Source organism: Thiothrix sp., assembly GCF_028714775.1.
In the GTDB taxonomy this organism is placed as follows: Bacteria; Pseudomonadota; Gammaproteobacteria; order Thiotrichales; family Thiotrichaceae; genus Thiothrix.
The window spans coordinates 1-57,671 of the sequence record NZ_JAQTLS010000009.1; the positions used below are offsets into that span (position 1 = coordinate 1).

The 57,671-nt window shown below is 51.9% G+C and carries 55 protein-coding genes and 1 rRNA gene (1 of these 56 running past the window's edge); 29 read left to right on the top strand and 27 right to left on the bottom strand.

Features of this window, described 5'->3' with window-relative positions:
• Positions 1 to 113 (top strand): 5S ribosomal RNA (rrf, locus tag PHE17_RS09650); the annotation flags it as partial.
• Positions 114 to 224: 111 nt separating this feature from the next.
• Here the strand turns inward: rrf and argA are convergent.
• Genes argA through PHE17_RS09670 form a run of 4 tightly spaced genes read right to left on the bottom strand, consistent with a single transcriptional unit; the run spans position 225 to position 3,965 of the window.
• Positions 225 to 1,505, bottom strand: a complete 1,281-nt coding sequence (argA, locus tag PHE17_RS09655; protein WP_301015638.1) for an amino-acid N-acetyltransferase — start codon at positions 1,503 to 1,505, stop codon at positions 225 to 227.
• The gene (locus PHE17_RS09660) at positions 1,498 to 2,097 is read right to left on the bottom strand and encodes a phosphoheptose isomerase (RefSeq protein ID WP_301015639.1); all 600 of its coding nucleotides are present in this window, start codon (positions 2,095 to 2,097) and stop codon (positions 1,498 to 1,500) included. Before PHE17_RS09660 ends, argA begins: the two co-directional genes overlap by 8 nt.
• A gap of 4 nt (positions 2,098 to 2,101) precedes the next feature.
• A complete protein-coding gene (locus PHE17_RS09665; RefSeq protein WP_363320095.1) occupies positions 2,102 to 2,500 on the bottom strand; it encodes a YraN family protein in 399 nt (132 codons plus the stop codon).
• Positions 2,457 to 3,965 (bottom strand): penicillin-binding protein activator, encoded by a 1,509-nt coding sequence (locus PHE17_RS09670; RefSeq protein ID WP_301015640.1) that lies wholly within the window; start codon positions 3,963 to 3,965, stop codon positions 2,457 to 2,459. Before PHE17_RS09670 ends, PHE17_RS09665 begins: the two co-directional genes overlap by 44 nt.
• 140 nt (positions 3,966 to 4,105) lie before the next feature.
• Between PHE17_RS09670 and rsmI the strand changes: the two genes are divergently transcribed.
• Positions 4,106 to 4,960: a 16S rRNA (cytidine(1402)-2'-O)-methyltransferase gene (gene rsmI / locus PHE17_RS09675; RefSeq protein WP_301015641.1), complete on the top strand. Its 855-nt coding sequence runs from the start codon at positions 4,106 to 4,108 to the stop codon at positions 4,958 to 4,960.
• Here the strand turns inward: rsmI and PHE17_RS09680 are convergent.
• The gene (locus PHE17_RS09680) at positions 4,957 to 5,532 is read right to left on the bottom strand and encodes a DUF2058 family protein (protein WP_301015642.1); all 576 of its coding nucleotides are present in this window, start codon (positions 5,530 to 5,532) and stop codon (positions 4,957 to 4,959) included. The genes rsmI and PHE17_RS09680 overlap by 4 nt on opposite strands.
• Positions 5,533 to 5,634: 102 nt before the next feature.
• Between PHE17_RS09680 and ppa the strand changes: the two genes are divergently transcribed.
• From ppa to PHE17_RS09725, 9 genes are all read left to right on the top strand, one after another.
• Positions 5,635 to 6,192, top strand: a complete 558-nt coding sequence (gene ppa, locus PHE17_RS09685; protein WP_301015643.1) for an inorganic diphosphatase — start codon at positions 5,635 to 5,637, stop codon at positions 6,190 to 6,192.
• Positions 6,193 to 6,280: 88 nt separating this feature from the next.
• Positions 6,281 to 8,269 carry a penicillin-binding protein 2 gene (mrdA, locus tag PHE17_RS09690; protein ID WP_301015644.1) on the top strand — a complete coding sequence of 663 codons (1,989 nt, stop codon included), beginning with the start codon at positions 6,281 to 6,283 and terminating at the stop codon, positions 8,267 to 8,269.
• Positions 8,262 to 9,380 (top strand): rod shape-determining protein RodA, encoded by a 1,119-nt coding sequence (gene rodA, locus PHE17_RS09695; RefSeq protein ID WP_301015645.1) that lies wholly within the window; start codon positions 8,262 to 8,264, stop codon positions 9,378 to 9,380. The genes mrdA and rodA overlap by 8 nt, the downstream gene beginning before the upstream one ends.
• A 40-nt stretch (positions 9,381 to 9,420) precedes the next feature.
• Positions 9,421 to 10,596 (top strand): lytic murein transglycosylase B, encoded by a 1,176-nt coding sequence (gene mltB, locus PHE17_RS09700; protein ID WP_301015646.1) that lies wholly within the window; start codon positions 9,421 to 9,423, stop codon positions 10,594 to 10,596.
• A gap of 71 nt (positions 10,597 to 10,667) precedes the next feature.
• On the top strand, positions 10,668 to 11,561 hold the full coding sequence (locus PHE17_RS09705) for a septal ring lytic transglycosylase RlpA family protein (protein WP_301015647.1): 894 nt from the start codon (positions 10,668 to 10,670) through the stop codon (positions 11,559 to 11,561).
• 62 nt (positions 11,562 to 11,623) lie between these two features.
• Positions 11,624 to 12,964, top strand: coding sequence for a D-alanyl-D-alanine carboxypeptidase family protein (locus tag PHE17_RS09710; protein ID WP_301015648.1), 1,341 nt, complete (start codon positions 11,624 to 11,626; stop codon positions 12,962 to 12,964).
• A complete protein-coding gene (locus tag PHE17_RS09715) occupies positions 12,964 to 13,254 on the top strand; it encodes a DUF493 domain-containing protein (protein WP_301015649.1) in 291 nt (96 codons plus the stop codon). The genes PHE17_RS09710 and PHE17_RS09715 overlap by 1 nt, the downstream gene beginning before the upstream one ends.
• Complete coding sequence (gene lipB, locus PHE17_RS09720) at positions 13,242 to 13,895, top strand: lipoyl(octanoyl) transferase LipB (RefSeq protein ID WP_363320096.1); 654 nt, start codon at positions 13,242 to 13,244, stop codon at positions 13,893 to 13,895. The genes PHE17_RS09715 and lipB overlap by 13 nt, the downstream gene beginning before the upstream one ends.
• A gap of 337 nt (positions 13,896 to 14,232) precedes the next feature.
• The gene (locus PHE17_RS09725) at positions 14,233 to 14,376 is read left to right on the top strand and encodes a hypothetical protein (RefSeq protein ID WP_301015650.1); all 144 of its coding nucleotides are present in this window, start codon (positions 14,233 to 14,235) and stop codon (positions 14,374 to 14,376) included.
• Positions 14,377 to 14,521: 145 nt separating this feature from the next.
• Here PHE17_RS09725 and PHE17_RS09730 read toward each other — a convergent pair whose 3' ends face one another.
• From PHE17_RS09730 to PHE17_RS09790, 13 genes are all read right to left on the bottom strand, one after another.
• Entirely contained in the window at positions 14,522 to 15,799 is a 1,278-nt protein-coding gene (locus tag PHE17_RS09730) for an HlyD family type I secretion periplasmic adaptor subunit (RefSeq protein ID WP_301015651.1), read from the bottom strand.
• A gap of 60 nt (positions 15,800 to 15,859) precedes the next feature.
• Complete coding sequence (locus PHE17_RS09735; protein WP_301015652.1) at positions 15,860 to 17,998, bottom strand: peptidase domain-containing ABC transporter; 2,139 nt, start codon at positions 17,996 to 17,998, stop codon at positions 15,860 to 15,862.
• Positions 17,999 to 18,020: 22 nt separating this feature from the next.
• On the bottom strand, positions 18,021 to 18,956 hold the full coding sequence (locus PHE17_RS09740) for a hypothetical protein (RefSeq protein ID WP_301015653.1): 936 nt from the start codon (positions 18,954 to 18,956) through the stop codon (positions 18,021 to 18,023).
• 76 nt (positions 18,957 to 19,032) lie between these two features.
• The gene (locus PHE17_RS09745) at positions 19,033 to 19,983 is read right to left on the bottom strand and encodes a hypothetical protein (RefSeq protein WP_301015654.1); all 951 of its coding nucleotides are present in this window, start codon (positions 19,981 to 19,983) and stop codon (positions 19,033 to 19,035) included.
• A 76-nt stretch (positions 19,984 to 20,059) separates the two neighbouring features.
• Positions 20,060 to 20,746 (bottom strand): hypothetical protein, encoded by a 687-nt coding sequence (locus PHE17_RS09750; protein ID WP_301015655.1) that lies wholly within the window; start codon positions 20,744 to 20,746, stop codon positions 20,060 to 20,062.
• Between the two features lie 254 nt (positions 20,747 to 21,000).
• Positions 21,001 to 22,710 (bottom strand): hybrid sensor histidine kinase/response regulator, encoded by a 1,710-nt coding sequence (locus PHE17_RS09755; protein ID WP_301015656.1) that lies wholly within the window; start codon positions 22,708 to 22,710, stop codon positions 21,001 to 21,003.
• A gap of 56 nt (positions 22,711 to 22,766) precedes the next feature.
• A complete protein-coding gene (locus tag PHE17_RS09760; RefSeq protein ID WP_301015657.1) occupies positions 22,767 to 23,393 on the bottom strand; it encodes a response regulator transcription factor in 627 nt (208 codons plus the stop codon).
• Positions 23,393 to 24,430: a hypothetical protein gene (locus PHE17_RS09765; RefSeq protein ID WP_301015658.1), complete on the bottom strand. Its 1,038-nt coding sequence runs from the start codon at positions 24,428 to 24,430 to the stop codon at positions 23,393 to 23,395. The genes PHE17_RS09760 and PHE17_RS09765 overlap by 1 nt, the downstream gene beginning before the upstream one ends.
• Positions 24,431 to 24,600: 170 nt before the next feature.
• Positions 24,601 to 25,245, bottom strand: a complete 645-nt coding sequence (coq7, locus tag PHE17_RS09770; protein ID WP_301015659.1) for a 2-polyprenyl-3-methyl-6-methoxy-1,4-benzoquinone monooxygenase — start codon at positions 25,243 to 25,245, stop codon at positions 24,601 to 24,603.
• Between the two features lie 21 nt (positions 25,246 to 25,266).
• Positions 25,267 to 26,025 (bottom strand): thiol:disulfide interchange protein DsbA/DsbL, encoded by a 759-nt coding sequence (locus PHE17_RS09775; protein WP_301015660.1) that lies wholly within the window; start codon positions 26,023 to 26,025, stop codon positions 25,267 to 25,269.
• 83 nt (positions 26,026 to 26,108) lie between these two features.
• A complete protein-coding gene (ccsB, locus tag PHE17_RS09780; protein WP_301015661.1) occupies positions 26,109 to 27,287 on the bottom strand; it encodes a c-type cytochrome biogenesis protein CcsB in 1,179 nt (392 codons plus the stop codon).
• Positions 27,262 to 29,277, bottom strand: coding sequence for a cytochrome c biogenesis protein ResB (locus PHE17_RS09785; RefSeq protein WP_301015662.1), 2,016 nt, complete (start codon positions 29,275 to 29,277; stop codon positions 27,262 to 27,264). The genes ccsB and PHE17_RS09785 overlap by 26 nt, the downstream gene beginning before the upstream one ends.
• A 96-nt stretch (positions 29,278 to 29,373) precedes the next feature.
• Entirely contained in the window at positions 29,374 to 29,985 is a 612-nt protein-coding gene (locus PHE17_RS09790; RefSeq protein WP_301015663.1) for a c-type cytochrome, read from the bottom strand.
• A 309-nt stretch (positions 29,986 to 30,294) separates the two neighbouring features.
• Here PHE17_RS09790 and yihA point away from each other — a divergent pair, with 309 nt between their 5' ends.
• A complete protein-coding gene (gene yihA, locus PHE17_RS09795) occupies positions 30,295 to 30,888 on the top strand; it encodes a ribosome biogenesis GTP-binding protein YihA/YsxC (protein WP_301015664.1) in 594 nt (197 codons plus the stop codon).
• Positions 30,889 to 31,313: 425 nt separating this feature from the next.
• On the opposite strand, the gene PHE17_RS09800 is transcribed toward yihA, so the two are convergent.
• The 4 genes from PHE17_RS09800 to rrtA all read right to left on the bottom strand — a co-directional run bounded on the left by PHE17_RS09800 (position 31,314) and on the right by rrtA (position 34,842).
• Positions 31,314 to 32,474, bottom strand: a complete 1,161-nt coding sequence (locus tag PHE17_RS09800) for a trypsin-like peptidase domain-containing protein (protein ID WP_301015665.1) — start codon at positions 32,472 to 32,474, stop codon at positions 31,314 to 31,316.
• Positions 32,475 to 32,682: 208 nt separating this feature from the next.
• Complete coding sequence (locus PHE17_RS09805) at positions 32,683 to 33,612, bottom strand: YicC/YloC family endoribonuclease (RefSeq protein WP_363320097.1); 930 nt, start codon at positions 33,610 to 33,612, stop codon at positions 32,683 to 32,685.
• Positions 33,581 to 34,270, bottom strand: a complete 690-nt coding sequence (locus PHE17_RS09810) for a ComF family protein (RefSeq protein WP_301015666.1) — start codon at positions 34,268 to 34,270, stop codon at positions 33,581 to 33,583. Before PHE17_RS09810 ends, PHE17_RS09805 begins: the two co-directional genes overlap by 32 nt.
• Complete coding sequence (rrtA, locus tag PHE17_RS09815; RefSeq protein WP_301015667.1) at positions 34,270 to 34,842, bottom strand: rhombosortase; 573 nt, start codon at positions 34,840 to 34,842, stop codon at positions 34,270 to 34,272. Before rrtA ends, PHE17_RS09810 begins: the two co-directional genes overlap by 1 nt.
• A 90-nt stretch (positions 34,843 to 34,932) precedes the next feature.
• On the opposite strand from rrtA, the gene gspG reads away from it, so the two are divergent.
• From gspG to PHE17_RS09880, 13 genes are all read left to right on the top strand, one after another.
• Positions 34,933 to 35,361 (top strand): type II secretion system major pseudopilin GspG, encoded by a 429-nt coding sequence (gene gspG / locus PHE17_RS09820; RefSeq protein ID WP_301015668.1) that lies wholly within the window; start codon positions 34,933 to 34,935, stop codon positions 35,359 to 35,361.
• Positions 35,330 to 35,863, top strand: a complete 534-nt coding sequence (locus PHE17_RS09825; RefSeq protein WP_301015669.1) for a GspH/FimT family pseudopilin — start codon at positions 35,330 to 35,332, stop codon at positions 35,861 to 35,863. The genes gspG and PHE17_RS09825 overlap by 32 nt, the downstream gene beginning before the upstream one ends.
• Positions 35,850 to 36,263: a type II secretion system minor pseudopilin GspI gene (gene gspI, locus PHE17_RS09830; RefSeq protein WP_301015670.1), complete on the top strand. Its 414-nt coding sequence runs from the start codon at positions 35,850 to 35,852 to the stop codon at positions 36,261 to 36,263. Before PHE17_RS09825 ends, gspI begins: the two co-directional genes overlap by 14 nt.
• Positions 36,260 to 36,856: a type II secretion system minor pseudopilin GspJ gene (gene gspJ / locus PHE17_RS09835; protein ID WP_301015671.1), complete on the top strand. Its 597-nt coding sequence runs from the start codon at positions 36,260 to 36,262 to the stop codon at positions 36,854 to 36,856. Before gspI ends, gspJ begins: the two co-directional genes overlap by 4 nt.
• Before the next feature lie 164 nt (positions 36,857 to 37,020).
• Positions 37,021 to 38,163 (top strand): efflux RND transporter periplasmic adaptor subunit, encoded by a 1,143-nt coding sequence (locus PHE17_RS09840; protein WP_301015672.1) that lies wholly within the window; start codon positions 37,021 to 37,023, stop codon positions 38,161 to 38,163.
• Between the two features lie 30 nt (positions 38,164 to 38,193).
• Entirely contained in the window at positions 38,194 to 42,072 is a 3,879-nt protein-coding gene (locus PHE17_RS09845) for an efflux RND transporter permease subunit (RefSeq protein ID WP_301015673.1), read from the top strand.
• Positions 42,073 to 42,090: 18 nt separating this feature from the next.
• On the top strand, positions 42,091 to 43,011 hold the full coding sequence (locus tag PHE17_RS09850) for a hypothetical protein (protein ID WP_301015674.1): 921 nt from the start codon (positions 42,091 to 42,093) through the stop codon (positions 43,009 to 43,011).
• A gap of 19 nt (positions 43,012 to 43,030) precedes the next feature.
• Complete coding sequence (locus PHE17_RS09855; RefSeq protein WP_301015675.1) at positions 43,031 to 43,654, top strand: AAA family ATPase; 624 nt, start codon at positions 43,031 to 43,033, stop codon at positions 43,652 to 43,654.
• A gap of 19 nt (positions 43,655 to 43,673) precedes the next feature.
• Positions 43,674 to 44,318, top strand: coding sequence for a tetratricopeptide repeat protein (locus tag PHE17_RS09860; RefSeq protein WP_301015676.1), 645 nt, complete (start codon positions 43,674 to 43,676; stop codon positions 44,316 to 44,318).
• A gap of 221 nt (positions 44,319 to 44,539) precedes the next feature.
• Complete coding sequence (locus PHE17_RS09865) at positions 44,540 to 45,349, top strand: hypothetical protein (RefSeq protein WP_301015677.1); 810 nt, start codon at positions 44,540 to 44,542, stop codon at positions 45,347 to 45,349.
• Positions 45,350 to 45,351: 2 nt separating this feature from the next.
• Complete coding sequence (locus PHE17_RS09870) at positions 45,352 to 46,806, top strand: dynamin family protein (RefSeq protein ID WP_301015678.1); 1,455 nt, start codon at positions 45,352 to 45,354, stop codon at positions 46,804 to 46,806.
• Between the two features lie 39 nt (positions 46,807 to 46,845).
• Positions 46,846 to 47,862 carry an FAD:protein FMN transferase gene (locus PHE17_RS09875; RefSeq protein WP_301015679.1) on the top strand — a complete coding sequence of 339 codons (1,017 nt, stop codon included), beginning with the start codon at positions 46,846 to 46,848 and terminating at the stop codon, positions 47,860 to 47,862.
• Positions 47,863 to 47,933: 71 nt separating this feature from the next.
• Entirely contained in the window at positions 47,934 to 48,836 is a 903-nt protein-coding gene (locus tag PHE17_RS09880) for a DUF1566 domain-containing protein (protein ID WP_301015680.1), read from the top strand.
• Between the two features lie 78 nt (positions 48,837 to 48,914).
• On the opposite strand, the gene PHE17_RS09885 is transcribed toward PHE17_RS09880, so the two are convergent.
• The 4 genes from PHE17_RS09885 to PHE17_RS09900 are packed head-to-tail and all read right to left on the bottom strand — an operon-like array spanning position 48,915 to position 52,451.
• A complete protein-coding gene (locus tag PHE17_RS09885) occupies positions 48,915 to 49,970 on the bottom strand; it encodes an HD-GYP domain-containing protein (RefSeq protein ID WP_301015681.1) in 1,056 nt (351 codons plus the stop codon).
• Positions 49,963 to 50,466, bottom strand: coding sequence for a Rab family GTPase (locus PHE17_RS09890; protein ID WP_301015682.1), 504 nt, complete (start codon positions 50,464 to 50,466; stop codon positions 49,963 to 49,965). Before PHE17_RS09890 ends, PHE17_RS09885 begins: the two co-directional genes overlap by 8 nt.
• Positions 50,467 to 50,477: 11 nt before the next feature.
• Positions 50,478 to 51,956: an OmpA family protein gene (locus PHE17_RS09895; protein ID WP_301015683.1), complete on the bottom strand. Its 1,479-nt coding sequence runs from the start codon at positions 51,954 to 51,956 to the stop codon at positions 50,478 to 50,480.
• Between the two features lie 3 nt (positions 51,957 to 51,959).
• Entirely contained in the window at positions 51,960 to 52,451 is a 492-nt protein-coding gene (locus PHE17_RS09900; RefSeq protein WP_301015684.1) for a hypothetical protein, read from the bottom strand.
• A 156-nt stretch (positions 52,452 to 52,607) separates the two neighbouring features.
• Here PHE17_RS09900 and PHE17_RS09905 point away from each other — a divergent pair, with 156 nt between their 5' ends.
• From PHE17_RS09905 to PHE17_RS09915, 3 genes are all read left to right on the top strand, one after another.
• Positions 52,608 to 53,426 carry a CbbQ/NirQ/NorQ/GpvN family protein gene (locus PHE17_RS09905; protein ID WP_301015685.1) on the top strand — a complete coding sequence of 273 codons (819 nt, stop codon included), beginning with the start codon at positions 52,608 to 52,610 and terminating at the stop codon, positions 53,424 to 53,426.
• Positions 53,427 to 55,541, top strand: a complete 2,115-nt coding sequence (locus PHE17_RS09910; protein WP_301015686.1) for a nitric oxide reductase activation protein — start codon at positions 53,427 to 53,429, stop codon at positions 55,539 to 55,541. It abuts the gene before it with no gap.
• A 131-nt stretch (positions 55,542 to 55,672) separates the two neighbouring features.
• Positions 55,673 to 55,933 (top strand): hypothetical protein, encoded by a 261-nt coding sequence (locus tag PHE17_RS09915; RefSeq protein WP_301015687.1) that lies wholly within the window; start codon positions 55,673 to 55,675, stop codon positions 55,931 to 55,933.
• 24 nt (positions 55,934 to 55,957) lie between these two features.
• Here PHE17_RS09915 and PHE17_RS09920 read toward each other — a convergent pair whose 3' ends face one another.
• Complete coding sequence (locus PHE17_RS09920; protein WP_301015688.1) at positions 55,958 to 57,193, bottom strand: ATP-binding protein; 1,236 nt, start codon at positions 57,191 to 57,193, stop codon at positions 55,958 to 55,960.
• A gap of 173 nt (positions 57,194 to 57,366) precedes the next feature.
• On the opposite strand from PHE17_RS09920, the gene PHE17_RS09925 reads away from it, so the two are divergent.
• On the top strand, positions 57,367 to 57,671 hold the 5' portion of the coding sequence (locus tag PHE17_RS09925) for a hypothetical protein (RefSeq protein WP_301015689.1). 106 nt of this gene lie beyond the right edge of the window; only the first 305 of its 411 coding nucleotides appear in the window; it begins with the start codon at positions 57,367 to 57,369; the stop codon falls past the right edge of the window.

A 57,671-nucleotide genomic window follows, 5' to 3' on the forward strand; every position in this document is an offset into this window, starting at 1 on the left:
GGTGTCCATAGAGCTGTGGAACCACCTGATCCCATCCCGAACTCAGAAGTGAAACGCAGCATCGCCGATGGTAGTGTGGGGTCTCCCCATGTGAGAGTAGGTCAACGCCAGGCGCTAATCTGAAAGCCCCGCTTACGTGATCCGTAACGCGGGGCTTTTTTTTGCCTGCATTTTGATGCTCCTGCGGTGCTGGAAAGTCCGAATCAGTGGGCCAGAAATCTACTTCAAGCCAGTTTCTTGAATAGAACCTGTGAGTTGCGTTGGTAGTTGTACAGTGATTTCTTGTTAGTAGGTAGTTCATTAACGCTACCTTTCTCAAATCCCCGCTCCCGAAACCAATCTGTTGTCTGTGTGGTTAACACTAACAGGCGGGCTTTACCTTGCGTGTGTGCGAGCTGGGCAATGTGGCGGAATAGTTTATCGCCACGATTACCGCCGCGATACTCGGGGTTTACGGCAAGGCAAGCAAGCTCGGCAATATTCGGATTGTCGGTGTTGTAAAGTGCGACACAGGCAATGATTTTCTGGTCGCGCACGATCACGTGGAAGTTATTAATTTCCAGTTCCAGTTGCTCGCGGGAACGTTTGATAAGAGTGCCGATACTTTCGAGTGGATGGATCAGGTCAAGGATGCCGCTAATGTCTTCTACGGTTGCGGCGCGTAAGTGCTCGAATTGCTTGGCAGAAATGAGGCTACCTACACCGTCGCGGGTGTAGAGTTCCAGCAGAAGTGCCCCATCAGTGGCGGCATTCAGTAGGTGGACGCGCTCAATATCGCCATCCAGCAGAATTTTAGCGATTTTCTTCAGGAAGGTGGATGCAGTTGCATTGGCTTCAATTTGGGATGCGGTAATTTCGTGCGGTAGGTGCGCATCGTTGTCATTGATGAAAATGATTTTATCCGCATTGAGCGCTTTCGCCGTGCTGAGGGCAACGTGCTCGTAATCGAGGTTATAGACTTCCCCGCTCGGTGAATAGCCGATGGGCGACATCAGGACAATATTTTTGTTGTCCAGTTGTTGTGCAATGAACGGGTGGGCAATGCGGCGGATTTTGCCAGTGTAGCCATAGTCAACGCCGTCAATGATACCCAACGGTTGGGCTGTAATGTAGTTACCGGAACTGACGCCTATGCTGTTGTTAGGTAGGTTGGGTTGGTTTAAGGCGTGGCTGAGCAGGTTTTCGATGGTAATGCGTAAGTAGCCGATCGCTTCTTGGATGAGTGGAATATCGCCCGGTTCGGTGACGCGGATGTTGTGGTGGAAGCGGGACTTGCGTCCGACGATTTCCAAGCGCTTGTTAATTTGTGAGCGCGTACCGTGCACGATCACAATGCGGCTGCCGAGTGCCGAGATGGTGGCAATGTCTTGGATTAACTGGGGAAAAAGCGCTTGTTCCACCACTTCGCCGGGAAACGCGACGACAAAGGTTTTGCCGCGATGTTTGTGGATGTAAGGGCTGGCTTCGCGGAGTAGGTGGACACTATTGCATTTTTGGTCAGTCATGGCTTGTCGAGTTTAGCAGCATTTGGTCTACGAGGTCGCAGATGCAGTGGATCAGCAGCAGGTGGGTTTCCTGTATGCGTGCGGTGCTGTCAGCAGGTACACGCAATTCAATGTCGCCGACTTGCAGGCAGTCTTTCATGCTGCCACCCGCTTTGCCGCTGAGGGCGATGATATTCATACCGCATTGGTGGGCGGCTTCGATAGCGCGGTTGACGTTGGTTGAATTGCCGCTGGTGGAAATGGCAAGCAGCACGTCGCCCTTGCGCCCTAATGCTTCGACTTGGCGGGCGAAAATACGCTCGTAACTGTAGTCGTTGGCAATGGAGGTGAGGGTGGATGTGTCGGTGGTCAGGGCAATGGCGGGCAAACCTTTGCGTTCCATTTCGAAGCGGTTGAGCATTTCGGAGGAAAAATGTTGCGCATCGCCTGCGGAGCCACCATTGCCGCAACTGAGGACTTTATTGCCTTGTTGCATGGCGTTGAAAACCAATTGTGCGGCGGCGAAGATTGGCTCTTGCAGCAATGCCAGCGCTTTTTGTTTGGTTTCGATACTGGCAGCGAAGTGTTGCTGGATGCGTGTGCGTAAGTTCATGTGTTTAGCCCAAGTCGAAGGCGTTCTTGATCCACTGTATGCCATCGTCGCCTTCAACAGCAATGACATCGAAACGCGCCTGTGTGTCAGGGGCGCGGTATTGCAGGTAATGTTGTGCAGTGCGGATGATACGCGCTTGTTTGCGTGGGTCAATACTGAGCAAAGCACCACCGTAGCGTTGGGTTTTGCGGTAGCGGACTTCGATGAAAACGATAATTGCGCCGTCACGCATGATCAGGTCGATTTCACCCGTGCGCAGGCGGTAATTCTGGTGCAGCAGCTTTAAACCGTTGGCCTGCAAATGCTTGCAGGCCAGTTGTTCGGTATTTTCGCCGCGTTGTAGGTGGGCGGCTTTCGGCTTACTGTCCAAGTGGACGTGGGAGGCCGTTGGCAAAGGTGGCAAGCAGCAAGCTGCGTTGGATTTGGCGGTTGCCAGTCAGGCTGATGTTGCCGGTTTTGCCATTGACCCTTGCGCTGGGGTTACGGGCGATGCTCGGCAGGTTTTTGGCAATCAGGAAGGCGTCCATCCCCAGAGCGAACATGCGTGGGTAGGTGGAGTTGTTAAGGCTGCCTGCTTGCATACTTTCGATAACCCATGGGATTTCGGTATAGATGATGCCATCAAGGTCGGCGTCTTTGCCCGGATCAGTGCGTCCAGAGAAAACGTGTGAAGTGGCATAGACTGGCAGTGAGGCAGCTTGTGCGTTCAGCAATGGGCGCAATAAACGCGCTTGGCTAGGGGATGCTGCCAAGAATACCATGCTGGCGCGTCCCTGTGCGGCGTTTACCGCATTTTGCACATCTTGCACATAACTGCCTGACGGGGTGTCAGCGTATTGCTGGGTGGCAACAATTTGCCCGCCTTTGCTTTGGTAAGCGGCGCGGAATGCACCAGCGATCCGGTCGCCCCAACTGGAGGCGGGCGCTAAAATGATGGCGCTGCGTTGACCGCGTGCGGCAGTAAATTCAGCGACTTGGCGAGCTTCGTCTTCCGGCAGTAGGCCAAATTGATACAGTGCGCCCGGAATATTGCGGGTGCTGGTGAGGTAGTTAAGGCTCAGGATAGGCCGGGAAAGCATTTGCGGTTGCGCAAGCAATTGCGACAAGGAGTCTTTATCCAACGGGCCAACGATAATATCCGCACCTTCGGCAACGGCTTTTTGGTACTGCGCAACTGCGCCACCCGTACTGACATCGTACAGTTGTACGGTGGTATCGCCACCCAGACCGCTACGGGCTGATTGAATTCCTTGAATAATGTCTTGGCTGACGCCGCCTAGTGCCCCGGATTGCGGTAACAGCACGGCAACACGGTTAACAGACGTGGGAATCAGCGCGGCTTGTACATTCGTGCTGCTGCCTTTGCCACCTGCGGCTTGGGCGCGGGTACGCACGTGTTGTACTTTTTCCCGTAAAGCCGGGGAAAGCCCATTCAGGTCAGTTGGTAAGGAACGCAATGCCAGATCAGGATTTTGCTGTTGCAAGGCAAGTAGTGCTTTGACGTAAGCGTAACGTCCACGGTTTTCACCATCCAAAGCGCTATCCGGGATGCGGTCAAGGTAACTGTTGGTTAATCCGGGATCGCCAATGGATGCGGTAATTTCAGCGGCTTGCAGGATAACCCGTTCACGCTGCGGGGATGGGTAACTGGTCGCAGCGCGGTAGTAGCTTTCAGCAGCTTCGCGTTTCTTGCCCTGTTTGAGCAATTCGTTGGCTTGCTGGATGGTAACATCACCCGGTTGGGCAGTATTGACGGCGGCATCATCCATGAATGCCGGGGTAGAGCAACCCTGTAGCAGCAGGAGCGCTGCGGTGAGTAATGCACTGTAAATACACTTCATAGTTCCGTTATGAAATTTTTTTTGCATGGCTAAGCATCCCGATTCTGTATTGTCAGACTTGTTTGGCGGAAAAACTATAACATGCTTTTTTCACGTGCGCTGCTTGGGTTTGGTGCAAAACGTGGGATTTTGGAGTTAAATGTTGGTTTTTCGCGAGCGAAGGTCTAATGCCGGAAGGTATCTTATATTGTGTTGCCACGCCCATCGGGAATCTGGAAGACATTACGGCGCGGGCGTTGCGTATCCTATCGGAGGTCGATAAGGTTTACGCCGAAGATACGCGCGTAACCCGACGGCTTTTTGCGCATTTCGGCATACAAAACCAATTGGAAAGCCTGCACGACCACAATGAGGCCAGCCGGGTAGAAAATATCCGTCAGGAACTGGAACAGGGTATGCGTGTGGCGCTGGTGAGTGATGCCGGAACGCCATTGATCAGTGATCCGGGCTACAAACTGGTACATGCATTGGGTAATGCCGGTTGTAAAGTTGTGCCGATACCGGGGGCAAGTGCGTTGGTGGCGGCGCTGTCGGCGGCGGGTTTGCCAACTGACCGTTTTGCCTTTGAAGGGTTTTTGCCCGCCAAGCCTGCTTCCCGCCGAAAAGTGTTGGAAGGGCTGGAAAAGGAAGCACGTACCTTGGTGTTTTACGAATCTAGCCACCGGGTTGCTGATTTCCTGCTCGACCTGTCGGTAGTCTTTGGTAACAGCCGCCAAGTAGTGGTGTTGCGCGAGCTGACCAAGCTGTATGAAAGCATTTATCGCGGTACGGCGGACAGTATCTTGCAGTTTATGCAGGCAGACTCGGATCGCTCACGCGGAGAATTCGTGGTGGTGGTGGAAGGCAAGCCCGTGTCGTCGGATGCGAATGGACAAGAAGCGTTGGCGGCGGATAAGGTGCTGGATATTTTATTGGAAGACCTCCCGGTTAAACAGGCAGCAGCGATTGCCGCGCGTCTAACCGGCCTGCCGAAAAACCAGTTGTATCGGCAGGCGCTGGAAAGGCAAGAGGGCGATGTTTAGTTGGCGGAATTTTCTTCCGCGTGGTTAATAACCACAAGCTTAGTTGGGTCAAGCGCCAGTAATTGTTGCGCAATATCGCGCGAAATTAGGCAACGTTTGCCTTCCATGAAGGTGATCGCCAGTTCGCCGCTTGCCAGTTGTTCCTGTTGCTGTTCGGTGACGTACAGGTATTTGATGTTGTCGCCAACCACGAAGTTGTAGCGGATTTCAGCATCATCAATGTTCAGCAGGTTGGTGCTGAGCAAGGTGCGGACTTGCTCACGGGTTTGTTTCTTGAGGGCCGCGCGTTCACGGGCGATGCGTTCTGCTTCGGCACGCTCTGTGCGTTCCAGTTGCTCGCGTTCCTTGTAGAATTGCTCTAGGTCGGATGCCTGTTTGACAGGCTTGCTGACAGCCGGTTTTGCAGGGCGCGGTGCTGCTGCCTCGGGGGCTGGCGGCGGGCGTTTAGGGGCGGGTTTCCCCTTGGCCTGCGGTTTGCCAGTGTGTTTGGGCTTGGGTTGGTTAGCCTGCTCGACTTGTTCTTGTGTGACTAAGCCAGCTTTGAGTAATTGGTCGCGAAGTGATAGTGCCATGTTTTTTATGGGTGACTGTTAAATGTTGCAATGCAAGATGGTGTACCCGCTAGGGAGTGGCGTTATAATACTTCGATTTTTAGCCATCAAGTAGAGAAAATCATGAATATTGATAAAATCCCCGCTGGAAATGATGTTCCTGATAACGTAAATGTTATCATTGAAATCCCGGCGCTCTCCACGCCTGTCAAATATGAGTTGGACAAGTCGAGTGGCGCATTGTATGTAGACCGTTTCATGTCTACCCCGATGTTTTACCCTGCTAACTATGGGTTTATTCCGCATACGTTGGCACTGGATGGGGATCCGACTGACGTGTTGGTGGTGACTCCAACCCCATTGATGCACGGTTGCGTAATTCCTGTGCGTCCAGTCGGTATGTTGAAAATGTCGGATGAGTCCGGCGTTGATGCGAAAATTGTTGCGGTTCCTGCTTACCACTTGTCTGCGGGTTATCGTCACATTGAGTCTTACACACAGTTGCCTAGCCTGCTGATGCAGCAAATCCAGCACTTCTTTGAACGTTACAAAGAATTGGAACCGGGCAAGTGGGTGACTGTGGATGGTTGGGCAGATGTAGCCGAGGCGAAAGCCGAGATTCTTGCCAGTATCCAGCGTTATGACGAGAGTGAACATTCTTCAGAAGACTATTTAGTCTAATGCATTCCTGCGCTGTTGCGTCTGAGGGCGCAACAGTGTGGGTAGATAAATTTTATTAATTACAATTGGCACACAGTTATAACAATTCATGGGTGAACGTCTTTCCATAAAAACCGAACGCGATGAGCAGAATCTGTTCAATGTCCGCATCATCGTCGCTGCGGTGTTGATCCTGTTCGCCCTAGTGGGGATCACCGTGCGTGCCTACCACTTGCAGGTTATTGAGCACGACAAGTACGCAGAGTTGTCACGCGAACATTACCAGAAACGCATTCCCATCCCTCCGAACCGGGGTCAGATTTATGACCGCAATGGGACGTTGCTGGCGGGCAGCCATATCCAGTACGTGCTGGAAATTGTGCGTGACAGTATTGGCGATGAGAATAATGACGGCAAAACAAACATCAAGGATGTCGAGGGGGTTGTGGGGCGCTTAGGCAAACTCATTCCCCTGACTGAGAAAGATGTGCGTATATTCACACAGGATGTGAAAAAATTTAAATACCAGCCGATTCCCATCAGGGAAAACCTGACTGAGGAAGAGGTGGCGAAATTTTCTGTCAACCGCCCGCGTTTCCCCGGTGTCAATCTGGAAATGCGCATGGAGCGCTATTATCCGTTGCATGAAGTTGCTAGCCATGTGATTGGCTATGTGGGGCGTATTGATGAGGGTGATTTGGAACACCTGAACAAGGACGAATACTTAGGGACTAGCCATATCGGCAAAACGGGAGTCGAGGCTTCCCATGAAGGCCGTTTGCACGGGCAAGCTGGTTATCATTTGGTCGAAGTGGATGCCTATGGTAAGCAACAGTCGGTCATTGATGAAAAAGCCCCGGTGGGTGGTCAGGATTTGTTCCTTGGTTTGGACATCAAAACCCAAATTACTGCCGAAACGTTGTTGAAGGAGGAGGGCAAGGGAGCCATTGTGGCACTTGACCCGCGCACAGGTGAAGTTTTGGCACTGGCGAGTGTGCCGACCTTTGACCCTAACTTGTTCATTGATGGTATTTCGCGCAAGGATTATACCGATTTAAACACTGACCCAGACCGTCCCTTGTACAACCGTGCTTTGCAGGGGGTCTATCCGCCCGGTTCGACCATCAAGCCGATGGCGGGGATGTCAGGGTTGATTAGTGGGATTATGAGCCCCGGCTCGCGCGTCAACGACCCCGGCTTTTTCCGGTTGTCGGGGCAAAAGCATGTGTTCCGTTGCTGGAATAAGCGTGGTCATGGTTCGGTTGACCTGAAGTTGGCAATTACCCAATCTTGCGACACCTATTTTTACACCTTGGCTAACCGTATGGGCATCGACAAGTTTTCGGGCTATATGAAGAGTTTCGGTTTTGGTAAGCCAACGGGTGTGGATATGCCGTCGGAAGCTTCCGGTTTGATGCCTTCCCCTGAATGGAAAGAAAAGCGTTATAAGTCAGCTTGGTATCCGGGCGATACCGTCAGCGTGGGGATCGGGCAGGGTTATTGGCTGGCAACACCCATGCAGTTAGCCCACGCGGCAAGCATCATGGCAAACCGGGGGGTACGGGTGAAACCCCATATTCTGCGTAGTACCCGCATTGCCGCTAACCGCGAGCCTGAACTCATCAAGCCAGAGTATTTGGATGCCGTTAATGCCAATGACAAAGATTGGAGCGTGGTGTTGGCGGGGATGGAGGCAGTCATGATGCCGGGCGGTACGGCGCGGGGTGCGGGGGCTGGGGCAGCTTACCGGATCGCGGGTAAAACGGGGACGGCGCAAGTCTTTGGTTTGGCGGGTGGCTCTTATAACGCCGGGCGTATCGCCAAGCGCTTACGTGACCACGCTTTGTTTGTGGGCTTTGCACCAGCGGATGACCCTAAAATTGCCGTGGGGGTTGTGGTGGAGAATGCTTCGGGTAGCGGTGGGCATACTGCCGCACCGATGGCCCGTAAAGTAATGGATGCGTATTTGCTGAAAAAATACCTTGATGACGCGCCAGTCGAGCCAGAAGTTGAAAAGCAGGGCGCGGACAAACCACCGGCTAACGCCGCAGCGAGTCCTGCTGCCGACGCTGGGGTACAGGATGACCTTCATGATTAATCATATTTTGCCTTATTGGTTGCTCAGAATATTTCATCGGGTTGATGGTGTGTTATTGGCAGCCCTTTCTTTGCTGGTTTTTATGGGCGGGGTAACGCTATACAGCGCTACGGATGCCTACAATGACCCGACGCAACTGTACCGGCAGGGGGTGCATTTCCTGATTGGCCTAAGCTTGATGGTGATTTTTTCCCAGATACGTAGCAAAACGCTACGGCAATGGGCCATCTGGTTGTACGGTGCTGGCGTTTTCTTGCTGATCTTGGTGTTGCTGGTGGGGGTCTCCAAGAAAGGGGCGCAACGCTGGTTGTATATCGGGGTTGACATCCAGCCTGCTGAAATCATGAAGTTGGCAGTGCCGATGATGATTGCCTATTATTTTTCCGAGAAGCCCTTGCCGCCACGATTTATTGATGTGGTGATTGCGCTGGTGTTGGTGTTCGTCCCCATGTTGTTGATTATGAAGCAGCCGGATTTGGGGACTTCCTTGCTGATTGCGACTTCAGGCTTTTTCGTGATCTATTTGGCGGGGCTTTCATGGTGGTTGATTGGTGGTGCGGTGGTTTTGGTGTCGATTGCCGCGCCGTTGATGTATTTTTTCGGGATGCACGATTACCAGCGTAAGCGCATCGACGTTTTATTGAATCCTGAATCCGATACCTTGGGAACTGGATACCACATTTACCAGTCAAAGATTGCGATTGGTTCCGGTGGGGTTTACGGGAAAGGCTGGATGCATGGCGACCAGTCCCATTTGGATTTCTTACCAGAGCGGCATACCGACTTCATTTTTGCGGTCTTTGGTGAAGAATTCGGGCTGATGGGCAATCTGGTGCTGATGGGGCTTTACCTGTTTATCATTTGGCGTGGCTTGTATATCGCCATCAAAGGGGAAGATACGTTTGCCCGCTTGCTTGCCGGAAGCCTGAGCATGACATTTTTCTTTTATCTGTTTGTGAATACCGGCATGGTCAGCGGGCTGCTCCCCGTGGTCGGTGTCCCGCTTCCCCTGATCAGTTATGGGGGAACGTCGGTGGTGACGTTGATGGTGGCTTTTGGCATCATCATGGGGATGAAACGGCGCAAACGGGTTTATCAACAGGAGAACTGAGAAGGGAATTTCGGTTACTTCTTCCAACTAGGAGATTGAGATGGGGGACGTATACGATTTGCAGCAGTGGGGGAAACGCGCACGTTATCTCGCTGCTGGCGCTTTGATCGGTTTTTCTTTAGTCGCGTGCACCACAGGCTCAGGGCCGGTGCAATTGCCTTGGGTTTTGCAACCGCCTGCCGTGCCTAGTGGTCAGGCTACTTCCCCGCCCACGTCCCCCGGCGTTGTTACGCCACCTCGCAGTAACCCTAACGTTCCGCCGAGGCAATTGCCCCAAACGAATTATCCACCCGGTTTGCATGGCGATTATGCGAATTACCCGGGGATGCGCGAGTTTATTGGTAAGATGAGCAGCCAACACGGTTTTAACCGCGCGTTTCTGGAGCAGACATTTTCGGGGGTGCGGCGTGACCAGCAGGCGCTGGTGAAGGTGGGCGCACCTGCCGAAGGCCAAGGCTGGCGGGCTTACCGGCCTATTTTCCTGACGGAAGAGCGCATCAACGGCGGGGTGGATTTCTGGAACCGCAATGGCGCATTACTGGATGGCGCTGCCCGCCAATACGGGGTTGATCCTGAATACTTGGTTGCCATTATTGGCGTAGAAACCCAATACGGGAAAAACACGGGTGCGCACAATGTGTTGCAGGCATTGACCACTTTGAGTTTTGATTACCCACGCAGGGCTGATTTCTACCGTAAGGAATTGGAGCAATTCCTGTTGTTGGTGCGGGAAGAAAAAGTCCGTCCGCAGATTTTCAGTGGTTCTTATGCGGGTGCGATGGGGCTGGGGCAATTCATTTCCAGCAGCTACCGCACTTACGCCGTTGATGGCAACCGCGATGGCAAACGGGATATGTGGAACCCACAGGATGCTGTTCCCAGCGTTGCCAATTACTTCTCCCGCAATGGCTGGAAGCGTGGCGGCGGGGTAGCAGTGCCAGCGTATGTTTCCGGTGGTGGCTATGCTAGACTCGCTGAAACAACCGCCAAAAAACCTTCCCATTCGTTGGGGGAATTGGCAAGTGCCGGTGTTAGGCCGCAGGGGGCGATCAACTCGGCGCGTGTCAGCCTGCTCAAGCTGGAAGGCAGTACCGATGAGTATTGGGTCGGTGGCGAAAATTTTTACGTGATTACCCGCTACAATCCCAATGTTAAATATGCGATGGCTGTCCATCAGTTGGCGCAGGCGATCCGTAAGCGTAAGTTTGGTTTTTGATGTTTATAATTAAAGCTGCCCTGCAATAGGCGGGGCAGTAAGTTTGTTGGGCAACAAGAAGCGGCAAAAATATGATGACAATAAATTGGCTGCGTCCGGGAGTTCTGCTGGCTTCCGTCACGCTGGGGTTAGTGGCTTGTAGTGGCAATATGACGACTGATGAAGGTAGTTCTGTTGCGGGTACGGGCAAAGGTGAAGCAGGTTTTGAGGCGCGTAGTGCTTGTGGGAATGACCCCTCTTATACGATACAGGGGAAATCTTACAAGGTACTGGATACGGCATCCGGCTATGCGGAAACGGGTACAGCAGCATGGTACGGTGCTGAATACCAAGGTACACAAACGGCGGGTTGCGAAACTTTCGATATGTATGCGTATTCCGCCGCTCATCGGACGTTACCGCTGCCTAGTTTTGTGCGTGTTACCAATCAGCAGAACGGGCAGAATATCATTGTACGGGTTAACGACCGGGGGCCGTTTGATAGCAATGATTTGATCCAGCTTTCGTTCGCGGCAGCTAATGCCTTGGGAATACGTAGCAGTGCCGGTGCGCCGGTTAAAGTGGAAGCCTTATCACCGGATCAATTCAAAGGCCAACTTCCAGCGGAAGCACTGGCTAGCGGAGGTGGTTCGCAGGATGGGCGCTCTTTGGATGGAGGCCACACCTCCAGTGACGCGATTAGTGCGTTAAAGCGCCAAAAAGCATTGGCAGAAAAGTCGGTGGATAAGTCCAAAACCTACTATGTTGTAGCAGGTACATGGCCTGAACAGGGTGAGGCGATTGATATGTTTGTGCGCCTGACTTCGGTTGGCTTGGCGAAAACAGAGATGGCGACAGCTCAAGAAAAGGGCAAAACGATCCATCAAATTAGAATTGGGCCACTGTATAATCAAGATCAGATTGATAACGTGAAAGACACGTTAGTAAGTAACGGGCTGGCAAGTTTCCGGGTGGTTGCCCAGTAATTGCCGTGTCCGTTACCATTACGTGTTTATTTGATGAACCCATGTCAGTGAAAGGACTGTCCATGCGTACAAGGATGCTGAAACCATTATTACTGGTACTGCTGTTGCTCGGCAATGTGGCGTTTGCCGCACCGGAAAAGAAGGCGGAAGCTAAAATGCCTGCCCCTGCTGCGGTTACTGCGCCACCGGCAACTGCCGCTGCTGCACCAGCGCCAGCGGCAAGTGCCCCGGCAGAAACGGCGGCAAGTACACCGGAGGACGGTGCGCCGACGGGTGTATCGACTGCGCCTTACAACGACCCCGCCACCCCGCCGGAATTCATCGCGCTTGCACCGGGTTTGCCGGAAATTGAGGCTAAAAGTTACCTGCTGGTGGATTTCCAAAGCGGTGACGAGTTGGCAGGTGGCAATCCGGGGATGTTGGTGGAACCCGCCAGTATCACCAAACTGATGACCGCTTACATCATTTATCAGGAACTGGGTAAAGGTACGGTCAAGCTGACGGATGAGGTGCTGGTCAGCGAAAAAGCGTGGAAGATGGAAGGTTCGCGCATGTTTATCGAATTGGGTAAAAAAATCGAATTCGAGAAGCTGTTAAAAGGGATGATCATCCAGTCCGGCAATGATGCGGCAATGGCATTGGTGGAACACGTTGCGGGGAGTGAGGACGCTTTCGTCAAACGCATGAATGATACTGCTGCCCAGCTCGGCATGAAAAACACCCATTTCATGAACGCTACGGGCTGGCCTGCCCAAAACCATTACACCACCGCGCGTGACATCGTGAAATTGGCGAAGGCGCTGATTAACGATTTCCCAGAATGGTACAAGTTGGACTCTGAGAAAGAGTTTTCCTACAACAATATCAAGCAGCAGAACCGTAATAAGTTGTTGTGGCGTGACCCGACGGTGGACGGGATGAAAACCGGGCATACTGAATCTGCGGGTTTCTGTCTGGTGGCTTCCGCCAAACGTGACAATATGCGCCTGATTTCGGTGGTGCTGGGAACCAAGAGTGAGGATGCGCGGGCGGATGTCAGCCAGAAATTGCTCGAATACGGCTACCGCACCTTTGAAACCCACAAGCTGTACGGTGCTGGCTCAGTGCTTTCCAGCGTGCGTGTGTGGAAAGGCGATAAAACCGAAGTGCCCGCTGGTGTGACTTCCGACCTGTTTGTGAGCATCCCAAAAGGCCGTTACGACCAGCTCAAAGGCGGAATGCAGCTTGATAAAGGTGTCGATGCCCCCATTAAACGGGGTGACGCACTCGGCAAGATCATTATCAGTGATCAGGAACAGGGTAAGGTCATCAAGGAAATTCCGTTGCTGGCGCTGGATGATGTCGAAGAAGGCGGCTGGTGGCGCAATATTGTGGATAGCATACAAAAGGTGTTTGAAGACTAATGGAAACGGGCGATCATTTCGGTAAACGTGATGACTTGGTGTTGGAATTTCCCTGTGATTTTCCTATCAAGGTAGTGGGACGCACGGATGTTGAGTTCCATGCACAGGTTTGTACGATTGCCAGCCGTCATGATGATTGCTTTAGCGTTGAAACCAGCCTGCAATACCGCCACAGTTCCACCGGCAAATACCAAAGCCTGACGCTGAACCTCCGTGCCACCAGCAAGGAACAGATCAACGCGGTCTATCAGGATTTGAAGGCTTGCGAGCTGGTATTGTGGGCCTTGTAGAAGAACTCGCGCCAGTCACCTTACGCATCCGGGTGTTAGGACAGGTAGATTATCTGCCTGTCTGGCAAGAGATGCAGGCATTCACCCGCAACCGCACTGCCGATACCCCCGATGAAGTCTGGCTTGTCCAGCACCCTCCCGTTTTTACCTTAGGCCGTAATGGCAAGATGGAGCATGTGCTTGCGCCCGGTGATATTCCCGTTGTGCCGATTGACCGGGGGGGGCAAGTGACCTATCACGGGCCGGGGCAATTGGTGGCCTACCTGCTGCTGGATATTCGCCGTAGCGGTTTGGGCGTGCGCGAACTGGTGATGCGCATTGAACAATCCATTATCACGTTGCTGTCCCATTACGGCATTACGGCGGAAGGGGATCGGGAGGCGCCGGGTGTCTACGTGCAGGGCAGTAAGATCGCGGCCTTGGGCTTGCGTGTTACCAAGGGCTGCACTTACCACGGTTTGAGCTTGAATGTGGATATGGATTTGGAACCGTTTCAGCGGATTAACCCGTGTGGGTATGCAGGGTTGCAGGTGACGCAGTGCAAGGATTTGGGGATTGGGCAAACCCCGTTTGAGCTTGCCGGGGAGTTGTGTGAGTGTTTGGCGGCGCAACTGGGGTATGGTGCGTTGGAATGGTGTTGAGTTATTGCCACAGGTGTTGAAATTGCCTTGTTGATTGGACGTGCTGACGGCTCGTTGTAGGCTATCAAAATCAAAAGTTCACTCTCGGCAAAGGTGGTACGGGGTTTTTACAGCGCTTGCGAAGACCTTAAACCCTGCGGGCTTGTGGCGTTTATGCGGGCGATGACCGCTACCCGATTGCGGAGGGCGTGGAGGCGATCGGCATCCGAGATATGGTGTTGGAGTTATTGACGGATGATGCTTTGCCGTAACGGGGGATGCACGACCCCGCATTAGCAAATCACACTGGAACTGGATGTGCTTGATCACTTCGGCATCCATCGTCTGGTGGGTGAGCTTGCCCAGACACCAACGTCATTTGTTTGATACGCTCTACCATGTGGTGGCGATCGAATCCAATTCCCTACTGGTCACTGCGGACGAAAAATATTGGCAGAAAGTCAAGGTGGGTGGGCATACCGAATTGCTACGAAATTTCTGACCATTGGAAAAAGCTCCCCTCCTCACCGCTCCCTGCGCTATGCCACGACAAGAAGGGGTTTTGGGTGAGGAGTTTAAAAGTGTGCTTGTCCTCTTAACATTTCCCGGCAAGGGTTGGATGGTGATTCACGATCGAACATTACAAGTTATGGTTCTTTGATACTCTCATCCAGTGCCTTGAGCAAGGGGTCAAGGAAGTAGCGTATCACCCGCCGCTTACCCACATTGATTTCGACAACAACAGTCATTCCCGGAATCAGGCGGTAATGAGCCGGGGTGGGGTGCAGGTTAGTATCAGCCAGACCCACTTTGAGCCTGTAAACAACACCGACATTTTTACCATCAGTAGGTTGTGCAGAGGCTTGGGTCACGAAAGAGTCCCCACTGATGGTTTTTACATAGCCTTTCAACGTCCCATATTGCTGGAAAGGCCACGCATCCAATTTGATACGGGCAGTCTGCTGGTCTTGGATTTTGCCAATATCAGCACTACTCACTTCAATTTCTGCATCCAAATACTTGTCAATCGGCACTAGCGTCAACAGTGTTTCGGCTTCTTTTATCACCGCTCCTGTTGAAACCTTCGCCACATCTAAGACAATCCCATCATTGGGGGATTTGAGTGTATCCAAATCATGGATATGCTCTGCCTTTTCAAGCTGGGACAGCAAATCAGCCAATTCCTTTTGTGATGATGCCAAATCCTGGGTAGCCACTGCCGCATAGCCGGATTTATAAGCCGAGAAATCTGCTTGTGCAACCTGCAATGCCTCTTTTATTTCTTGGTTAGTATTTATCAAGCGGTCATAGGTATTGGATTTATCAAGATACTCCTTGTGTGCTGTTAAATAAGCAAGGTGGCTTATTTTTTTTCCATCCTTATAGAGTTTGGCGTGCATGGCATCAATTTTTTGGGCATTGCTTTTTTGTTCTAATGCCTGCTCTTGATCCCGTTGGTTGGTTACGAGGCTGGCTTTTAGTTGTTCCACCTTACCTTGAAAAGCTGCTAACTTAGCTTCGTATTCTTGCTTACGCTCCTGATATATCCGGTCTTGCAAGCCATCTTTAATGGCATGGTCGTTGATTCCGGTTTCTCTTTCCAGCCGTGCAAGGCGTGTCCTAACGGAGTCAATCTTGATGTTAAGCTGTTGTACATCAACTTGTGTGAAAGTAGTATCAAGCTCTGCCAATACTTGGCCTTTGCTTACAATATCACCTACCTTGACGTGAATATCCTTAACCATAGAAGTTTTTATGGGCTGGATCAGTAATGGGCGGGCTTGTGTCACTAATTTCCCCCTTGCGAACACAATTTTGTCAACGTCTGCCAGCGAAGCCCACACCACCGCAAGGACGATAGTCGCCACCATTGCATAGAGTGCAAACCTAGCCATAAAGGGTAGGTGGCGCTCATCGACTTCCACTGCATCAGGCTGGAACTCAATCGTTTCTTTGGGTAGACCTGTTCTCTTTTTCATGGGGTATCAACGGTTGTAGCGTGACTGTAATGACCAAAGTTCACTGTAAATGGGGCTTTTATCCAACAATTCATCATGGCTTCCGATGGATTCTATACGCCCTTTGTCAAGGACAATAATACGGTCTGAATTCCGTAATGTGGATAATCGGTGAGCTACGATAATCATCGTGCGCCCTTGGGCTATTTTTTCGAGGTTTTCTTGGATGATATACTCACTTTCCGGGTCAAGTGCAGAAGTGGCCTCATCAAATATCATGATGCGTGGTTTTTTCAACAAGGCTCTGGCGATGGCTAAACGCTGCTTTTGCCCCCCAGATAAGTTAGCCCCATTTTCCTCAAGAACCGTATCGTACCCTTGGGGGAGGTATTGGATAAACTCATCAGCCCCCGCCATTTGTGCGGCTTCAACAATTTCTGAAAAACCCGCTTTGGGATTAGTCATGCCAATGTTTTCGCGCACACTACCGTGAAACAGGAAGTTTTCCTGCAATACGACACCAATACTTCTCCTTAAATGCGCTAGGTCAAGTTCCCTGATGTCTACCCCATCAAAACGGATCAGGCCACTTTGGGGTAAATGTAAACCTTGAATCAGCCGGGTGATGGTGCTTTTGCCCGAGCCAGAACGCCCCACTAACCCAATCACCTCGCCCGTCCTAATGTTGATGCTGATGTCATCTAGCACAGCCTTTCCACCAAGGTCATAGCGGAAAATTACACCCTCAAGCCCAATATCCCCTTTCAAATCTTGGCTTAATGCAGACGCTCCTCCAGTCTTTTCTGACTTCCTGTTCATGATCTCGCCCAACATACGGATAGAAAGGTGTATCTTCTGGTATTCATGGGCTAACTCAACCAGCCTAATTAGCGGGGTACTAACCTTACCTGACAGCATTTGAAAGGCAATCAATGCACCAACTGTCATGCTTCCGCCAATCACATCTTGCGCCCCAAACCACAGGACAGCGACCTGCATCCCATTTTCCAGTGTTTTTGTCATGGATTGGGCAAAGGTTGCCATTTTTTCTACCGAGAAATTGGTGCTTACCGTATTGGCGGCACTTTGATCCCATGTTTTTTGGCGGGCAGGTTCCAATGCCAATGATTTGACCGTGGACATGCCTTGAATAGATTCCACCAGCATTGCTTGCCGTTCCCCTTCCGCCCCATACAATGCCATCAAACGGTGGTAGAAAGGCTTAAGCAACACACCGATAACCACAGCAATCAGCACGGAGAAAACCAATACAACCACCGCAAGCTGGGCACTGTACAGGAACAGGATAGGGACAAACACTAACAAAGCGGTGGCATCCAGCACACTTTCTAGCATATTTCCGGTTAGGAACTCCCGGATTTTCTCGGTTTGCTGCATGTGCTTGGTGACAATGCCCGCGAGGCTCTTTTCAAAGAATGACAAGGGCAAGCTGACCAACTTGGCGAAGGTGCGGGTGGCTAAACGCATGTCAATCTTACTGGTGGCGAACGATAACAGGTAGCCACGCAGGAACTTGAACAACCCTTCAAACAGGACAATAACCACAACACCAATCGTCATGACGTTCAGGGTATTCAGGGTGTGGTTAACCAGAACCTTATCCACCACTGTTTGAAAGTAGAGCGGAATCGCCAGAGCCAATAACTGCATGAACAGCGCAATCAGGACAATTTCTGAAAATAATAACTTTTGGCGGAAAATTTCGGGGGTGAACCAACGTAAACCGAAGTCCATCGCATCAGTGGCGGTTGTGCGTTTTTTCTTGACCAGTATAAGATCGCCGCCCCACACCTTCTGCAAGTTTTCCTTGCTCCAAAACCGAAAAGGTGACTCGCCTTCTTGCACATCAGGGTGATAGCTGACAAGGTGTTGGTCTCCGGTTTGCTCGTCCTCTTCAAATCCTGAAAAAACCAGTGTCTGCCCGTCACGCAAGATTGCTAAGGCGGGATAGGCTGCGCCCATCCGGCTTAAATGTTTCCAACTGAAACGCACCGAACGGGTTTTTAGGTTAAAGTCGTTAAATATACGGGTAATACGTGCAAGGCTGAGATTACCGTCGTCCAGTTGGTATTTATGGGTAAGTTGCCCTTCAGTCACCGGGATTTCGTGGTGAGCGAGGATGGCAAGGAGGTTATTGACTGTCATAGAATAAAGGTGGCAATAGACATTAAGTGAGCGACGAGGGTGGTTTTCCACGCAAATGGTAAACCAAGATCATAACTGCTGTAATCATATGACTGCTCGCCATAGGCAACCCCCAAATGAAAAATGATTGCACAGTTAAAGGATAGAATATAGCACTTATAATGCTACCATGATGATCCTCCACAGGAATAATCGCCCCAAAAGGATAGGAAATACAAATAACACCAATCAATATAATGGCAAGTTGGATAAAAATGATCTTAATAATTCCAGCAGTAGATAATCCAGTAAGATGCTCTGCTTTAATGGCATATGATGCTATCATAACTCGCTCAGTAGCACCCAATATAACGCCGGGAATAAAAGGAATCAACAGTATTATAAGCCCACCTAGCACACCAGTATAAGCCAAGGCAATATCAGGTATTTCATTTATAAATATATTTTTATAATCAGAAATCATTGGAAAGAAATAACCGACTATATCAGTATACTTTTCTATTGACTTAGCAAAGTTCAAAAACAATTCAGGGAAGGCTCCTAATGTTATTATAGCGGTTATAAGGTATATGGCTGAAATAATCATCATGGGAAGTGCTGTTACCCCAAACCAACTAAAGTTATTAGGAGCGCTCACCGCTTCACTAAAAGTAGTAGGGCATACTTCAGCAGGTCTCCTGATCCAGGGATAAACATCAACCACAATACCGATAATAAAAAGGATAAGCAGAGCAGTCGTATCTCCAAGCAATAATCCTGAATACATTCCAATGAGAGCACCTTTATTTCTGTACAAGCCGCCATAGAAACCCCGTCCAACTCTCTGCCAAGCACCAACTTTTTGCTCTACAGTAGGCGTTTCCATGTGCTTTAGGTGCTTACTCAAGAAAAAAAAGACGATGAGCGGCACTATTATCAGCCTTGATATGCCAGCCCAATCAACATCATTAAAAGTCATTACAAATCCCCCATTCCCTATATTGCAAAAAGCCATCGCCAGATTAATGGTGATGGCTTTAGTCAGTATCGAAGCATTAATGTGCTGCTAACATACCATTGGCGGATTTTGTATTAGATGCCCCAAATGAACGAACAGTTGCACTCTGTAACTTGGAATAATCTTTCCATGCAACGGAATTGTTACTTGCGGGAGTGGAGATCGTTTTAGGTGATGCTGGAGGTGATAGAGTTTTTGTTTTGGATGGCTGGCTGATGCCAAGCGATGTAGCGGCTTTCTTAACCAAAGGTGTGACCATTTTAACCGCACCATTTTTTACCCCATCACCGAAGAAATAGGATACAGCACCATAACCAACGGCTCCTACCACCCCTGCTGCAAGAATAACAGGAGCAGAAGCTACGCCAACAACTCCAACAGCCACTGCACCAGCCGCAATTCCAAGCCCAACATCTATGGATGAAACAATAGCTCTCGCGGTTGCAGCACTTTTACTTCCTGTGTTGAGATATTCTGCTCTAGCATCAGCACCCACCCCAATTGCGGCAAGAGGCAAAGCAACCTTACTTAGTACCTTACCAGCAGGCGCAAATTTCGTCACTACATTCGCAGAAGCTTTCGCTGTACTGGGAACGGCTTTGGCAAGTGCCTTAGTACCGCCTATTGCCCCGGCTTTGGCAATGTCTATTTTGCGTGCATTAATTGTTGCAGCAGTGCTAGGTTTATTTTTCGCCGCCTGCAATGCGTTATCATAGTTGGAAAGTATCTTTTTAGTTGCCACGGTTGCCACTGCCTTGTCTGCAAAGTTGTGCGCAAGACCGACAGCACTCACCGTGTTGGCGACTGCGGTAGCTTTCTTCGCTGCTGTTGAGGTTGCAGGCACTGCTGTTTTCACCGTGGTGGTTGCGGTAACTGCTTTCTTCGCTGTTGTGGTTGCTGTGACCACTTTTTTGGCCGTATTAGTGATAGCGGTAGCCACGTTTTTCACTGCTGTAATTGCTTTTGATATGCTGCTTAAAATTCCCATTTCTCGTCTCCACTGTGTATTGTATACGGCATAAATTTAGAGCAGGTTGAGCATTGGGAAATGCTCAACCGTGAAATCAGCTAGCAAATGCAAGTTGCCCTGCTTGGCTATTGGATAGATTTCTTAGTGAGCTTGACACAGTGCTTTGAGCAAGCCCCTTGTTATCAACCCAGCTAATGGAGGAAATGTTGCTTCCTTGTGTACTTGCTCCAGCCTTAATTACAGGTGCAACAGCCTTTACTATGGGTACAGCGATTTTGACTATAGGTGTAACCGCCTTGACCACAGATTTGACTACATTAACTATAGGCGTAACTGCTTTGACTACGGATGTGACTGCTTTTGTTACAGGTGCAGCCGCTTTCACCACTGGGGCAGGAGCAGATACTTTAGTTGTAGCTTTAACTACTTTGATTACAGGTGTAATTGCTTTTACAGCAGGTATAACTGCTTTTACAACAGACACAGCAGCCTTTGCTATCGGTAAAGGGGTTTTTGCTTTGACTGCCGAGACAAGCGTTTTGGTTGCATTGACAACGGGGGCGATTGTTTTAGCTATACTAACTGCTTTTATAACTGGGGCAGCGAACTTGGCTACAGACGCAACTACTGCGGCTACTGGTGCAAAGGTCATGAGTACAGGTGCAACTGCCGCTATCACAGGTGCAGCCGCCTTAACTACCTTTACTACAGGTGCAACCACCTTTCCCACGGCGGTAACGGCTTTTTTTATGGCATTACCAATTTTGCTAAAAAGTCCCATATCTGTTTTCTCCTCACAATTTATCGATCATTTACAAAATACGTGCAGTGTGCACATTCATCTTCATGTCGTGAAATGCAATTTGCACTAACCTATCAGTGCTATTTTCAAAAATTAAGCATCAAGCTGAGAAGTGCGGTCTGTTTTATTGCCCCATTAGAAACTGAATGCGGGCTTAAGTATCGCTGTGCAAATCACATTTGACAAGTATTGATCAGTTATACAGTTATAACTAAATATCGTTTTTTATAACTTTAGTTATAATCCGCTATCATTTTTTTTAACACAGTCGGATTAATCGGTTTATAGCTGACCAGAATGCTCAATTTCTCCAGCTTTTCCACCAAAATTGGTGAAGTATTGCCAGTAATCAATAGTGCAGGTATATCCCGCCCCGCCAATTCCCGCAGTTGTTGGATAACCTCAACCCCATCCTGCTCTGCATTCAGTTGATAATCGCTGATGATGAAGTCCATATCTGGGTGTTCGGCAATCAGTGCTTCCGGTTCTGGTGTTTGGCTGATAATGACGTTATATCCCCATAAAGTCAGCAGAGTTTGCAGAGATTCCAATACATGTTCATCATCTTCCACCACCAATACTTTGTCTTGACGGGGATTGGAAAGGGAAAGCAGCAATTCGGTATCAGCACATTGCAGGGTAGGTGGATTGGCGAGTGGGACGGTGATGGAAAACGTGCAGCCTTTGCCCGGTTGTGACCACAGTTTGATTTCATGCTCCAGCGATGCTGATAAGCGTTTGACAATGGCAAGCCCTAAGCCCAAACCTCGGCTGCGTTTTCGTTCGGGGTTATGCAGTTGGTAAAATTCGCGGAAAATGCTTTCTTGTTCCTGAAACGGGATACCCACGCCATTATCACGGATTTCAATGCGTAAATACTTACCCTGCCGCCGTCCGCCGATCAGGATGCCCCCACGTCCCCCCATGTGTTTGATGGCATTGTGTACAAGGTTTTGGGTGATGCGCCCCAACAACGTGGGGTCGGAGTGGATATATGCACAGGTGCTGACGTAGCGCAAAACCAGCCCCGCTTCCTCTGCCTGTGGTTTACATTGTTGGTAGATGTGCCGGAAGAGGTCGTTCAGTGGGAACACCTGCTTGTGCACCGTTTGTTTGCCCGCATCCAATTGGGCAACATCTAACATGGCGTTGAGCAAGCCATTCAGTGCACTGATGGATGCCCCCATGCCCTCAATAATGTGCTGCTCTTGCGAGTTGGATGCCCGTACTTTTTCCAAGGAATGTTGGAAAAATTGGAGGGCCTGCAAGGGTTGGCGTAAATCATGGCTGGCAGCAGCAAGAAAACGGGTTTTTTCAAGGCTTGCCCGTTCTGCCCGCTGTTTTTCTTCCGCCAATTGTTGGGCGAGTAGGGCTTTTTCTTCACGTTGTTCCAGCGTATCCATCAGGAAGCCGTGCAGGTTCAAAGCGAATGCTGTGCAAGCCAACATGTACACGATGAGGGTAATGCCAAACCAAACATGAAAAATACCTTCATTCACAAAAGTGCCAATCAGCGCAGGTAGCAAGGTGCAGAACATGAAGGAGATGAGCGAAGGTAAGTGGAAAAGGGTCGCCAGTACACCGCCTGTGAATACGCCACCCAGAATAATGGTGAATATAACGGCAGCTTGCGCCTGTGCAATGCCCACGTCCCCAACGAAGAATACCCAACCTGCGCCCCATACAAAGCCGTTGAAAGAGCAAACGATGGTTGAAAGGTAAGGCCAGAATTGCGTGGTGCGGTAGCTGTTATAGTTGGCATGATAAATAATGAAGGCAAGCCAGAAGCTGTTGATGACCAATTGTGGGGCTAACCACAGCCTCATGTAACGGGACTGGGGTATGTCCGTTGGAAAGATGAGGTAGGTAACGTAGGCAATTAACATGACACCCACAGCCCCAATGAAGGTACTGATGCTTTCCAAGCGGATGCGTTCTTCCAAGACATCTTCTGCCCGTAAGTTACGCTGGGGCAAAAAGGGCTTGGGTAGCCAATGCGTTAGCAAATGAACCCCCGGTTCCTTGCAATTTGAACGGCATGGCGACGGTTATCCGCATCTAATATTTTTAATATGGCATAGAAATGTTGTTTGATTGTCCCTTCGGTTAAGTTGAGTTCTTTGGCAATTTCCTTGTTGCTTTGCCCAGTGCTGGCCAATGATAGGATGCCGATGTGACGGGCAGACAGTGGGGTATTTATCGTATGGGATTGTGCATAAGGGTTTTCCAACAGTTTACGGGGAAGGTAGATATAACCTCCGAGTAAGCGCTTGATGGCAGCGACCAGCATATCAGTTGATAGATTTTTGGGAATGAAGCCGATAGCTCCTGCATCTATTGCTTCCCAAATCCTATGCACTGAGTGATCACCTGACATAATGGTTATATGTAGTTGGGGGTGTGTTTCCCGAAGTTCGGTCAAATGTTGGAGGCTATCAACGCCTGAGTCCGAAAAAATACGGTCTAATAGCATCAAGCTGATCGAGGGATGGCGTTTGAGAAGGGTTTTTGCAGCGTCAATGTCAAGAGCCTGATGAATGCACAAGTCGGGAATGTGCAACGGTAGTGTTGCCATCAAGCCCGCTAGGAACTGTGGATGATCATCGGTAATCAAAATGTGTGGCATTACTTGCCCTCCAACAACGCTGCGGTCAGGTCAGCATTGAGTTCGATAAATTTGCGGTTATTCCAGAAAAAGATCGGGTCGTCGCCCATGTCATGCCTGCCCGCCCGATGAAAGATGTGGTTGCGGGGGAACAGTGCTGTGCCGAGTTCGTGGAATAGCTCCCTAACTTCCCGTTTGGTTTTTGCGCCCAGTGGGTAGCTGTCAGGGGCGTTGGGATTGTTGGTGTGCAGTTCAAAATCATCATCACACATCAGGATGAAGTCGTGGTTGGCTTCATCCAGCCAGAGCGTCACGATGATTTCGTCTGCTGTTTTGATCTTATAAGAGCCGGGGGTATCGTGGAATTGTGTCACCACGATGCAATCATCCATGCACTCAATCTTGCCGAAGACAATTTTGATTTTGCGCGGAATCAGCGAGCCAATGTCGATGGGGCTTTCCAGCGTATAGGCGATCTTGAAGCTACTGTTTTTACTTTTAGGGGTGAGTTTGAAACTGAAATAGCAGTTCTTATGCAGGCTGGCATCATGCCTGAACTTGCGCCAGTAGCCCGTCTTGGGAATGACACTGAAAAAGTCGTTTTCGTCAAAGAAATGCCGCATCACTTTGTATTTATCGGCAATGGTTTTAACGATCAGGGTGTACCAAAACCCCATGGTTTTATTGACGGCTTTATCTTCTTGCAGGTAGTGCGCCAGTTGTTGGTTGTGGGTTTCTTCGGGCGTGTCTTTGCTGAGTAGTTTATACATGCCGCCCTTCAGCTTTTTGACATAACTTTCCAGTTGAGGGTTGCCATCCGTTTGGATCATACCTTTTGCACCAAAGATATGGTCGGAACCAATACCAAGCAAAGCTAACAGCTCTTCCATTTTTTCTTTGTCGACGCCGATGCTTTTGGTTTTATTAGTTGACAAGATTTCACGGATATAACGTTCGGAAACACTTAACTTATCGGCAAGCTGCTTTTGGGTCAGGCCAATACCCGCAATGCGGCTCCTAAGTTGAGTCGCTTCGTGATTACCGATTTTCAGTTTCATGCCGACACTTCAGGCTGAGATTTTTGGGCGTGATAAAAACTTGGAATATGTACGGATATTAGTCGATGTGATTATTTTATGGAAGCTATCGGGGCGACCAATAGGAACAGACATGCAAAAAAAGCACATCCAGTTCCTAGTGGATTAAAAAAGGCGGGGGAGAAGAGGGGTCAGACGTAATAAGTACTCTTAGTCATCACTTTCGACATCAGCGGCATTAAGAACTTACGCACCGGGAACGGCAGTTTCGCCCCGCCGGATTGCATCGCCACATCGCCGTGATGCGCTTCGTCTTCTTTCATTTTTTGTAAGATTGCCATGTCTGCCAAAGCGTGCGCAGGAAGGCGGTTGATGTGTTCTTCCAGATGCTTGATCACTTGGTCTTCGGTTTCTTTGACGAAGCCTAAGCTCCATTTGTCACCGATTTTGCCCGCAAGTGCACCGATGGTGAAGGAACCCCAGTAGAAAAACGGGTTCAGCAGGCTTTTGCGGCTGCCCACTTCCTGTAAGCGTTTGTCTGTCCAGTTGAGGTGGTCGTTTTCTTCCATCGCGGCGCGATCCATCTGTTCACGGATGTCGTCGCGGTTGGCGGTCATCGCCTGCCCACGGTAAAGCCCTTGGGCAGACACTTCGCCGGTATGGTTGATGCGCATCAGCCGACCGATCAGGGTGCGTTCCTCATCGGTCAGGGGGGCGGTTTCCTGCACGCCTTCTGCTGGGTTGGGGCGTTCGGTCGTCGGTGCAGTGGCGTGGACGACACGCAATGACTGGTCGACTTCGATCAGGATTTTGTCCAGCAGATTGAGCTTACGCATAAAACCTCCCGCTTTGTATCATTACGGTTTGCTGCTCAGGTACTTGATGGCTTGCAACAAGTTTTCTTCGCTGCCGACCCTGCTAGGGCTGGTCATGTATTTGCCATTGATGATGATGACAGGTACAGAGTCAGCTTTGGAACGTTGACCAATTTCGTCTGAGCGGGCGAGGTCAGCTTGCATTTCCATGGATTGCATTGCGCCTTTGACCTGATCAGGGGTGAAGCCCATGTTAGCGAAGAAACGCTGCATGGCGTCCTCATCGTTAATTTCGCGGCGTTGGGTGTGCAGTGCTTCAAATATCTGGATATGGACGTGCTTTGCGCCTGTTGGGTCAAGCATTTGTCCGACGTAGAACAGTTTCGCATGGAATGCCCAGCGCGGGCTGAGGGTGGCAGGAACCCGGCGGAAGACAACATTGTCCGGCTTGGTTTGCAGGAATTTATTAAGGGTTGGTTCCAATGCGCGGCAATGTGGGCAACCGTACCAGAACATTTCAACCACTTCGGTTTTGCCCGGTGGGACTTGGGTTGGAATGGGGGGTGAAATTACAGTGTAATGCACGCCTTCCCTGAACTCCATCGGCGCAGGTGCGGGAGCTACGGGCGCTTGTTGGACTTGCGGTGTTGGGGCTGGCGTCACAGCGGCTACTGTTGTCAGTGCAGGCTTGGCTGGCTGGTTGTTGACAGCCTGTGCTTGCGTGGATTCGGATAAACAACCCGCTAATGTCAATGCGGCTGTCAATATCACGCCGCAGGTGCGGCTAAACACTCGTTTCATTTATGGTATCTCCCTGTGTATTCTCTATTCAGCGCTCACTTATCATTCGGTGTGGCTTCTTCGCTAGGACAACATTTACCTGCTTAAAGTTCGCCGTAGGAATGCAATCCTGACAGGAACATGTTGACGCCAAGGAACGCAAACACGGTGACAAACAATCCAATAATGGCCCACCATGCCATCGGTACGCCACGCCAGCCTTTGGAAAGGCGTAGGTGTAACCAAGCAGCATAGTTCAGCCAAACAATCAGCGCCCAAGTTTCCTTGGGGTCCCACGACCAATAACCGCCCCATGCTTCGGCTGCCCACATTGCCCCAAGGATGGTGGCAACAGTGAAAAAGGCAAACCCTAGCGCAATCGCTTTGTAGGTGATGTCGTCTAACATTTCCAAAGGCGGCAGGCGGGTAGCTGCAAAACCTTGTGGGTTGTTTTTCTCACCATTGGCACGTAGCAGGTAGGCTACGCTCACCATCGAAGCGAGGGCAAATGCACCATAGCCAACAAAATTGGCGGGCACATGGATTTTCATCCAATAGCTTTTCAGCGCAGGAACCAGCGGTAAAATTTTGGCTGCGTTACGCTCAAAACTGTACCACAAGAGGAAGCCGACTGCGGCACTAATAACCAATAAAACGAAACCACCGAGCGAGCGGTTTTTGTATTGCTGTTCATAATACAGGTACAGCAAGCCAGTCATCAGGCAGAACAGGATAAACACTTCATATAAGTTGCTGACTGGGATATGTCCGAACTCTGGGTCAATCAGGTAAGACTCGTACCAGCGCACCATCAGCCCGGTAAAGCCCATGATCAGCGCAGCCCAAGTAATGGCGGTGGCGGTTTTTTGGGTAAAGTCACTGTTGGCAAGCAAGCCGCCGAAATAAGCGACGGTCGCCATCACAAACAAAGCACTCATCCACATGATGGCGGATTGGCTAGAGAGCAGGAATTTCAGCCCAAACACGCTTTCCGCATTGGCGTAGCTGCCGCTGTAAAGCCATGCACTGAAGAGGCTGAATACTGCCACGGTCAGCGCGTAAGGTTGGAATGATTTCCAGAACCATCCCAAGGCGACCAAGCCGGGTGCTGTCATTGCCAGAATGCCGATTTCATACGCATCCATCACTTGGCCGTATTGCACGAACACGAATGCGGTGGCAGCGAGTATCAAGCCTGCCCACAGCCAATCAGTCAGCCCTAAGCGCTGGAATAGTCCGGGTTGTTCAATCAGGGAATCAATCATTTCCTGTTGCGTTGCCATGTGTTACCTCTCGTCCGATGGTCTGTGTGAACGTATCTTGTAGGTGCTTGAAATAAAGCTCGAATTCTGGCTGGTTACGGTTACTGCTGCCCGCCAGCACAATTTCTGACTGCTTATCTCCTGCCGGTTTGATCCATACCCATATTCTACGGTGTGAGACATAAAATAACAGAAAGACCCCTATTGCCAGCATGATACTGCCGAGGTAGACCACGCTTTTGCCCGGTGAACGGGTAATTTGCAATCCTGACGCTTCAATCTGTTTGAAGCTGGTCATTTGGATAAGCCACGGCGAGCCGTAGGATGAAATCTTATCAATGGCAAGCAAGCTGTCGTCAAAGAACATCCAGTCAGCTTCGTTGGGTTCGCCAGTTACACCTTCTTGCTTGAGGGTTTCCTGATACACCGCCCGCATTGACGCATTTAGGACTTTCATAAAGGCTTCCGACGCCGCTTCGCGCTTGTCTTCGGGGAAGCGGGTGGTGATTTCCTGCATGATCCCATCCGAACCCTTGGTGGCAAAAATGCTGGTCAAGTGCACCATAGATTCGATCACCTGATTTTCCACATCGGCATTCTGCATCTGGGCTTGCTGCATGGATGTACGGGTTGTCTCAAGCGCTGATTTTTTCACAAGTTCGGTGTTTTGCAAATCCGACAAAAACCGCATAAAGCGCCCTGTGCCACCTTTGGTATCCACCGGAATGTGCAAATAACGGAACGGGTCAGCCGGGGAACTGCGCACACCACTGATGAGGTAGTTCTGCCCCTTGATATTGACCGGGTTCATGTAGTTTTGGTATTCCATCGCCTGCCCAGTGGCATCACGCAGCTTGAAAGTGATGCTCGGGCCGATGTTGCGCTTTTTAACTTTGCCGTCCGGTTCTTCCATATCATTGATGTTGAACAGGCGGAAATCTTTTAGTTCCAGCGTGTAGTTTTGTGTGGAACTGCTCAGCTTGTAATCGCGGAAGATATTGCCTTCCACATCTTGCACAGCGAACTGGCTGTTGAAAGGGTGCAAGCGCAGGTTGATCTTGGAGCCACCATCACCGAAGTTAGCTTGATAGATTGCCACGCCGTTGTAGACCAGTGGATGGTTGACCGAAATTGTGGCTTCCAGCGGTTTGGGCAAAGCCTTGTCGTGGATGACCAGATCGCTTTCAAAGGATTTGGGCATCCCGGTGGAATAGTGTTCAACGCGGAAATCTTTCACTTCCACATCAAAGGGCAAGTGTTGCACCAGATAGCCGTCGCGTACCGGCAGGAAAATGATGTTGGCGTGGTTGCCTTCCGGGATGTCTACCGAGCCACGGTAGGTGGCGTTATCCGGTGGCAGTTGGCTGATGGCTGGTACATCGGCGGCGGGGAGGTTGCGGGTTTCCGGTTTAAGGGTTCCCTGCCACTCGCCAATTCTGATGGCGAGGCTGCTATTGTCCAGTATGCCGCCACCAAACAGGATGACGATCATGCCAAGATGGGTCAGCCAATAACCCCAGTGGTTGGCGCGGCCTTTCATGCCCGCGATGACCACGTGGTCGTCCGCCACTTTTTGGCGGGTTTTGAAACCTTGTGCGTGCAGGATGCGCTGCGTCATGGCTTGCGCGGCGGTGTTGTCCATTGGGCTGCTGAGGCTGAGCTGATGCTTCATTGCCCGCAGGGATTTTTCCTGCACGTTTTCGCGGAAATGGCGTAACTCGCGCAAGATGCCGGGAGTGTTGCGTCCTACACAGGTAGCGATGGAAATGACCAACACCACCAAAATCGCAAGGAACCAAGCGGCAGCGTAAACATCGTACAGTCCCATCGACTTGAACAGGTCAAACCAGAAGGGGCCAAACTTGATTTGGTAATCCGTGTAAGGCTGGTTTTGTTTGAGGATAGTGCCAATGATGGACGCAATTGCCAACACTACCAACAAACTGATAGCCAGATTCATGGAACCCAGAAAGTTGATCAGGCGTGTACTGGCAGTGGGTGTGTTTCTCATACCGCGAAGACCATGGTTGCAGGAAGGGGCATTAAAACAACAAAGGGTGACAGATGCCACCCTTTGTTTGGTTTCAGTCCATTACGGAATGGTAACTTACTTCAAACCAGCAATGTACTCTGCTACAGCGTCAATTTCTGCATCAGTCATTTTAGCAGCAACGTTTTGCATCATTTTGCCTGCATCGTTAGCGCGTTCGCCCTTACGGAATGCATTCAACTGATTTTTAACGTAAGTGTTTTGCTGACCGTTCAGTGAAGGGAAGTTAGCAGCCGGGTTGCCAGCGCCTGTTGGGCCGTGGCAGGCAGCGCAAGCGGCAACGCCAGTAGCATTGTTGCCACCTTTGTAAACTTGTTCGCCCAGTGCTACTTTGCTTTGGTCAGCTTCGCCCAGTTTTTTGGGTTGGCTGGCGAAGTAGGCTGCCAAGTCAGCCACATCCTGTTCGCTCAATGGCTTAGCCATAGGGGACATGGTGGCGTTGACACGTTTGTCTTCCTTGAAGTTGGTCAACTGCTTCACGATGTAGCTAGCATGTTGGCCTGCCAGTTTTGGCCATTCAGGGTTAGTGCTGTTACCGTCTGCGCCATGGCAGGCTGCACAAGTCGCGGATTTGGTTTTGCCTGCTTCTGCATTGCCACCTTCTGCCCAAGCAGATGCAGTGATGCTAATTGCCAGGCCAGTCAGTACAAACGCGAGTACTTTTTTCATCTCGAAGTGCTCCTAAGATATCTACAAAATCTGTAATCGTTTAACCGCATCATTTGGTTACTCCCCAGACTAACCAGTACTTGATGCGACGCCCTACCGTCTTTTTGCGGTTGAAGCAATCAACTTGCAATCATGTCCGGCGCTCTTTAAGCTGCACCAGCTTGACCGCAGGCGTACCATAATCCACACGCTCCACAGCCTTTCTTTCGCTACAATCAGCCTCTTGGCTTATACATCGCGAAAAAACGACTGGATTGTATAACATATTCTGCTTCTGTTCCGCAAAAAATATTAGAGAATTCTAACATTATGAACCATTACTTTCAGCAGGCAAGTTTCCTGCAAAGTGCGACAACCCGTAAGACTCTGCCTCCAGAAGGTGGTCTTGAGATTGCTTTTGCAGGCCGCTCTAATGCCGGAAAATCAAGCGTAATCAACGTGGTATGCTCGCAAAAGTCGCTTGCCCGCACCAGTAAAACACCGGGGCGGACGCAGCTAATTAATTTTTTTCGCCTAACAGATGGTCACTTTTTGGTCGACTTGCCGGGCTATGGCTACGCAAAAGTACCGGAAGCGGTGAAGTTGGAGTGGCATAAATTTATTGAATCGTACTTGATGGAAAGGAACACCTTGCGGGGTTTGGTTTTGGTGATGGACATTCGTCACCCGCTGACCGAGTACGACCAAGCGATGTTGGGGTGGGCGCATGGTCGGCGTTTGCCCGTGCATGTCTTGCTGAACAAGGCGGATAAGTTGTCACGCGGTGCGGCAGGTAATGTGTTGCTGACGGTACGCAAGGAGCTTGAGGGGCTTGGTGGTATTTCAGTCCAAACGTTTTCGGCGTTGAATAAGCAAGGTTTGGATGAATGTTGGGCTGTTGCCGAGGCGTGGTTAGGTCGTTGATTGCAAACAGAAAAGAAAGATAAATGAATTTTATCTTTAGGTTATTCAGGATTAGTTAATTTACTGACTAATATGATGTTCCTTATAGAAAAGGAACCCCGGCCAAACAGGGGGTCTAAAAAGCCGGGGCTAATTAAACAGGTTTGGATTGGGGACACCAAACCTGTGTCCGCAAACAGAAAACACAAGCGCCGGGCTTAAGCGCTTAATTATTAAGTGTTCTCTGATAACTTTGCGGAAACTGCAAAATTGCTCGTCGTTCTGACCAGCAAGCCTAAAAGTTATCTGCTATTTCTTCAGTATTGTGGGCTTATTCACAAGCTCGGAATTCTATGCCTTAATTGCCACAACATCTACTAGTACCTAGAGTAAACATATAGCAAATGCTTCGTAAATGTCAATATATGTGGTGTAAAACTCTTCGCTCAACGCAGTTCACGTTCCCAGAACGGCTTCTCGCCCACATTCTGCGCTGGGCTTGATGCTGCTGGCGTAGCCCGGGCAGTATTTTTCTCAGGTGCACCGATGACAACGGTAATGTTGAGCGGTTTACCTGCCCGCAGCAAGGTGATGTTGACTCGCTCACCAATCCGCAAGTTCCCCACCATATTTTTGACATCAACGGCGTTGCTTACGTTTTTGCCATTCAGGCGGATAATGACATCAGCGGTTTTGACCCCCGCTTTTTCGGCGGCGGATTTCGGGATGACCAAGCGTACAAGTGCCCCTGCATTAGGTCTTGCGCCAGCGTTATTGGTCATGTTGATGTCACTGTCCTGAACCTCTATGCCCAACTGCCCGCGTTCGACCCGTCCATTCTGGACAATTTGGGTAATCACGCCTGCTGCCGTATTGATGGGGACGGAAAAGCCAATGCCTAAGTTACCACCACTTTGGTCGCCCAGAATGGCGGTGTTGATGCCAATCAATTGCCCTTGCAGGTTGACCAGTGGCCCGCCGGAGTTGCCCAAATTGATGGGGGCGTCGGTTTGGATGAAGTTTTCATATTCACTGATGCCGGGGTTGCGGTGCAGGGCGCTGATAATGCCGGAAGTCACGGTTTGCCCGATACCATAAGGATTGCCGATGGCGACCACGAAATCACCTACCCGCAGATGCTCAGAATCCCCAAAGGGCATGGCGACTAGCCGTTCAGGGGGGATTTGCAGCACTGCCAGATCGGCACGAGGGTCAACCCCAACGATTTGGGCTTGGTATTTACGCCCATCATTCAAGGTGACAAGGATATTGTCCGCTGACTCGATAACGTGGGAGTTGGTGAGGATGTGTCCCCGTTGTGCGTGAATGATGACGCCAGAGCCAGTACCACTGACTGGGCTTTCGGAATGGCTGTCACCAAAAAAGCGTTTGAAAAACGGGTCGCCGAGTAACGGCTCGCTCATTTGCTGGCGACCTTCTGTGCTGATGTTCACGACAGCAGGCGTTACCCTGTCCAGCATGGAGGCCAAAGAAGGCAAAGGCTGACCATTGACTTCGGTAGGAAGTGCGGCGTGCGCTGTGGTGGGTACGGCGGCAGGCAGGATCATCGCTGCTAGCAGTATCACGTTGCGCATTATTTTGGGCATGGTCATCTCTCGTTTTTTCCAGTTGTTGTTTGTCGTGCTTTTGGTCACTTACCCTGTAGTATGGTTCCCTTTTAGGTAAGATGCTGCCTCGGATTTCGACCAAACAGCTTTTTAGCCCTTCCTTATTCTCAGCATCAGGCGCTGGCGTTGTAAGTTTACAACAATGTAATGCGAAAACACTTAAAAATCTACAGGGGGTGAATTTACCCTATTCAATATTTTGCACCTGCTCGCGCATCTGCTCGATCATGACTTTGAGGTCAACGGCAGCTTGCGTGGTGTCGGCGTCGTTGGACTTGGATGATAGGGTGTTGGCTTCGCGGTTGAGTTCCTGCATGAGGAAATCGAGGCGGCGTCCGACTGGCTCGTTGCGTTCCAACACCTCATTGATTTCGTCTAGGTGTGCCATCAGGCGATCCAGTTCTTCTTCCACGTCCAAGCGTTGGGCGAGGATCACGAGTTCTTGTTCGATGCGGTTGTAGTCCGGTGAAATCTTCAGTTCGTCAATGCGGTTGAGGATTTTTTCGCGCTGGGCAGCAATGATGCCGGGACGGTGTTTACGGATGCGCACAATGATTTCCGCAATCTGGTCGCAACGCTGGTAAATGAAATCTGCCAAGCGTTTGCCTTCGCGTTCGCGGGTTTCCAAGAGGTCATCCAGCGTGTCTTGCAGTAAGGCTTTGGCGTGGGCGCAAAGGATGTCCATGTCGGGTTGGGAATCTTGTGCCACCCCCGGCCAGCGCAGGATGTCGACGGCTTTGAGCGGTTCCGGGTTGTCGGTAATGGATTCCAGTTGGCGGCAAGCAATGATCAGGGCGCGAGCCAACGGTTCGTTGATGCGGATTTCGCTGGTGTTGCTTTTGCTGGGGTTGAAACGCAGCGTGGTTTCAACTTTGCCGCGTTTGAGGGTGCTTTGGATGGTTTCGCGGAAAGCATTTTCTTGGCTGCGGAAGTCTTCCGGCAAGCGCAGGCTGATGTCGAGGTAACGGTGATTGACCGTGCGGGCTTCCCAGCTCATTGTGCCGTGTTCGGTGGTCAGTTCGCGGTGGGAAAAGGCCGTCATGCTGCGGATCATGTGTGTTTGCTTCCGGTTGTTTACTTGGTGCTTAATGGTAGTCGATTCGCGGCTCAAGTTCATGTTTTTGCCGCAAGGTAGGGCGGGCGCAAGACCACGCTTCAATGTGTTGCACGCCGTGTGAACGTAATAACCGCGCCAGTTCGCGGGTGGTTGCCCCGGTGGTGATGACATCATCAAAAATGGCAATGCGGGCGTAAGACAATGGTGCAGTAAGCTGGAATGCTTGGTTCAAGTTGTGTTGGCGCTGGCTGGAATCGAGTTCGGTTTGCGGCAATGTGGATTTGTGGCGTGTGACCGCGTGGGTCAGCAGCGGAACGCCGAGTTGCTTGGCTAACGGTCGGGCCAATTCCAAGGCTTGGTTAAAACCGCGTTTGTGTAAGCGGGCAGTATGCAAAGGAACCGGCAAGATGGCATCCGGTAGCTGCGCGATCTGCGGCAGGATGCCGCTGGCGGTCAATTCCCCGAGCGTGGCAAGTTCGCGGATGTGTTTGCCGAATTTGATCCCCAGCAGCAAATTACTGATTGGTGGCTGGTAGGTAAATGCGCTGATGCAAGTTTCGCAAGGTGCAATGGGGATGTTGTTGGTTTCCGGTAGCCACGGTAAATCATCGTGGCACTGCTGGCAAAGCGGGTGTCCTTCTAGGTGTGGTTGCCCACAGAAAGCGCAATCAGTTGGTAGGAACGCATCCATCAGCCGCAGGAAGTGGCGGTGAAACATCACGGTTTGTTAATGGGTTTGGCAAGGTGGAAGAGTGCCAGTATGACGCCACCTTCCATGCCATAAATATGGGCGGAATAAATGACGGGGGCGTCAATCAGGTTGGCTGACAAAGCGTTTCCCCCATGCAGCCAGTCCCATGCGGTTTTGCCGCAGATGCCGAGCAGGATCAGTAGGGCGGTTGCCCATTCCTTTTGCTGCGCAAATTGCAGGCCAGCGAGCATGAATAGGCCGTATAGCACACCCGAAAAGCCCGCGTACCAAGCCACTTCCGGGCTTAAGAACCACAGCCCCAAGCCAGTACAAGTGCTGATAAAAAGGATATGTGCTGCCAGTATGCGTGGTGGGGTTGGTGGGCGGTTGATGGAAGTCAGTAACCAGAATCCGCACAGGTTAAGCGCCAGATGCCAAAGGTTGGTGTGGATTAGGTTGCCTGTCCACAAACGCCATACCTGCCCGTCATCAATCAAGTGACGTTGGAAGATCAGGTCGCCCTGAAAGAGTTGCAGTAACAGCAAGCTAATGCTGAAAATAGCTGCAACGCCATAATGGTTGATGCATCGGTTGATCATGAGGATGGTTTTATTCTTTTCTGGGTGTGCAACATGGAAGGCAGTATGCCAGAATCCCCCTCATGAATCTTGCATGAGAGGACGAACTGCATGAATGTGAAAAGTATGCGTGGGCGCAAGCCGTTGGAAGCCGGTTTCTCGTTAACAGAATTGATGATTGTTATCGTGATTATCGGGATTTTGCTGGGGATTGTATTCAGTAATATGGATGTGTTGGATAAGGCTAACTCCCAAAAAGCCGAACAAGAAATCAGTAAATTTAAGATCAATCTGGAATCGTACCGCGCAGATAATGGCGCTTTCCCGCCATCGGGGGCGTTAAATGCCTTGGTTTCCAATCCGGGGAATGCACCCCGCTGGCGGCAGTACATGAAAAGCCTGCCGAAAGACCCGTGGGGTAGCGATTACCGTTACCTGAATCCGGGTTCGCACAATAATGAAATGGATGTTTACAGCATCGGGCCGGACAAGCGTGCAGGTACTGACGATGATATTGGCAGTTGGCGGCTGGAACGGTAAACCAGCCCGGCAAGCGGGTTATTCCTTGCTGGAAATGCTGATCGTCATTACGGCGGTTGGCATCTTGTACACGCTCGTGGGTTCCCTGTTGGGGTTGTCGGTGTCTGATCCCTTGAATGAAGAGGTGGCGCGGCTACGCGAGCGAGTCAGTCTGGCGCAGGACGAAAGCGTGGTGCGTTCGCAAGCGTTAGCGTTGGGTTTTGGTGATAAGGGCTACGCTTTTTTTACCCAAGGTGCTGATAAGGATGGTAAGCCGCAATGGGAACCGATTAAAGATGATGACCTGTTACGCCAATACAAATTACCGGATGGATATAAGCAGGTGCTTGATTTGCAGGGGCAGGCTGTGGTTTTAGATGCATTGCATCCGCAGGTATTCATTTTGCCAACGGGGGAAATGACGCCGTTTGAATGGCATTTGCGCTCCACGCCCGAACGCGAAGGTGTGCTGAAATTTGATGCGCAAGGGCGGCTTCAGGATGCGGTTCATGAAACGGGTTAAGGCGCGTCAGGCGGGTTTCAACTTGATCGAAGTCATGTTTGCCTTGTTATTGCTGGGGCTGGTGATCAGTATCAGTGTGGAAACCAGTGCGGGTGACATTGCGGGTTACAAACGTATGCGGGATGGTTCATTCGCCCGTTGGGTGGCACTGAACCAGGTCGCAGAAGTGCAATTGTCCAAGGAGTTTCCTGCCGAGGGTAAAGAATCGGGGGAGGCTGAGATGGGTGGTATCGACTGGAAGTGGCAGCAGGAAATCGTATCAGCCCCGAATGAGGATGACTTGCGCAAGATTCAGGTTTCCGTTTATCAGGCGGGGCAGCCGGATGAATTGGTCTCTATGCAAGTGGGTTATGTGGCTAATCCGCAGCCCAAGCCCCGGGCAAAGGTTCAAGCCCCATGAGAAAGGTGCGTGGTTTCACTTTGCTGGAATTGATGATTGCGATGGCGGTTTTTGCCGTGTTGGTGATGCTGTCGTACAGCTCCATCTCGTTGTTGCTGGATTCTAACCGTAACAATAGTGGGCGGCAGGCCGAGTTGCAGCAGTTGCAAAAGGCTTTGCTGTTTGTGGAACGTGATATTCATCAACTTGCCGACCGTGCGGTGAGTACGGAGTATGGGGAGGCGACGCCCGCTTTTCATACGCCAACAGATGCGGGTGTGTTGCTAGAGTTAACCCGAGGGGGTAACCCCGACATGGCTTGGGAATTGCGCACCTCTGGGCAAATGCGCAGCACCCTCCAGCGGGTGCGTTACGTGCTTGAAGATGACAAGTTGTTGCGGCAGAGCTGGAATCTGCTGGATCATCTGGAGACTGACCCGCCTGTCAGTGTTATTCTGCTGGAACAGGTCAAGTCGCTGAAGTTGCGTTTTAAAGGGGAAAAAGCTGATTGGGCCGAGGTATGGGAGGATGTGGGCTTGCCGAAAGCGGTGGAGTTGACGCTTGATCATGAAAACCTCGGGGAAATCAAGCGGATTTTCATCGGTTATTTATAAGAATTTGCTAATATTCCTCTGGGTTCACTGGAATTTGTAAGGGTTAAACGATATAGTTCCGCTAGGAAAGAGAGGGGAAGGAGTTCTGTTGCAAGCATGTTTCCGCGAACGTGTTTATCTCTCGTTGCCTTCAAATACTGCCGCTTTGAGGAATTAGTAAACGCATGAGCATAAGAAAAAATGCGCTTTGGTTGCTGGTCTTGGTATCGGGCGCATACCTTTTTCCTGTCGCACAGGCTGCCGAAATAGTCAGGGTTGAGGCGGCTGTGTCGCAGTCCCAGTCCGTGATGGGGAGCACTGTCATTCCCTATAAAGAAGTCACTTTATCTGCCCAGATACCAGGGGTGGTTAAGCTCGTTGCTGGGGAGGTGGGCTCCAGCTTTAAGCAGGGTGATGTTATCGTCCAAGTGGATGAGTCCCAAGTTCAGGCCAAGCGCAATGCTGTGCTGGCGCAGATCGCTACCGCGCAGGCGGTGTTGCAGAATTCCCAAGCCCAATACACCCGCGAACTGGTTTCCCCGCGCAGCAAGGATATTGGTGCAATGCCGGGCATGGGTTTGCCTGCGATGTTCGATATGTTCGCGGTACGCCCGTTTGCCGACTCTATGATGAACAATTATGACTCGGACATGGGGCGCTACACCGATCTGATGGGCAGTGCCTCGGGTGTGTCCCAGTCCCAATCCAATTTACAGCAGGCCATGTCGCAATTGCAGGAAATTGATGCGGCGGTGCGTGATGCCAAGTCGATTGCCCCGTTTGAAGGGATTGTGTTGGCGAAAATGGTTGAGGTGGGGGATACCGTCCAGCCCGGTCAGCCAATGATCAAATTTGGTTTTGTTAAGTACAAGCGTTTGCAGGCGGATGTGCCATCCGGGTTGGTGGGGAATCTGGATAAGGATATGGTTGTCCCTGTACGGATCGACGGTAATGTCAGTACAATGGCGAAAGTTTCACAAATTTATCCCATTGCCGATCCTAGCCGCCACACGGTTACGGTGAAATTTGATTTGCCGGTTGATGTGGTGGCTGCTCCCGGCATGTACGCTGAAATTTATTTGCCTGAGCGGAGTAAGGGTGATGCCAAGGTGGCAATCATTCCGCGCAGTGCCTTGCTGAGCGGGCGGAGTTTGCCGAGCGTGTTAGTCGTCAAGGATGACAATACTTCAGAGCTGCGTTTGGTACGGTTAGGTTCTGACCAAGGTGAAGGTATGGTTGAAGTGGTTTCGGGTGTCAGTGCTGATGAACGGATTGTGGATCACCCTCCCGCCGCCGTTTCATCCGGTTGGATGCCGCCCACAAAATAAAATAGTCCGCCCGCTAGGAATGTAATAAGCATGAACGAATCTCCACACAATACATCTCCCCATCCGCAGCACAATTTGGGCATGGCTGGTGCTATGGCCAAGGCGTTTATTACTTCGCCGCTCTCGCTCTTGTTGCTGTTGGCTTTTTTTGCCGTGGGTACGTTGGGGATGTGGATCACGCCCCGTCAGGAAGACCCGCAGATTTCCGTGCCAATGGTGGATATTTTTGTCCGCTACCCCGGTGCTTCCGCGCAAGAAGTGGAAAACCTGATTTCCCGCCCGCTGGAAAGCATCATGTCAGAAATGACGGGTGTGGATCACGTTTATTCCTATTCTGCCCGTGAAGAGTCGATGGTCACGGTGCAGTTCATCGTCGGGCAACAACTTGAGCCGTCACTGGTCAAGTTGCACGACAAGCTTGAATCCAATAAAGACCGTATTCCCATTGGGGCAGCGCCGCCACTCGTCAAGCCTAAGGGGGCGGATGATGTGCCCTTGGTAACACTGACCCTGTGGTCGAATGCGGTGGATGATGCCAACCTGCGCTTGGTGGGGCTGGATGTGCTACAAAGCCTGCGGGAAGTGGCAAATACCAGTCAGAGCTTCATCGTTGATGGGCGGCACGAAGAATTACGGGTAGAAATCCTGCCGGAACGTTTGGCGACCTTCGGGGTATCGCTGGAACAGGTGGCGGGCGCGATCCGCATGGCGAATTCCGAGCGCAATACCGGGGCAGTCGAACCCGATCAGCGCACTTTCAAGGTTTACAGCGGTGCTTTCCTGAATTCTGCTGAAGACGTGAAACGCCTGATGGTGGCGGTCATTGAGAACCGTCCGGTTTATGTGCGGGATGTGGCGACGGTAACGGAAGGCCCCAGCGACGCGAGCCGTTCAGTGGGCTACTACACCGGGCCGGGAGTGCGTGAGTACGGTTTACTGCATAAGATTAAAGCCTTCTTCTTCGGCGAAAAAGTCGAAGAGCAAGCCAAAGAAGTCGCAGACAATGCCCCAGCGGTAACGCTGGCGATTGCTAAGAAACACGGCACTAACGGTGTGGATGTCGCCAAAGCAGTGTTGGATAAGCTGGAGACCCTGAAAGGCCGGGTTATCCCTGACAATGTGCATGTGAATGTTACCCGTAACTACGGCGAAACGGCAGATGCCAAGGTTAGCGAACTGATTTTCAAACTGTTCGTGGCAACGGGCATCGTGACGGTGCTGGTATGGTTCTTCCTCGGCTGGCGTGCGGCTGGCGTGGTGCTGATTGTTATCCCAGCGGTTATTACCACCACGGTATTCTCTGCGTGGATACTGGGAATGACCATTGACCGGGTATCGTTGTTTGCGCTGATTTTCTCTATTGGGATTTTGGTCGATGACGCGATTGTGGTGGTGGAAAACATCTACCGGCGCTGGTTGCTGATTGAAGATACCGATGTGGAAACCGCTGTCGATGCGGTGCGCGAAGTGGGCAACCCTACTATTCTGGCAACCGGGACGGTCATTGCAGCTTTGCTGCCGATGGGGTTCGTCAGTGGCATGATGGGGCCGTACATGCTGCCTATCCCGTTGTTGGGGTCGGTGGCGATGGTGATTTCTTTGTTCGCCGCGTTTGCTTTCACCCCGTGGCTGACTAACCGTCTCAAGCCTTCCTTGCACAGTTTGCGGGAAGCGGCGGAGAAAGAGCATAAACAAGCTGCGCGGATGGAAAAACTGTTCCGTGGCCTGATTATCCCGTTGGTGTCAGACCGTAAAAAAGGCCGGTTATTCTTGCTGAGTATCGTGGTGGTGTTTTTTGCCTTCATGATGCTGTTTTACCCGATGAAGGCGGTGCGCGTAAAAATGCTGCCGCTGGATAACAAGCCTGAATTCAACGTGGTGCTGAACATGCCGGAAGGCACGGCGATGCCCGTGACGGCTAACCTGTTGCATAGCATGGCGCTCAAATTAAAGGCTATCCCAGAAGTGACCGCGCTCCAGACCTACACGGGTACGGCGTCACCGTTCAACTTCAACGGTTTGGTGCGCCACTATTACCTGCGCCAACAGCCGTGGCAGGCCGATATTCAGGTGCAATTGACTGACAAGCACGACCGTCACCGCAGCAGCCACCAAATTGCGGTGGAAGCCCGCGCCTTGCTGCAACCGTTACTGAAAGGTTCTGGCGGCAAGTTGCAAGTGGTTGAAATGCCACCTGGCCCGCCTGTGCTGCAATCGGTGGTGGCGGAAATCTATGGGCCGGATGCCAACACCCGCCGCCAGATTGCTACCGACATGACCAAGATGTTCGAGCAAGCCGAGAACTTGGATGATGTTGATAATATGATGGAAGAGGATCACGACATCCTGCGTTTCATCGTCGATTCTGACAAGGCGCAACGCAACGGTATTACCGCCGAAGATGTCAACCGCACGCTGGAAATGGCGATGGGTGGCTTCATTCTGGGCGACATCAAGAAAAATGCGTTGATCGACCCGACCCGCATTGTCATGCAGGTTCCGCTGAGTGCGCGTTCACAGATTTACCGCTTGTCGCAACTGCCCGTTACCAACCGCACCGGGCAATTTGTGCCTTTGCATGAGTTGGGGACGTTCGTTTTCGACAAGCAGGATAAACCGCTTTACCGCAAAGATTTGCGTTCGGTTGAATTTGTGACGGCAGAAACGGTTGGGCGTCTGGCAGCTCCTGTGTATGGTCAGGGGCAAATCGAAACCATGCTGGCGGAAGCCAATGATGGCAAAGGCTACCGTACCCCGGATGGCACACGTTTGGTGGATGAAGCCTACTGGCTGAAATCACCCCAAGGCGTGGAAGGCAAATCGGCCTTTGAATGGGGCGGGGAATGGACAGTGACATGGCAAACTTTCCGCGACATGGGGATTGCGTTTGCTGCGGCACTGGTGCTGATTTACATGCTGATCGTGGCGCAGTTCGGTAATTTCACCTTGCCTGCGATCATTATGGCACCGATTCCGCTGACCTTGATCGGGATTGTGCCGGGGCATTGGCTGATGGATGCGGAATTTACCGCCACTTCCATGATCGGTTTCATTGCGCTAGCGGGGATCATTGTGCGTAACTCCATCTTGCTGGTGGATTTTGCGCGGGAAGCGGTGGCGAGCGGTGAAACGGTGCTGGAAGCGGTGATCCATTCCTGCGAAGCACGTACCCGCCCGATTGTGATTACCGCATTGGCGTTGTTCGGCGGTTCGATGGTGATCTTGTCTGACCCCATTTTCCAAGGGATGGCTGTATCGCTGATCTTTGGGGGTGCGGTTGCTACGCTGCTGACCTTGCTGGTCATCCCGTTGGGTTGCATCAGTGCAGGTCGTTCAATGGGGTCTTGCCCGATTGGGGGTGAACCGCCCGATGGTTCCGGTGGCGGGCAAGGGAGCGCAGGTCAAGCTACTAAACCCGGTAAAAGCATCGGTCAAATTGGCAAAGAAGTTGTTACTTACACAGGTATGTACGGCGTTTCGCTGGGTAAAAGCTTTGTGCAAGGCGTCGTAGGTTGGTTTGCCGCAGGCGGTAAGTTACTGCAACAACGCAAAAAGCGTAAGCACGAAAAAGCTGAGCGTGAACGTCAAGCCGCAAGGGCGCGGGTAGAGGCGGCGGCTAAGCCCAAGCCAGCTAAGCCAGTCGTTGCTGAAGTAAAAAGTGCTCCGCCGGTCGTATCTGCACCTGTGGCAGAGGTGGACGTGCCCGCCGTAGCCGCTGTGCCGGAAACCCCAGAGGTGGAAGTTCCAGTAGCCGATGTGCCAGCAATCCCTGAGGTGGAAGCACCTGTAGCCGATGCGCCGGAAGCCGTTGAGGCGGAAGTTTCCGCCGATGTACCGGAAACGCCAGAGGTGAAGGAACGCAAAAAATCCCCAGCTAGACGCGGAATAAAACTTAAGACGGATATTTAATCTGGAAGGAAAATGATGATGAAAATGTTTAATAAGAAACAACTGGCTGTTGCCGTTGCCACGGTTGCCACTTCGGCAAGCTTGGCATTGCTCAGCGCCAATGTTAGGGCTGAAGACAATTTGCCACCGCCGCCGCCCGGCCCCTTTATTGCTGAAGGTGCGCAAGCAGCGCCAGTCGGTGATGCTTCCGCAGTGGCTCCAGCAGCAGTTGCGCCTGCGGCAACGGCTGCTCCTGCCATGGCTGCCCCGGAAGTTGCCGCAGCTCCTGCTGCGCCAGCCGCCCCAGCAGTGACACTGGCTACACCAGAAATGCCTGCTGCGCCAGCCGCACCAGTGGCAGAAGTAAAAGCGCCTGAGGCTCCTGTAGCTCCAGCGGCAGCAGAAGTGAAAGCGCCTGAAGCCCCGACCGCGCCAGTAGCAACAGAAGCGAAGGCCCCTGAAGCACCAGCCGCGCCGGAAATGCCTGCCATGCCGGACAGTATTAAAGCACCAGAGGCTTCCGCAGCGGCAGCAGTACCAGCTATCCCTGAAGCCCCCGCAGTTCCTGTTGCACCTGAAATGCCTGCCGTTCCAACTGCACCTGAAGCGCCAGTTCAACCGCAAGCCAGCAAAGCACCTGAAATGCCAGCAGCTCCACAAATGCCGTTACCGCCACCGGGGGCTTATTATTACTTGTATGCTATCCCGATGCCTGCGATGCCAAACAACGTGGGGCAGGGTGGTCAAGGTGGCATGATGCCGCAGCAAGGGCAATACATGGGGCAACCGATGCAAGGCCAGCCTGATCCGCGCATGATGATGCAACATCAGCAGCACCAAGGCCAAGGCTACGGCAGGGTTCCGCCACCGGGCTACGGTCAAATGCCGCCAATGCCAAACGGTCAGCAAGGGCAACCAATGCCGCCTGCGCCGGAAATGCAAGCGCCCGTTCAACAGTAATGATGAAGTGAGTGTTGGGATGATTACGCTGATTGGGAACCTTAAAGGTGGAACCGGGAAAAGTACCGTAACGTTCAATTTGGCGTTGTGGGTAGCAACCCGCCACAACAAGCACGTTGTCGTGTATGATTTGGATCCACAGGCAACCACCTCTGATGCGTTTGAAATCCGCGCAGATGAAGGTTATTTGCCTGCCATTGCACCGCTTACCACGGCGGCAACGCTGGGGACAGAAGGGAAAAATACCGAAGTCCTCGTTGATATGGGCTTAGCCGATATGGCATCACTGGAAACCGCAGTACGCAAAGCTGACCGGATTCTTGTGCCAGTCGCACCCAGTCAGGCCGATGTCTGGTCTACACAGCGTTTCCTGAAAATGGTTAGCGACATCCGGGGCGGGCAACCCGTGGAAATACTCGGGGTCATCAATCGCGCAGACACCCATCACGCAGTACGTGAAACTGCCGAAGCGGCGGAAGCCATGCAAATGCTGGGCAACATACGCCTGCTCGAACCACGCTTATACATGCGCACCACTTATCGGCGCTCTTTCAGCGAAGGTTTGGCAGTATTTGAAATGGAACCCCGTTCTAAGGCAGCAGCAGAAGTCGAAGAATTGGGACGGATACTTTATCCGGTATAAAACATAAAAGGAGATTCAGATGCATATTTTACGTTGGTTAATGAAACATCCACTCATTTTGGCTTGGGTGTTGGCGTTGACCGCCATCCTGCTGAACTTTGGTCTGGGCGGCACGGCTAATAATGGTTATAAAATTGCCGCTGGGCATAAGCCAGCCGCTGCTGAACAACAGGCCGCCGCTGCGACAGCAGCACCAGCACAAGCCACCGCGCCTGCTGTTACCGCAGAAGTAGCGCCCGCTGCTGTTCCTGCACAAGTTGCAGCACCTGCCGTGACCGCAGAAGCAGCACCACAAGCCGCTGCACCTGCTGTTACCGCACCAGCCCAGCCGCAAGCGGTTGCCGGTGAAGTTGCGGGCGCAAGCAGTGAAGCTGATTTACTGCGTGCCGCACGTGAAGCCTTCTGGAGTAACGAACTGGATAACGCTGTTGGTTTTTACACATCCTTGTTGAAGCAAGCCCCTGATTCCGTGGAATACAAAGGCGAACTCGCCAATGTTTACTGGAAGCAAGGCAATGCCCAGCAAGCAGCAACGCTGTTCGCGGACATCGCGCCACAGGTTGCAGCCCAAGGCCGGACGACGGAAGCACTCAACATGAAATTGTATGTTGATATGGTTGACCCGGAATTGGCGAAAAAAATTGACGCAGGAATGAACAAGTAATTTTTGTTAGTATTACTTGTGACAGGCAGGGTTAGGGGTTTGACATGACCCTTCCCTGCCTTTATTGTCGGATAAAAGCATAAAGAACATTTTTACCATCCAAAGAAAAACAGGAAGATTTATGACGAGCGCCTTGCATAAAGCGTGAGTATTGCATTCACAGTTAGGGTTAAAGCTGGTGGAACGGATGTTTCAGGCAGCACCCGCGACAGGAGCCATGTATGGAAAAAATCGAAAAGCCCTCAGACATCAATGAGGTGGAGCAGAACTTGCATTACGTTGAAGATGAGTTACAGAACTTTGAGGAAAGGCAAGTCAACGTAACGCGCACTTTGCAGATGATTGTCTATCCAGCCATGGTTGCCTTCATCATCCTCTGTGCTTACGGTTTCTTTTTGATCCAATCCTTGACCACAGACGTACATCGGCTGACGGAAACGATTGCGGGCATGAGCCAAACTGTCCACACCAATATGGGTAGCATCTCCGGTACGATGAATACCATGAACCAGCAGATGTCTAGTCTGGTGGATTCCACCGATCAGATGACTAACAATATTGTGGGAATGAACACCAGTACGCAGGACATGGCGGGCAACATCCAGCAGATGAATGCCTCCACCCAGAACATGGCGGTTTCAACCTACAATATGCAGCATGACATGTGGTCGATGAACAAGAACATTTCCGGGCCGATGAAAATGTTCAATAAGTTCAGCCCGTTTGGTAACGACAAAACCACGCCCTATGTGGTTCCGCCACCTGCGGCTACCGCCACACCGTATTACAACAATTATTATGGATGGCAGCAGCCAGCCGTTGGGGTACAAGTGCCAGCACCTGTTGCGCAACAACAACCCCAGCAGCCGCAACCTGCCGCCGCCGTAGCTGTGGAGCCAGTCGCTGTGCCTCCCGCAGACAATGCGGCAACCGTTCCGGCAACACCCACCGATGCAGCAACCGCCAAAGACGGGCGCAGTGCTGCGGACACATTACAAGAACCTGTACTTGCGAGTGCAACAAGAGGATAGCTATGACGCCAGCCAAGCGAATGGAGCAACGCCTGAAGCGTTTGCAGGAGCATCTCAAGCGAGAAAACCCGGTACTGGTTGAAGCCGTTAACCAATACCGCGAATTGGATGCCGTTGCCCAAAGACTTGGCTTGTTGACTGCCGGGGAATCTTACGCCACCCAGATTTCATGGTGGCCTTTGGTTTCCATTTTGGGGACATTCTCTGCCGGTAAGTCCAGCTTCATTAACACCTACTTGGGCGTTGACCTGCAACGTACTGGCAATCAGGCGGTGGATGACCGCTTTACCGTGATTACCTTTAGCCCCGATGGGCAAGTGCGCACCTTGCCGGGTGTGGCACTGGATGGCGACCCGCGTTTCCCGTTTTATCAGATCAGCGAGGAAATCGAACACGTTTCCGCTGGTGAAGGGGCGCGGATTGATAACTACCTGCAAATGAAAGTAGCCCCCAGTGAAAAGCTGCGCGGGCGCATCCTGATTGACTCGCCGGGGTTTGACGCTGACGAACAACGCAAGGCCACCCTGCGCATTACCGACCACATTATCGAACTGTCGGACTTGGTGTTGGTATTCTTCGATGCCCGCCACCCGGAACCGGGCGCGATGCAGGACACGCTGGAGCACCTAGTCAAAGGTTCGATACGCCGTACCGATGGCAGCAAATTCATGTTCATCCTCAACCAGATTGATACCTCCGCGCGGGAAGACAATCTGGAAGACATCGTGTCTTCGTGGCAGAAAGCCTTGGTGCAGCAAGGGTTGTCGGCGGGGAGTTTCCACATCCTGTTCAACGATAAACTAGCAGTGCCTGTGCCGGATGAAAACGTGTGGGCGCGTTATGTCGCCAAGCGTGATACCGATTACAAGCGCATCATGGCACGCATAGATAGCGTCAATATTGAGCGCGTTTACCGCATCGTCGGCTCAATGGAATCGCAAGCCAACCAGATTGAACAACAGGCTGTCCCGCGCTTGCGCGAGGCATTGCAGCGTTGGAAAGTGCAAGTACTGGTCGGCGATGTCGTCGGGCTAGGTTCTTTGGCGGTTGCCTTGCTGGCGATGAGCATTGAATTCGGTTACTGGGAAGGCTTGCTGTTTAACCCACCGTGGTTGGCTTCTTTGCGGGGGAATACCTTCTTTACGGGCGTGAGTATTGCCATCCCGGTATTGATTGCGGTGGGGCTGCATTTCCTGATCCGTCAGAAATTGGCAAAGCGCATGGCAGAACGCCTGAGCCAGAAAGAGCCTTACGGTAATTTGGCGGCGGCTTTCAAGAAAAGCACGCGCTTTTGGCGCAGCATCTTCCAAACCTCACCAGCGGGTTGGAACCGGCGCACCCGTCGACGGCTGGATGGTATCCGCGATGCTACCGACCGTTTTGTCCAATATTTGAATGACAAGTTTACCAGCCCGTCCGGTGGCAAAGATTCTGCCGCGCCTGGTACGTCGGCCTAACACGGTACACCCTGTATGCGTTTGAATTGGAAACAATGGATGCCAGCCCTCGTGCTGGCCTTGTTAGTGGGGGCGTGGCTGCTGTTGGGTGGCGCTCAGCGCCAGTCCGGGATGCAGCTTGAAGGCATGGCGGGGATGGCATCGTGGCACGCGACCATCAGCGACCCACCGGCGGGTCTGGATGAAACGGCACTCAGCGCGGGCATTGCCCAAGCCTTTTTCCACAGCAGCAAACTGATTGCGACGTGGGATAAGGGGTCAGAAATTTCCAACTTCAATGCGCATCAGGGTGAGGATTGGTTCCCGGTTTCCGCTGAATTGGCGAAGCTGGTGACAAGCACCTTGCAGTTCAGCCAGCAAAGCAATGGGGTTTACGATGTCACTATCCGCCCATTGATTACTTTGTGGGGTTTCGGTTCGGCAGTCGATAAAAAGGGTGTCGTGCCGGATCAGGCCGCGATTGATGCCGCCCGTGCAAAAGTGGGCTACCAGAAATTACAGGTACGCCTTGATCCTCCCGCCTTGCGTAAAACCCAGCCAGACCTTCTGGTGGAATTGGCTTCCGTCGCTGATGGCTTTGCCGCCGATCAGGCCGGGCAGTATCTGGAATCGCTGGGTGTCCACAATTACATGGTTGAAATTGCCGGTGAAATCCGTACCCGTGGGCTTAGTCCGCGTGGTGATGCCTGGCAGATTGCAATTGAAAAGCCGCAGGATAACGGGCTTGCCATCCAAAAGGGCGTGCGTTTAGAAAATGCAGGCTTGGCAACATCGGGCGATTACCACAACTTTTTCACCAAAGACGGCAAACGCTATTCGCACACGATTGACCCGGCAACCGGGTATCCCGTTGAGCACAAACTGGCATCGGTGTCGGTGTTGGCAGCGGAAACAACCATGGCAGACGGTTACGCCACCTTGCTGATGGCACTGGGCGAAGACAAGGGCAAGGTGTTCGCCGAGCAACACGGGCTTGCCGCGTTCTTTATCTGGCGTAGCGGCGGCAGCTTTGCGACTTATGCAACTCCGGCGTTCCAGAAGGTGTTGATGGATTAGCGCCATTGGTTCACATCCCGCCCTCAGTCTGCTATTAATGCAGCATCAGTTTCACCCGGCAACCGCACCCCATGCCCAAAGCCTTTATCAGTTATGCCCGCGATGGCAGCCACGGCGAAAACCTTGCCGCCGAAATCCAGCAGCAGTTGCAAGCGGCTGGCTTTGCTGTTTTCCGTGATGTCATCGGGCTGAAACCCGGTGATCCGTGGTTCCACAAGTTAGACCTCGAATTGGAAAGCAGCCATGTGATGGTATTGGTCTTGTCGGAAAAAGTCCGAACATCCACATGGGTTCCTAGCGAAGTGGATATGGCGAAAGAACTCGGTATTCCAATTGTTCCGGTGCTGGCAGAAAAGATGATACGCCCGACATGGATTCGGCATTTGCAGGCACTGGATTTTTGTGGGGCACGGGATTGGCGGGTATTACTGGAGGCGATTGGGCATCATGTGGGAGAACCCTCACCCCCCAACCCCCTCTCCCGTGAAACGGGCGAGGGGGAGCGAGAGGTTGCTGTTTTAGCCCCTCGCCCGCTTGGCGGGAGAGGGGTTGGGGTGAGGGAAAACAGCGTGCCAGGTCGCTACATTATCCACAACAACGGCACGGTGACGGATACCCAAACCAAGCTAATGTGGAAACGGTGCAGTGAAGGGCAAAGTGGAGCAGATTGTAGTGGTGAACCTGCCAGTTTTACATGGGATGACGCCATGTCGATGTTCGGTAAGGGGGGCAGCTTCGCTAGCTACAATGATTGGCGGATGCCAACCATTGAGGAGTTGAAAACGCTTGTGGATAACAGCCAAACGCCGACGATTGACCAAACAGCGTTTCCAGATACTCTAGCTAGCTGGTATTGGTCGTCCACAGAAAATGGTGCGTCCTTCGCTTGGTATGTTGACTTTTACGACGGTGACGGCGATTGGGACAACCGCTACGTTGTTCTCCCTGTGCGGTTAGTCCGTTCTGGTCAGTGATTTTGTTTTTGCAATCTGCCCCAAACAGGACAGTGTTGCGTGCAAATCACAGGTTGAACTTGAGATTTGCACGGTCGCTTAATACGACACTATCAAATCCTTGATTTCATGCACTTCGGTGCGGATGCGCCGCATCACCGGCAGCAGTTCGAGGAACACCGCGAACAGTTCCGGGTCGAGGTGCGAACCCGCCATGCTGCTCATCAGGGCAATAGCATCTTTTTCACACATGGCTTTTTTGTAGACACGCTCATGCACGAGGGCGTCGTAAATGTCCACGATGCTGGTGATGCGGGCGGTAATGGGGATGTTTTCGCCCTTGAGTTCACGCGGATAGCCGGAGCCGTCCCATTTTTCGTGGTGGCACAAGGCGATTTCTGCCGCCATGTCGAGCGCGGGGATGTTGGCATCTTGCAGCATTTTTGCGCCGATTTCGGTGTGGCGTTTCATGATGGAAAATTCAACGTTGGTGAGCTTGCCTTTTTTCAGCAGGATTTTGTCGGGGATGCCGATCTTGCCGAGGTCGTGCATGGGTGCGGCAATGCGGATGTCGTCAATTTGCTGGGTAGGCCAGTTGAGCGCTTTTGCCATCGCGGCGGCGTAAAGCCCGATGCGGCGTACATGAGCGCCGGTTTCTTCGTCGCGGTAGCTGGTAACGCTGACCAATTTGATGGCGATTTCTTCTTCGCGCTGTTTGATCTTGATGGTGCGTTTTTGCACTTCGTTTTCGAGCTTTTCTTGGGTCAGCAGGCCATTGCGCACTTGTTGCAGGCGGCTGACTTCTTGGCGGTATTTTTCCCCTAAGTTTTGCAGGAGCAGAACGGCGTGGTCGTCTACCCACACGGCGGTGGCTTCGAGTGCCAGTTCGTTGCCGAGTTCGTCGGTTTCGATCCACGAGCCGGAAGCCAGCGGAGTAGCGAGGTGTTCGTGCCAGTGCTGTTCCGCATCATCCATGAAACAGGTCAGGTAGGGGAATAGCTCGGGCAGGTCGCAGGTTTGCGGGTAGGAGGATTTGCCCAAGAAAAACACCAGCCATTCGGGGGCGGGGTTGTGCAGGGTGAAACACCCGTTGGGTTCGCGCACGAAGACCACGATATTGAGCGAGTCGTAGATGGCGGATAACAGCTTAGTCATGGTTTGACCCCCATTGTTTGATCAGCGCCAGAAAGATGTCTGCCACGCCGTTGTCGAGTTTGGCGCTGGTTTCCAGCACAGGGTAGCCGAATTGTTCCAGCGGGCGGATGTGTTGCCCATCGACCTGCCAATGGGGTTTGAGGTCAGCTTTGTTGAGGGCGAAAACCATCGGCAGTTCGCCGACGTGTTGTTTCACCATCTCGTGTATCGACAGGGCAACGTCGTAGGAGTTTTGGCGCGTGCCGTCAATGACGATGATGTAACCCGCCATGCCGCGCAGGTAAGCGGTGCGGATGTTGGTGAAATCGTCTTCCCCTGCAATGTCCCAGATGATCAGCGATAGCTCGTTGCCGTCGTGGGTGAGCTGTTTTTTGTCGATTTTGACGCCGACGGTGGTGAGATATTTTTCACTGAACAGGCTGTTGACGTAGCGGCTGATCAGGCTGGTTTTACCCACCGAGAACGAGCCGAGCAGACATATTTTTTTCTGTATCATCAGTGTTGCCCTTAAAAAAGTGTCACCCGGTAACTGGTGCTGCGTTCGTTTTTCTGTAGGGTGGCGGGTTGTCCCGCTTGCTTGGCGCTGTAAGCCACGACGGCGAAAGCCGGTACGCCGCCGCGCACCAGTGCGTCCCGCAGGTTTTCAGCACGCAGTTCGGCGAGTTTCTGGTTAATGTCGTTAGTGCCGCTGTCGTCAGCATTGCCCGCGATCAGGATTTGCGGGGTTTTGCCGGTTTGGTGGGCAGCTTGGATTAATTCACGGATGGTCTTGCCGAGTTGCAGCAGCATCGGGTCGTCTAATCCAACATCGGCTTTGCCTGCTTCAAACGGGTAAGTACTGGCTTCAATCTGCTGGGTAAGCTTGCTGATGGTTTGCGCTGCGGTGGTGAGTTGCTGCGCTTGTTGGGTTTGTTGCCGTAGCTGTTGGCGTTGCTGGTCTGACAGGGTAGTAACCGAATTTTGCAGTTCGCTGGTGTGGGTCTGCAATTCACGCAGGCGCTCATTCAGGGTTTGCAGCACCTGTTGTTGCGCTTGTTTGGCTTCAGCTTCCTGTTGCGCTAGCTGTTGGTAATGCTGGTAAAGCAAGTAGCTAGCCGCACCCACCAAGCTTAGCAATACCAATAGTGCCAGCCAGGGGGGGCGCTTTTGCACATGCTGTTGCTGTGATTTCAGGCAATCTGCCAACAGGTTTTCGGTCGCGGTAAAGGCTTCCGTATTGCCGTTGAAGGCTTTGAATGCCGGGGCGTATTGGCGGTGGATATTCGCCGCCGTTTCCATCAGCAAATTGGGTAAATCTGCCGGAACTGTGCCGCGTACCACCATTGCCAATACCGCGTGGGGGCCGTGTTCCAGCAGTACGGTCAATTCCCCCAAACTCAAGGTGCGTAAGGTGTCGGTTTGGTTGACCGCGAACGAGTCAGCAATGAAATCTTGGATTGCGGTCAACATCCCGGAAACCATTGCCGGGTCTTTGCTGATGGCGTGCGGGGAGGCGACGTGTTGCAACAGCAAACCGCTTTCCCGATGGATCAGGAATACCTGTTCCACTTGGTAAACCAGCGTGTTGAGCAGCGCGACCTTGGCGTAAGTTTGCCCGCTACGCCATGCATCGAAACGCCATTTCCACGAGCGCAACGACAGGCTGTTTTCCAACACTTGGTTGAGGGTTTCCAGCGCTTCGCTCAAGGCTTGGTTGATGGACTTGCGGATGGCAGGCCCCATGACCGGGTACAGTACGTCGGCAAAACGTTTGGGGTTATTGCAGATCGACTGGGTTAAGGCGTTTTCAATGGTCGGCGCGAGGGCGTCGGACAGGGAATTGTCCTGCGACCCGCGCAGGGTGAGCGCTTCGGAAATGATGTTGGCGACGCTGGCACTGTATTTGTCAGATTGTTCAAACTGCTCCTTCAGTGCCAGCAATTCGTCGTAATCTTTCCCGAAAAGCAGGCGGCGCAACTGCACAACGTCAGGTGTCCCCACTGTCATGGCTTACACGGCGTCTAAGGTCAATTGGCGGGTCACATTGTCAAGCAGGGCAGCCAAGGCTTTGCGGTCAATCTTGTCATTGCGCAGTTGTTCTGCTGCTTGCTTGATTTCCCCGAGGATGTCTTCGCGCTGCTGTTCCAAGCGTTGGGCAAAGGCATCTTGGGTGTGCTGCAATTGGCGGAACAGGCTGTCGATGTTTTTTCCCGCCTGTTCGTAATGCTTGCGGGCATTACCGGCATCGCCAATGCGGGCGCGGGATTCTTCTGCCAACAGGTCATGGATCAGGTGGATTTCATGGTTCATGGCGTCGTGGTTTTTACGCATTTCATCGCGCACAGAATTAGTCCATACCTTGACGAAACGTTCCAGTGAGGCCAGACGGCGGTCATTCTCGCGGGCATGTTCGCCCAGCAAGATGTTGCGTACCATGTCTAGGTTTTTATCTTGCGCAGGTGGTGGGGCAAGATCAACTTCGGTGTCAGCTATCGTTATCATTGTTTTTTTCTTATTGGGTTTGCTAATGGGGTATACGCTACCACTGGTGGCATGAGGGTTCTAGTTTTCCTGACATAAGGCATTGGGGAAATACCCTGCCATTCCTGCACCTGTTATGATCTTGGCTTCCAATTGCACACACCACAGGAGCCAGCAGTGGAGAATACCGCCCGTATCCACGACCCATCGACTTACACCATTGAAAAACAGCCGTATTACGTCCCGGTTGGCAATGAAGTCACCCTGTTTGAAGCGGCTTACAGCAGCCATTTGCCAGTGTTGCTCAAGGGCCCGACCGGCTGCGGCAAAACCCGTTTCATGGAATACATGGCGTGGAAAATCCAGCGCCCGATGATCACCGTTTCCTGCCACGATGACTTGACCACTTCCGACCTCGTGGGGCGTTATTTGGTGAAAGGCGGCGAAACCGTGTGGGTGGATGGCCCGTTGACCCGTGCGGTGCGTTCTGGTGGCATTTGTTACCTCGATGAAATTGTCGAAGCGCGGAAAGACACAATGGTGGTGATCCACCCGCTTGCCGACGACCGCCGCATCATGCCGATTGAAAAGCTGGGGCAATTGCTGGAAGCGCCGGAAAGTTTCTGCCTCGCCATCTCCTACAACCCCGGCTACCAAAGCGTGCTGAAGGAACTCAAACAGTCGACCCGTCAGCGTTTTGTCGCCATCGAATTCAATTACCCCACGCACGACTTGGAACGCCAAATCATCATCCACGAAACCGGGTTGGATGTGGTTTCCACCGACAAGTTGCTGAAACTCGCCGACATGACCCGCAACCTCAAAGGCAATGGCTTGGAAGAGGGTGCGTCGACCCGTTTGCTGGTACACGCGGGTAAACTGATTGCCAAAGGCGTGGAACCGCGTGCCGCGTGCCAAGGTGCAGTGGCATTGGCGTTGACCGATGACAGCGACATGATCGCGGCGATTAATGAACTGATTGGCGCGTTGTTTTAAATGAAATCTGCATGGCTTCCCCGCTCCTACGATGCGCTGCTGCTGCATTTGGAAGCGCTTTACGAAATTGAGTTCACTTTCCTCAAAGTTGAAAAGCTGGCGGAAGGGCTGCGGCCGCTTGACCGTGACACGCAGGATTTTATCCTCGGTTGGGCAGCACGGCTCAACAGCACCAACGTTTACATCAGCCACGAATTCACCATCCGCGTGGTGGACGCGCTCGACAAGATGGAACGCCGCGTGATTGAAGCGTGGGCAGTGCGGGCGGCAGATACCTTCGACCGTTTGGGCTTGCGTCCTGCGTTGGAAGTGATCCAGAAAGTGGACAGTTTCCTTGCCAATACCCACACACTGGCGGAAGGCGTCACGTTTGAGGAGGTGGAACCGATCCTGTCCACCTTCGTGTGCGGTTTGTCGGGGCGGCGGCTCAAGCTGGCGCAGGGCGAAAGCGTTTACACCGACAGCGAAACGCTGTACTTGCCGAACATTTCCGCCCGCTTGGAAAAGGCCAAAGACAATTTCCTGCTGTGTAAGGCGCAGGTGGCGTTCATGTGGGCGCAAATCCGCTTCGGCAGTTTTCGGGTGGATTTTGCCACGGCGTTTGACGCTTACCCCGATAAGGAACAGGCGTTAGCGGCGTTTCATGCGCTCGATACGCTGCGCTTGGAAGGCTGTTTGGCGCGGGAATTGCCGGGGTTGTGGCGGGATATGCAGCGCTTGGATGGTGTAAAAGGGGTGGAATTTCCGCGTTTGCAATCCCCTGATGCTACCGTGCAAGATGTGCTGGAACTGGTTCCGCAAGTGTTGCATAGGGACTTCCCGCAGCGTATTTATCAGCCTGCGCTTAATCCCGAAGCCATTAGCGCTTGTATGTTGGCGCGGATGGAACGCGAAAAGATTCTATTGCGGGTGAAGTTGGCGGAGATGTTGAAAGAGTTGGGGGAAACCCCTCACCCCCCAACCCCCTCTCCCTCAGAGGGGGAGGAAGAGAAAGAAGTGGCTACTCCGCCGGAATTTGAAGTGAAAGAGACGTTGGAGGGGGCGGGTTTTGAATTGACGCTGGATGACAAGCCGATTGCGCCGCCGGATGAGGTGAAAGACCTGATCACGTCGATCATGCTCGACTGGGGCGATGTGCCGCCGGAGTTTCTGGTTCCCGCAGGCCCCGGCGAATACGACCCGTCGCTGTATGAAAAGAAAGAAAACGACAGCGACCCGTGGAAAGGCATTTACCACGAAGATGGCGCGTTCCTCTACGACGAATGGGACAACGCCCGCCAGCATTACCGCAAGCACTGGTGCGTGTTGCGCGAGATCGACATTCCCCCCGCAGACCCCGCCTATGTCGGATTGGCGCTGCAAAAACATCAGGGCATGGTGAAACATTTACGCCGTACTTTCGAGGCGATGCGTGATGAAAACCGCTTGCTCAAGCGCCAAGTGCAGGGAGATGACGTGGACATTGATGCGCTGGTGGAAGCGCTTGCCGATTGCCGCGATGGGCGCGAAATGAGCGATAAGCTGTTCATGCACCAGCATCGCGCCGACCGCAATATCGCGGTGATGTTGATGGTTGATATGAGCGGCAGCACCAAGGGATGGATCAATGATGCGATCCGCGAATCACTGGTGATGCTGTGCGAAGTGCTGGAAACCCTCGGCGACCGCTACGCCATTTACGGCTTTTCCGGGATTGGGCGCAAGCGCTGCGAAATCTACCGCATCAAAACTTTTGAAGACCCGTACAACGCGGACACCAAAGCGCGGATTGCCGGGATTGTGCCGAAAGATTACACCCGCATGGGCGTGGCGATCCGCCATTTGAGCCAGAAACTCAACACTATCGACGCCAAAACCCGCTTGCTGATTACGCTGTCCGACGGCAAACCGGAAGACTATTTCGACATCTACAACACCCAATACGGCATTGAAGACACGCGCCAAGCCTTGTTTGAGGCACGGCGCACCGGGATTCATCCGTTTTGCATCACCATCGACAAGCATGGGAAAGATTATTTGCCGCACATGTACGGGCACGCCAATTGGGTGGAAATCGACGATGTGAAGAAGTTGCCGCTGAAGGTGGCGGATATTTACCGCAGGCTGACGACATAAGGTTTGGAAAAATGATGTCTAAGGGTTGGAAAACACTTCGGGGTGATGAATGGCAATACGAGGATAGGCTATGCAAAATAGAGGCGTATTATTGCATGTCTCCACCGAATAGCTGTTTGGTGACAATTCAGTTGAAAAATTTGCAACTATCAGAAGTTCAAATTCACGAGTTGCTGTGGTCTATCCAGCAAAAATTCGTTGATCTGAAGATTGAGGTGTTTGACGACAGGTTCTTAACGCCAATACTGAAAAGTCTGCAACGCAAAGGATTGTTGGCAATGAACCTAGACAATTCGATAAATCATCGCTACATCAAAGATATTCATGTTTCTCAGCCCAGTAAGTTTACTGATGCGCTGGGTAAAAAACGATGGTGGCGTTTTTGGTCGTGATGTATGTCGGTGCATCGAGCCGGGTTATAAACACCCTGCCGGAATTTGGATGATCTTATCCGCCAGCATTTTGACTTCAGCGTTATTGTTTACCACAACCCCGAACGGTAACTCGTGCAATTCCACAAACTGCCGCAGTGCGGTTAGCTGTTTTACTGCCGTTTGATGTCCGAACTTGATTTCAATCGGTAAGGTTCCAAAGCTACCATCCAGTACCAGATCAACTTCAGCGCCATTCTTGGTGCGGAAGTAGTAATAATCCCAGCGGTTAGCGCGGGTTGATTGGATGCCTTTAATGATTTCTTCGGTGATGAAGGCTTCAAAGTTTTGCCCCAACTGTGGGGAACGCAGCAGGGCTTCGCGGGTTTCAATACCTGCCAGATAGTGCGTCAGGCCACTGTCACGCAGGATGCCTTTGGGCATTTTCAGCGCCGATTTGCTTTTGCTGGTTTCAAACGAGGGAATGGTGCGCCAGATGTAGGTTTTGTCGGCAATTTCGATGTAGTCTCGGATCGTCACTTCCGACACATCCACCGAACGCCCCAATTGTGCCTTGTTGATGATCATGCCGGACAGGGAGGCCAGCATACTGATAAAGCGCCGGTAACGGATGCTATCCAAACGCGGGAACAGCCGCCGGATGTCGCGGTTGATGTAGGTCTGGTAATAGTTTTCCATCCACACCCCAAACGCATAACTGTCTTGCGCCAGCACGGGTTCGGGATAGCCGCCCCGCAGGAACAAGGGAATGACATCAGGAATCGGGTTTTCCAGCGTTTTCAGATAATCCAGCGTGTCTGCCGTGAGTGGCTGCTCAAAAATGCGGTAAAACGGTGGCAGCGGCTGCTGGAGAATTTCGTTCATCTTCAGCGTGCCGATTTCTACGATGGCGATGCGTCCGGCGAGCGAATCACTGGCGTGCTGCAATAATTCGGGGGAGCTGGAGCCAGTCAGGATAAACCGCCCCTTTTCATCCCGGTTCGCATCAATGACACCGCGCAAGTGGCGGAACAGTTCCGGGTTTTCTTGAGCTTCGTCGATGATGACGTGGCGCGGGTGTTCGCGGAAAAAGAAATCATAATCGCGGCTGATGAAGTCGTAATCTGCGCCATTCTCCAGATCGAAGTAACGCCAAGTGGGGCGTAGCTGTTGGCTGAGGGTGGTTTTGCCGGTTTGCCGCGCACCAATCAGCAACACCACGGGGAAGAGGGTGAGCAGCAGATTGATTTTAGCTTCGAGATTGCGTTTTAGATCAGTCATATCCAAAGTATATGCTTGGATTTTACTGGTGTAAATGAAGGTGTGAAGAAGTTGCCGCTGAAGGTGGCGGATATTTACCGCAGGCTGACGACCTAACGCAGTCTCTCGCCGACTTTGAACAAAGCCGTGGTTATAATGTCACACAAGATATTCTCAACTTCTGGAAAACATGCATGAAACAGCTCTTTGCTTACGCCTTACTAATCACCTTGCTGAGTGCCTGCGCAACACCTGTGGCTAACGTTAGGGTTGATGACCAACAACTCAGCATGATCAGGGAAGGTCAAACAACAGAGCAGGAGGTTGTCCAGATGTTAGGCAGGCCGACTACCGTCACGGTAACGCCGCAGCGCCGGACATTGGTTTACTCCTATACCCTGAACAACAATGTCGAAAAGCAAGTGGTGTCTACCACGGGCACGGTGGTTGGGGGCTTTGTGGCTGGGCCGATTGGTTCCCTCGCGGGGGGGATGCTAGG

Coding starts and splice junctions, on each gene's coding strand:
- argA (WP_301015638.1), bottom strand. CDS start 1,505: ATGACTGACCAAAAATGCAATAGTGTCCACCTACTCCGCGAAGCCAGC.
- PHE17_RS09660 (WP_301015639.1), bottom strand. CDS start 2,097: ATGAACTTACGCACACGCATCCAGCAACACTTCGCTGCCAGTATCGAA.
- PHE17_RS09670 (WP_301015640.1), bottom strand. CDS start 3,965: ATGCAAAAAAAATTTCATAACGGAACTATGAAGTGTATTTACAGTGCA.
- rsmI (WP_301015641.1), top strand. CDS start 4,106: ATGCCGGAAGGTATCTTATATTGTGTTGCCACGCCCATCGGGAATCTG.
- PHE17_RS09680 (WP_301015642.1), bottom strand. CDS start 5,532: ATGGCACTATCACTTCGCGACCAATTACTCAAAGCTGGCTTAGTCACA.
- ppa (WP_301015643.1), top strand. CDS start 5,635: ATGAATATTGATAAAATCCCCGCTGGAAATGATGTTCCTGATAACGTA.
- mrdA (WP_301015644.1), top strand. CDS start 6,281: ATGGGTGAACGTCTTTCCATAAAAACCGAACGCGATGAGCAGAATCTG.
- rodA (WP_301015645.1), top strand. CDS start 8,262: ATGATTAATCATATTTTGCCTTATTGGTTGCTCAGAATATTTCATCGG.
- mltB (WP_301015646.1), top strand. CDS start 9,421: ATGGGGGACGTATACGATTTGCAGCAGTGGGGGAAACGCGCACGTTAT.
- PHE17_RS09705 (WP_301015647.1), top strand. CDS start 10,668: ATGATGACAATAAATTGGCTGCGTCCGGGAGTTCTGCTGGCTTCCGTC.
- PHE17_RS09710 (WP_301015648.1), top strand. CDS start 11,624: ATGCGTACAAGGATGCTGAAACCATTATTACTGGTACTGCTGTTGCTC.
- PHE17_RS09715 (WP_301015649.1), top strand. CDS start 12,964: ATGGAAACGGGCGATCATTTCGGTAAACGTGATGACTTGGTGTTGGAA.
- PHE17_RS09735 (WP_301015652.1), bottom strand. CDS start 17,998: ATGACAGTCAATAACCTCCTTGCCATCCTCGCTCACCACGAAATCCCG.
- PHE17_RS09740 (WP_301015653.1), bottom strand. CDS start 18,956: ATGACTTTTAATGATGTTGATTGGGCTGGCATATCAAGGCTGATAATA.
- PHE17_RS09745 (WP_301015654.1), bottom strand. CDS start 19,983: ATGGGAATTTTAAGCAGCATATCAAAAGCAATTACAGCAGTGAAAAAC.
- PHE17_RS09750 (WP_301015655.1), bottom strand. CDS start 20,746: ATGGGACTTTTTAGCAAAATTGGTAATGCCATAAAAAAAGCCGTTACC.
- PHE17_RS09760 (WP_301015657.1), bottom strand. CDS start 23,393: ATGCCACACATTTTGATTACCGATGATCATCCACAGTTCCTAGCGGGC.
- PHE17_RS09765 (WP_301015658.1), bottom strand. CDS start 24,430: ATGAAACTGAAAATCGGTAATCACGAAGCGACTCAACTTAGGAGCCGC.
- coq7 (WP_301015659.1), bottom strand. CDS start 25,245: ATGCGTAAGCTCAATCTGCTGGACAAAATCCTGATCGAAGTCGACCAG.
- PHE17_RS09775 (WP_301015660.1), bottom strand. CDS start 26,025: ATGAAACGAGTGTTTAGCCGCACCTGCGGCGTGATATTGACAGCCGCA.
- ccsB (WP_301015661.1), bottom strand. CDS start 27,287: ATGGCAACGCAACAGGAAATGATTGATTCCCTGATTGAACAACCCGGA.
- PHE17_RS09785 (WP_301015662.1), bottom strand. CDS start 29,277: ATGAGAAACACACCCACTGCCAGTACACGCCTGATCAACTTTCTGGGT.
- PHE17_RS09790 (WP_301015663.1), bottom strand. CDS start 29,985: ATGAAAAAAGTACTCGCGTTTGTACTGACTGGCCTGGCAATTAGCATC.
- yihA (WP_301015664.1), top strand. CDS start 30,295: ATGAACCATTACTTTCAGCAGGCAAGTTTCCTGCAAAGTGCGACAACC.
- PHE17_RS09800 (WP_301015665.1), bottom strand. CDS start 32,474: ATGCCCAAAATAATGCGCAACGTGATACTGCTAGCAGCGATGATCCTG.
- PHE17_RS09805 (WP_363320097.1), bottom strand. CDS start 33,612: ATGAACTTGAGCCGCGAATCGACTACCATTAAGCACCAAGTAAACAAC.
- PHE17_RS09810 (WP_301015666.1), bottom strand. CDS start 34,270: ATGTTTCACCGCCACTTCCTGCGGCTGATGGATGCGTTCCTACCAACT.
- rrtA (WP_301015667.1), bottom strand. CDS start 34,842: ATGATCAACCGATGCATCAACCATTATGGCGTTGCAGCTATTTTCAGC.
- gspG (WP_301015668.1), top strand. CDS start 34,933: ATGAATGTGAAAAGTATGCGTGGGCGCAAGCCGTTGGAAGCCGGTTTC.
- PHE17_RS09825 (WP_301015669.1), top strand. CDS start 35,330: ATGATATTGGCAGTTGGCGGCTGGAACGGTAAACCAGCCCGGCAAGCG.
- gspI (WP_301015670.1), top strand. CDS start 35,850: ATGAAACGGGTTAAGGCGCGTCAGGCGGGTTTCAACTTGATCGAAGTC.
- gspJ (WP_301015671.1), top strand. CDS start 36,260: ATGAGAAAGGTGCGTGGTTTCACTTTGCTGGAATTGATGATTGCGATG.
- PHE17_RS09840 (WP_301015672.1), top strand. CDS start 37,021: ATGAGCATAAGAAAAAATGCGCTTTGGTTGCTGGTCTTGGTATCGGGC.
- PHE17_RS09845 (WP_301015673.1), top strand. CDS start 38,194: ATGAACGAATCTCCACACAATACATCTCCCCATCCGCAGCACAATTTG.
- PHE17_RS09850 (WP_301015674.1), top strand. CDS start 42,091: ATGAAAATGTTTAATAAGAAACAACTGGCTGTTGCCGTTGCCACGGTT.
- PHE17_RS09855 (WP_301015675.1), top strand. CDS start 43,031: ATGATTACGCTGATTGGGAACCTTAAAGGTGGAACCGGGAAAAGTACC.
- PHE17_RS09860 (WP_301015676.1), top strand. CDS start 43,674: ATGCATATTTTACGTTGGTTAATGAAACATCCACTCATTTTGGCTTGG.
- PHE17_RS09865 (WP_301015677.1), top strand. CDS start 44,540: ATGGAAAAAATCGAAAAGCCCTCAGACATCAATGAGGTGGAGCAGAAC.
- PHE17_RS09870 (WP_301015678.1), top strand. CDS start 45,352: ATGACGCCAGCCAAGCGAATGGAGCAACGCCTGAAGCGTTTGCAGGAG.
- PHE17_RS09875 (WP_301015679.1), top strand. CDS start 46,846: ATGCCAGCCCTCGTGCTGGCCTTGTTAGTGGGGGCGTGGCTGCTGTTG.
- PHE17_RS09880 (WP_301015680.1), top strand. CDS start 47,934: ATGCCCAAAGCCTTTATCAGTTATGCCCGCGATGGCAGCCACGGCGAA.
- PHE17_RS09885 (WP_301015681.1), bottom strand. CDS start 49,970: ATGACTAAGCTGTTATCCGCCATCTACGACTCGCTCAATATCGTGGTC.
- PHE17_RS09890 (WP_301015682.1), bottom strand. CDS start 50,466: ATGATACAGAAAAAAATATGTCTGCTCGGCTCGTTCTCGGTGGGTAAA.
- PHE17_RS09895 (WP_301015683.1), bottom strand. CDS start 51,956: ATGACAGTGGGGACACCTGACGTTGTGCAGTTGCGCCGCCTGCTTTTC.
- PHE17_RS09900 (WP_301015684.1), bottom strand. CDS start 52,451: ATGATAACGATAGCTGACACCGAAGTTGATCTTGCCCCACCACCTGCG.
- PHE17_RS09910 (WP_301015686.1), top strand. CDS start 53,427: ATGAAATCTGCATGGCTTCCCCGCTCCTACGATGCGCTGCTGCTGCAT.
- PHE17_RS09920 (WP_301015688.1), bottom strand. CDS start 57,193: ATGACTGATCTAAAACGCAATCTCGAAGCTAAAATCAATCTGCTGCTC.